40 protein-coding genes, 1 tRNA gene and 1 pseudogene (1 of these 42 running past the window's edge) are annotated in these 57,671 nt (G+C 65.1%); 26 read left to right on the top strand and 16 right to left on the bottom strand.

What is annotated here, in order from left to right:
- The first annotated feature begins 72 nt into the window (after positions 1–72).
- The 3 genes from AC1RR5_RS05615 to AC1RR5_RS05605 all read left to right on the top strand — a co-directional run bounded on the left by AC1RR5_RS05615 (position 73) and on the right by AC1RR5_RS05605 (position 6,247).
- Positions 73–2,862, top strand: a complete 2,790-nt coding sequence (locus tag AC1RR5_RS05615; protein ID WP_492920111.1) for a PAS domain S-box protein — start codon at positions 73–75, stop codon at positions 2,860–2,862.
- A gap of 60 nt (positions 2,863–2,922) precedes the next feature.
- Entirely contained in the window at positions 2,923–5,220 is a 2,298-nt protein-coding gene (locus tag AC1RR5_RS05610; protein ID WP_492920109.1) for an acyl-CoA dehydrogenase, read from the top strand.
- A gap of 79 nt (positions 5,221–5,299) precedes the next feature.
- A complete protein-coding gene (locus tag AC1RR5_RS05605) occupies positions 5,300–6,247 on the top strand; it encodes a UDP-glucuronic acid decarboxylase family protein (RefSeq protein ID WP_492920108.1) in 948 nt (315 codons plus the stop codon).
- Here AC1RR5_RS05605 and AC1RR5_RS05600 read toward each other — a convergent pair.
- Entirely contained in the window at positions 6,244–7,308 is a 1,065-nt protein-coding gene (locus AC1RR5_RS05600) for a sterol desaturase family protein (protein WP_492920107.1), read from the bottom strand. The two genes, AC1RR5_RS05605 and AC1RR5_RS05600, sit on opposite strands and share 4 nt — an antisense overlap.
- A 139-nt stretch (positions 7,309–7,447) precedes the next feature.
- Here AC1RR5_RS05600 and AC1RR5_RS05595 point away from each other — a divergent pair, with 139 nt between their 5' ends.
- Positions 7,448–9,706, top strand: a complete 2,259-nt coding sequence (locus tag AC1RR5_RS05595) for a TonB-dependent receptor domain-containing protein (protein ID WP_492920106.1) — start codon at positions 7,448–7,450, stop codon at positions 9,704–9,706.
- 6 nt (positions 9,707–9,712) lie between these two features.
- On the opposite strand, the gene AC1RR5_RS05590 is transcribed toward AC1RR5_RS05595, so the two are convergent.
- Positions 9,713–10,810, bottom strand: coding sequence for a pectinesterase family protein (locus tag AC1RR5_RS05590; RefSeq protein WP_492920105.1), 1,098 nt, complete (start codon positions 10,808–10,810; stop codon positions 9,713–9,715).
- A 75-nt stretch (positions 10,811–10,885) separates the two neighbouring features.
- Positions 10,886–13,831 (bottom strand): TonB-dependent receptor, encoded by a 2,946-nt coding sequence (locus AC1RR5_RS05585; protein ID WP_492920103.1) that lies wholly within the window; start codon positions 13,829–13,831, stop codon positions 10,886–10,888.
- 252 nt (positions 13,832–14,083) lie between these two features.
- Here AC1RR5_RS05585 and AC1RR5_RS05580 point away from each other — a divergent pair.
- Positions 14,084–14,299: pseudogene (locus AC1RR5_RS05580) on the top strand (DUF6894 family protein); the annotation flags it as partial.
- A 57-nt stretch (positions 14,300–14,356) separates the two neighbouring features.
- Here the strand turns inward: AC1RR5_RS05580 and AC1RR5_RS05575 are convergent.
- The gene (locus tag AC1RR5_RS05575; protein WP_492920102.1) at positions 14,357–14,878 is read right to left on the bottom strand and encodes a MarR family winged helix-turn-helix transcriptional regulator; all 522 of its coding nucleotides are present in this window, start codon (positions 14,876–14,878) and stop codon (positions 14,357–14,359) included.
- Positions 14,879–15,453: 575 nt separating this feature from the next.
- Between AC1RR5_RS05575 and AC1RR5_RS05570 the strand changes: the two genes are divergently transcribed.
- The 13 genes from AC1RR5_RS05570 to AC1RR5_RS05510 all read left to right on the top strand — a co-directional run bounded on the left by AC1RR5_RS05570 (position 15,454) and on the right by AC1RR5_RS05510 (position 29,970).
- Positions 15,454–16,071, top strand: a complete 618-nt coding sequence (locus AC1RR5_RS05570) for a lytic transglycosylase domain-containing protein (protein WP_492920101.1) — start codon at positions 15,454–15,456, stop codon at positions 16,069–16,071.
- Positions 16,071–16,379, top strand: coding sequence for a TrbC/VirB2 family protein (locus AC1RR5_RS05565; protein ID WP_492920100.1), 309 nt, complete (start codon positions 16,071–16,073; stop codon positions 16,377–16,379). The genes AC1RR5_RS05570 and AC1RR5_RS05565 overlap by 1 nt, the downstream gene beginning before the upstream one ends.
- A 3-nt stretch (positions 16,380–16,382) precedes the next feature.
- Positions 16,383–16,670, top strand: a complete 288-nt coding sequence (locus tag AC1RR5_RS05560; protein ID WP_056045755.1) for a VirB3 family type IV secretion system protein — start codon at positions 16,383–16,385, stop codon at positions 16,668–16,670.
- Positions 16,649–19,021, top strand: a complete 2,373-nt coding sequence (locus AC1RR5_RS05555; RefSeq protein WP_492920099.1) for a VirB4 family type IV secretion/conjugal transfer ATPase — start codon at positions 16,649–16,651, stop codon at positions 19,019–19,021. Before AC1RR5_RS05560 ends, AC1RR5_RS05555 begins: the two co-directional genes overlap by 22 nt.
- Positions 19,021–20,190: a TrbL/VirB6 family protein gene (locus tag AC1RR5_RS05550; protein ID WP_492920097.1), complete on the top strand. Its 1,170-nt coding sequence runs from the start codon at positions 19,021–19,023 to the stop codon at positions 20,188–20,190. Before AC1RR5_RS05555 ends, AC1RR5_RS05550 begins: the two co-directional genes overlap by 1 nt.
- On the top strand, positions 20,187–20,912 hold the full coding sequence (locus AC1RR5_RS05545) for a TrbG/VirB9 family P-type conjugative transfer protein (RefSeq protein ID WP_492920095.1): 726 nt from the start codon (positions 20,187–20,189) through the stop codon (positions 20,910–20,912). Before AC1RR5_RS05550 ends, AC1RR5_RS05545 begins: the two co-directional genes overlap by 4 nt.
- Positions 20,909–22,009 carry a TrbI/VirB10 family protein gene (locus AC1RR5_RS05540; protein ID WP_492920094.1) on the top strand — a complete coding sequence of 367 codons (1,101 nt, stop codon included), beginning with the start codon at positions 20,909–20,911 and terminating at the stop codon, positions 22,007–22,009. Before AC1RR5_RS05545 ends, AC1RR5_RS05540 begins: the two co-directional genes overlap by 4 nt.
- Positions 22,006–23,004 (top strand): P-type DNA transfer ATPase VirB11, encoded by a 999-nt coding sequence (gene virB11 / locus AC1RR5_RS05535; RefSeq protein ID WP_492920092.1) that lies wholly within the window; start codon positions 22,006–22,008, stop codon positions 23,002–23,004. The genes AC1RR5_RS05540 and virB11 overlap by 4 nt, the downstream gene beginning before the upstream one ends.
- Positions 23,005–23,197: 193 nt before the next feature.
- Entirely contained in the window at positions 23,198–24,793 is a 1,596-nt protein-coding gene (locus AC1RR5_RS05530; RefSeq protein WP_492920090.1) for a DUF1800 domain-containing protein, read from the top strand.
- A gap of 5 nt (positions 24,794–24,798) precedes the next feature.
- Positions 24,799–26,163, top strand: a complete 1,365-nt coding sequence (locus tag AC1RR5_RS05525; protein ID WP_492920089.1) for a DUF1501 domain-containing protein — start codon at positions 24,799–24,801, stop codon at positions 26,161–26,163.
- A gap of 175 nt (positions 26,164–26,338) precedes the next feature.
- Positions 26,339–27,283 (top strand): 5-dehydro-4-deoxyglucarate dehydratase, encoded by a 945-nt coding sequence (kdgD, locus tag AC1RR5_RS05520; protein ID WP_492920088.1) that lies wholly within the window; start codon positions 26,339–26,341, stop codon positions 27,281–27,283.
- Positions 27,284–27,434: 151 nt separating this feature from the next.
- Positions 27,435–28,343 (top strand): LysR substrate-binding domain-containing protein, encoded by a 909-nt coding sequence (locus AC1RR5_RS05515; protein ID WP_492920087.1) that lies wholly within the window; start codon positions 27,435–27,437, stop codon positions 28,341–28,343.
- Between the two features lie 61 nt (positions 28,344–28,404).
- Positions 28,405–29,970, top strand: a complete 1,566-nt coding sequence (locus AC1RR5_RS05510; RefSeq protein WP_492920086.1) for a carboxylesterase/lipase family protein — start codon at positions 28,405–28,407, stop codon at positions 29,968–29,970.
- Here the strand turns inward: AC1RR5_RS05510 and AC1RR5_RS05505 are convergent.
- The 3 genes from AC1RR5_RS05505 to AC1RR5_RS05495 are packed head-to-tail and all read right to left on the bottom strand — an operon-like array spanning position 29,967 to position 34,645.
- A complete protein-coding gene (locus AC1RR5_RS05505) occupies positions 29,967–31,463 on the bottom strand; it encodes a right-handed parallel beta-helix repeat-containing protein (RefSeq protein WP_492920085.1) in 1,497 nt (498 codons plus the stop codon). The genes AC1RR5_RS05510 and AC1RR5_RS05505 overlap by 4 nt on opposite strands.
- Positions 31,464–31,481: 18 nt before the next feature.
- Positions 31,482–33,326: a DUF8034 domain-containing protein gene (locus AC1RR5_RS05500; RefSeq protein ID WP_492920084.1), complete on the bottom strand. Its 1,845-nt coding sequence runs from the start codon at positions 33,324–33,326 to the stop codon at positions 31,482–31,484.
- A 2-nt stretch (positions 33,327–33,328) separates the two neighbouring features.
- Entirely contained in the window at positions 33,329–34,645 is a 1,317-nt protein-coding gene (locus AC1RR5_RS05495) for an MFS transporter (protein WP_492920083.1), read from the bottom strand.
- Between the two features lie 378 nt (positions 34,646–35,023).
- Here AC1RR5_RS05495 and AC1RR5_RS05490 point away from each other — a divergent pair, with 378 nt between their 5' ends.
- On the top strand, positions 35,024–37,813 hold the full coding sequence (locus AC1RR5_RS05490) for a TonB-dependent receptor (RefSeq protein WP_492920082.1): 2,790 nt from the start codon (positions 35,024–35,026) through the stop codon (positions 37,811–37,813).
- A 310-nt stretch (positions 37,814–38,123) separates the two neighbouring features.
- Here the strand turns inward: AC1RR5_RS05490 and AC1RR5_RS05485 are convergent, their stop codons facing one another.
- From AC1RR5_RS05485 to rfbD, 5 genes are all read right to left on the bottom strand, one after another.
- On the bottom strand, positions 38,124–39,146 hold the full coding sequence (locus AC1RR5_RS05485; protein WP_492920081.1) for a helix-turn-helix domain-containing protein: 1,023 nt from the start codon (positions 39,144–39,146) through the stop codon (positions 38,124–38,126).
- A 181-nt stretch (positions 39,147–39,327) separates the two neighbouring features.
- A complete protein-coding gene (locus AC1RR5_RS05480; protein ID WP_492920080.1) occupies positions 39,328–40,338 on the bottom strand; it encodes an alpha/beta hydrolase in 1,011 nt (336 codons plus the stop codon).
- 12 nt (positions 40,339–40,350) lie between these two features.
- Positions 40,351–41,775, bottom strand: coding sequence for a glycoside hydrolase family 28 protein (locus tag AC1RR5_RS05475; protein WP_492920079.1), 1,425 nt, complete (start codon positions 41,773–41,775; stop codon positions 40,351–40,353).
- A 239-nt stretch (positions 41,776–42,014) separates the two neighbouring features.
- Entirely contained in the window at positions 42,015–42,884 is an 870-nt protein-coding gene (gene rfbA, locus AC1RR5_RS05470; RefSeq protein WP_492920078.1) for a glucose-1-phosphate thymidylyltransferase RfbA, read from the bottom strand.
- Positions 42,881–43,786 carry a dTDP-4-dehydrorhamnose reductase gene (rfbD, locus tag AC1RR5_RS05465; RefSeq protein ID WP_492920077.1) on the bottom strand — a complete coding sequence of 302 codons (906 nt, stop codon included), beginning with the start codon at positions 43,784–43,786 and terminating at the stop codon, positions 42,881–42,883. Before rfbD ends, rfbA begins: the two co-directional genes overlap by 4 nt.
- A 361-nt stretch (positions 43,787–44,147) precedes the next feature.
- Between rfbD and AC1RR5_RS05460 the strand changes: the two genes are divergently transcribed.
- The 7 genes from AC1RR5_RS05460 (at position 44,148) to AC1RR5_RS05430 (ending at position 52,992) form a co-directional block, all read left to right on the top strand.
- Positions 44,148–45,458: a mannose-1-phosphate guanylyltransferase/mannose-6-phosphate isomerase gene (locus AC1RR5_RS05460; RefSeq protein WP_492920076.1), complete on the top strand. Its 1,311-nt coding sequence runs from the start codon at positions 44,148–44,150 to the stop codon at positions 45,456–45,458.
- 148 nt (positions 45,459–45,606) lie between these two features.
- Positions 45,607–45,680: transfer RNA gene (locus AC1RR5_RS05455), tRNA-Cys, on the top strand.
- Positions 45,681–45,999: 319 nt separating this feature from the next.
- Positions 46,000–46,761: a methyltransferase domain-containing protein gene (locus tag AC1RR5_RS05450; protein ID WP_492920075.1), complete on the top strand. Its 762-nt coding sequence runs from the start codon at positions 46,000–46,002 to the stop codon at positions 46,759–46,761.
- 335 nt (positions 46,762–47,096) lie between these two features.
- Positions 47,097–48,461: a DUF1501 domain-containing protein gene (locus AC1RR5_RS05445; RefSeq protein ID WP_492920074.1), complete on the top strand. Its 1,365-nt coding sequence runs from the start codon at positions 47,097–47,099 to the stop codon at positions 48,459–48,461.
- Between the two features lie 181 nt (positions 48,462–48,642).
- On the top strand, positions 48,643–50,235 hold the full coding sequence (locus AC1RR5_RS05440; protein ID WP_492920073.1) for a DUF1800 domain-containing protein: 1,593 nt from the start codon (positions 48,643–48,645) through the stop codon (positions 50,233–50,235).
- Between the two features lie 95 nt (positions 50,236–50,330).
- A complete protein-coding gene (locus AC1RR5_RS05435; protein WP_492920072.1) occupies positions 50,331–51,887 on the top strand; it encodes a hypothetical protein in 1,557 nt (518 codons plus the stop codon).
- A gap of 79 nt (positions 51,888–51,966) precedes the next feature.
- Positions 51,967–52,992 (top strand): NAD-dependent epimerase/dehydratase family protein, encoded by a 1,026-nt coding sequence (locus AC1RR5_RS05430; RefSeq protein WP_492920071.1) that lies wholly within the window; start codon positions 51,967–51,969, stop codon positions 52,990–52,992.
- Between the two features lie 66 nt (positions 52,993–53,058).
- Here AC1RR5_RS05430 and AC1RR5_RS05425 read toward each other — a convergent pair whose 3' ends face one another.
- The 4 genes in view from AC1RR5_RS05425 to AC1RR5_RS05410 are tightly spaced (at most 21 nt apart) and all read right to left on the bottom strand, a layout consistent with a single transcriptional unit that may run on beyond the window.
- Complete coding sequence (locus AC1RR5_RS05425; protein WP_492920070.1) at positions 53,059–54,141, bottom strand: glycosyltransferase; 1,083 nt, start codon at positions 54,139–54,141, stop codon at positions 53,059–53,061.
- A 1-nt stretch (position 54,142) separates the two neighbouring features.
- Positions 54,143–55,714, bottom strand: a complete 1,572-nt coding sequence (locus AC1RR5_RS05420) for an oligosaccharide flippase family protein (protein ID WP_492920069.1) — start codon at positions 55,712–55,714, stop codon at positions 54,143–54,145.
- Positions 55,675–56,934 (bottom strand): hypothetical protein, encoded by a 1,260-nt coding sequence (locus AC1RR5_RS05415; protein ID WP_492920068.1) that lies wholly within the window; start codon positions 56,932–56,934, stop codon positions 55,675–55,677. The genes AC1RR5_RS05420 and AC1RR5_RS05415 overlap by 40 nt, the downstream gene beginning before the upstream one ends.
- Positions 56,935–56,955: 21 nt before the next feature.
- On the bottom strand, positions 56,956–57,671 hold the 3' portion of the coding sequence (locus AC1RR5_RS05410) for an acyltransferase family protein (protein WP_492920067.1). The gene runs 352 nt beyond the window's last position; only the last 716 of its 1,068 coding nucleotides appear in the window; its start codon lies beyond the right edge, outside the window — the gene reads right to left on this strand; the stop codon is at positions 56,956–56,958.

Here is a 57,671-nt window from a genome sequence, read left to right as displayed (position 1 = left end):
TTAACGACGATAAACCCCGCCGCCTCGTACGATCCTGCAACCATTAGTACGATCGAGGCGTGTCTCTCCCCCATGGACCTTCGCGAAGCCCAGCGCTTGGCCGCCTTGAAGGCCTACAAGGTCCTGGATACGCCGGCCGACGCCGCCATCGATCGCTTGGCCAACCTGGCCGGCAACCTGTTCGACACGCCCATCTCCCTGGTCTCGCTGGTCGACGAGGAGCGCCAGTGGTTCAAGGCCAGGGTCGGCCTGGACGCGCCCTCGACCCCGCGCAGCGACGCCTTCTGCGCCCACGCCATCGCCATGGGCCCCGAGGCGGTCCTGGTGGTCGAGGACGCCACCCTGGACGCGCGCTTCGCGAACAACCCGCTGGTCACCGGCGCGCCCGACATCCGCTTCTACGCGGGCGCGACCCTGACCACGAAGGACGGCCACAACCTCGGCACGCTGTGCGTGATCGACGACAAGCCCCGCGCCCGTCCCGCCGACACCGAGCTGGAGCGGCTGAAGCTGCTGGCCCGGATCGTCGTCGACGAGTTCGAGCTGACCAAGGCCCACCGCGAGACCGGCGAGAAACGGCGCCTGCTGGAACTGGCCGAGAACGTCGCCGCCATCGGCCACTGGCGCATCGACATCGCCACCAATCATCTCACCTGGTCTGACCAGACCTTCCAGACCTTCGGCCTCAGCCGCGACAGCTACGTCCCGACGGTCGAGAGCTCCCTGGCCCACTTCTCGCCGGCTCACCGCGCCGACCTAGAGCTCGGCATCGAGCAGGCGGTCGCCCAGAAGGGCGGCTTCGAACTGCGTGTTCAGCTGACCCGGGCCAGCGACGACGTCCGCGACGTCATGGCGCGCGGCCTGTGCGAGCTCGGCGACGATGGCGAGGTCGTGGCGCTGTTTGGCCTGCTGCAGGACGTCACCGACTATTCCAACGCCATGCGCGCGGTCGAGGCGACCAGCGAGCGGTATCGCCTGCTGACCGAGAACGCCAACGACCTGGTCACGCGGATGACGCTGGACGGCCGCTTCAGCTACGTCTCGCCAGCCGTTCGCGCCATCTCGGGCTATGCGCCGGAAGAGGCGGTTGGCCGTGTGGCCATGGAGTTCATCCACCCCGACGACCGCGCCCGCGTGGGCCAGATCTTCGGCAGCGCGCTCTATGGCCCGCCGGGCTGGAGCATCGAATACCGCATCGTGCGCAAGGACGGCTCGGTCCGTTGGGTCGAGGCGCGACCCCGGCTGACCCGCGACCCGCACACCGGCGAGCCCAACGCGGTGACGGACGTGATCCGCGACATCACCGATCGCAAGGCCGCCGACGACGCCCTGGCCGACAGCGAAGCGCGCTATCGCTTGATGGCCGACAACGCCAGCGACATGATCTCGCGCCTGGACGCCAAGGGCGCGATCACCTTCATGTCGCCCGCCAGCAAGACCCTGCTGGGCTTCAAGCCGGAAGAGCTGTTGGGCAAGCGGGTCATCGACCTGACCCATCCCGACGACGTTCCCGGCGTCCTGGCCTATTTCCGCGACCTGATCGCCGCCGGCCCCGGCGCCCCGTCCGAGCCCTTGCAGTACCGAGGCCGCAAGCGCGACGGCCAGTGGCTGTGGCTGGAAGGCCAGCCGACCCTGTTCTTCGACGAGGCCGGCGTCGTGACCGGCATCCAGGACGTCGTCCGCGACATCAGCATCCGCAAGGCGATGGAAGAGGCCCTGGAGGCCGCTCGCGCCGAAGCGCAGGACGCCGCCAATGTGAAGGGCGAGTTCCTGTCGAACATGAGCCACGAGCTGCGCACGCCGCTGACCGCGGTGCTGGGCTTCTCGCGCCTGATCGCCGAACAGCCCGAGTTGACCGACGCCACCCGTCGTTATGTCGAGCGCGTCTCCAGCGCCGGCAAGGCGCTGCTGTCCACGGTCAACGACATCCTGGATTTCTCGAAGCTGGAGGCTGGCCAGGTCGAGATCGTTCGCCAGCCTTCCGCGCCGGCCGCACTGATTGCAGAGACCCTGGGCATCTTCACCCTGCAGGCCGGCGAGAAGGGCGTGGCGCTGCGCAGCCAAGGCCTGGCCGCCCTGCCCGCCAGCCTGGATCTCGCTCCCGACCGCGTGCGCCAGATCCTGCTGAACCTGGTGGGCAACGCGGTGAAGTTCACCGACCAGGGCGAAGTCGCCGTCGAAGCGTCCTATGCCGCCGGCCGCCTGAGGCTGGCCGTGCGCGACACCGGCGCCGGTATCTCGGCCGAAGCGCTGGACGCCCTTTTCAAGCGCTTCTCGCAGGTCGATGGCTCGTCCACGCGCCGCCACGGCGGCACCGGCCTGGGCCTGGCCATCTGCAAGGGTCTGGTCGAGGCCATGGACGGGACCATCGGCGTCGAGAGCACAGTCGGCGAAGGCTCGTATTTCTGGTTCGACCTGCCCGCCGCCGTGATCGGCGCGCCGGCGGCGGCGACCGCGCCCGCCCGCTCGGTCGACTGCGCGCCGGGCTGCCGGGTGCTGGTGGTCGACGACAATGCAGTCAACCGCGACCTGGTCTCGGCCGTGCTGCGCGGCCTGTCGGTCGACCTAGCCGAGGCCGGAGACGGCGCCGAGGCCCTGGCCATCGCCCAGACCCGCGCCTTCGACCTGATCCTGATGGACCAGCGCATGCCGATCATGGACGGCGAGACGGCCGCCCGCCGCATCCGCGAGGGCGACGGTCCCAACCGCACGACGCCGATCATCGCCTTCTCGGCCGACGGCAACGCGCGGATCGACGAGCGCCTGTTCGACGGCATGCTGGGCAAGCCGCTGGACCCGGCCGCCCTGCTGCGCGGCGTCGCCTCGGTGATGATGGGCCGCAAGATTTCGGTCGCGGCCTAAGGCGGGAGCCCTCGCGCCGCACCGGCGTTTCCACCTCGCGTAACAACGAGGCGTAGCGTCATGACGAGCTCTTCTTTCCGCCGGGACACCATCACCCGGCCGATCTTCCAATGGGCCAAGGGCGTGCTGCCCGCCCTGTCGGAAACCGAGCGCGACGCCATCGAGGCCGGCGACACCTGGTGGGACGCGGCGCTGTTCACCGGCGATCCGGACTGGAACGAACTGCTCGCCTTCCCCAAGCCTGAACTGAGCCCCGACGAGAGGGCCTTCATGGAAGGCCCGGTCGAGACCCTGTGCGCCATGCTGGACGACTGGCGCATGACCTGGGAGACGCACGACCTGCCGCCCGAGGCCTGGGACTTCCTCAAGCGCGAGAAGTTCTTCGGCATGATCATTCCGAAGGAACACGGCGGCCTGGGCTTCTCGCACCTGGGCCACGCCGAGATCGTCCGCAAGATCGCCACCCGCTCGACCTCGGCAGCGGTGACGGCGATGGTTCCCAACTCCCTGGGTCCGGGCGAGCTGATCCTGCGCTTCGGCACGCAGGAGCAGCAGGAATACTGGTTGCCGCGCCTGGCCGATGGCCGAGAGATCCCCGCCTTCGGCCTGACCAGCCCAGAGGCCGGCTCGGACGCCGGCGCCATGACCGACGAAGGCGTGGTCTGTCGCGGGCTGTGGAAGGGCGACACCGTCCTGGGTGTCCGCCTGAACTGGCACAAGCGCTACATCACCCTCGGTCCCGTCTGCACCGTGCTGGGCCTGGCCTTCAAGCTGCGTGATCCCGACCGCCTGCTGGGCGGCGAGGAGGACATTGGCATCACCTGCGCCCTGGTCCCGACCGACACGGCCGGAGTCAGCATCGGTCGCCGCCACCTGCCGGCCTTTCAGACCTTCCAGAACGGTCCGAACTGGGGCGAGGACGTCTTCATCCCGCTGGACCTGATCATCGGCGGCGCCGAGCGCGCCGGCCAGGGCTGGAAGATGCTGATGACGGCGCTGGCGGCCGGGCGCGGCATCTCGCTGCCCGCCATGTCCGGCGCTGCGGCGGCCTACAGCGCCCTGACCACCGGCGCCTATGCTCGCGTGCGCCAGCAGTTCGGCATCGCCATCGGCAAGTTCGAGGGCGTGCAGGAGCGCCTGGCCCGCATCGCCGGCAACGCCTACCTGGTCGACGGCGCGCGGCGACTGACCTGCGCGGGTCTCGACATGGGCAAGCATCCGTCGGTGATCTCGGCCCTGCTGAAGTCCGGCGCGACCGAGCGCATGCGGATCGTCGTCAATGACGCCATGGACGTCCACGGCGGCAAGGCGATCATGGAAGGCCCTCGCAACTACATGGGCAGCCAATACCGCGCCGTGCCGGTCGGCATCACGGTCGAGGGCGCCAACATCCTGACCCGCAGCCTGATGGTCTTCGGCCAGGGCGCGATCCGGGCCCATCCGTACATGCTGCGCGAGATCCTGGCTCTCGGCGAGACCGACGAGGCCAAGGGCCTGGCCGCGTTCGACGAAGCCTTCTGGCAGCACGTCGCCCACGCCATCCGCAACGGCATCAAGGCCACCGCCCGCGCCTGGACCGACGGCGCCCTGGCGCCCGCCCCGGACGCCGGACGCGCCAGCCGCTTCTATCGCCAACTGGGTCGTTACAGCGCCGCCTTCGCCCTGACCTCGGACATCGCCCTGCTGACCCTGGGCGGCGAGCTGAAGCGCAAGGAGATGCTGTCGGCGCGCCTCGGCGACATCCTGTCGGAGATGTATTTCCTGTCGGGCGCCCTGAAGCGCTGGGAGGATGAGGGCCGGCAGGACGACGACTTCCCGCTGCTGCAGTGGAGCGCCGACACGGCCTTCGCCACGATCGAGCAGCGCTTCGACGAGATCTTCGCCAACCTGCCCAATCGCCTGGCCGCCTGGCTGCTGCGGGCGGCGGTGCTGCCGTTCGGGGCGCGTCGCCGAGGGCCGTCGGACCGGATCACGCGCGCCTGCGCCGACCTGATCCTGCACCCCTCGCCCACCCGCGACCGCCTGGTTGAGGGCGTCTATGTCGGCGGCGAGGACGAGGCGGTCGGCCAACTGATCGACGCCTTCGAGCGCGTTGTGGCCACCCAGCCGATCCACGATCGCCTGAAGGACCAGGGCGTCCGCGCCTGGAAGGACGGCCTGATCAAGGGCCTGCTCAGTCCCGAGGAAACCAGCGCCCTGGCGGCGGCCGACGCGGCGGTGGCCAAGGTCATCGCCGTGGACGACTTCGCGCCCGAGGAGCTGGCCGGCCGCTCAACCGAACCAACGCCCGTGGCTCCGCCCAAGCGCCGGCGCACGGCGGTCATCGCGGAGCCGACAATCGGTCGCGCCCCCGTCTAGAAACACGACCTTGGAGTGGGGCTCGGCGTCGCTGTACAAACACAGTTCGACGCTGAGTCCCGAAAGGTCTGGTCCGTCCATGCATACGCAGAGAATTCTCGTCACGGGCGGCGCGGGCTTCGTCGGCTCGCATCTTTGCGACCGGCTGCTGGAAACCGGCGCCGAGGTGCTGTGCGTCGACAACTATTACACCGGCTCGCGCCTGAACGTGGCGCAGAACCTGACCAATCCGCGCTTCGAGCTGCTGCGCCACGACGTGACGATGCCGCTGTATGTCGAGGTGGACCAAATCTACAACCTGGCCTGCCCGGCCAGCCCGGTGCACTACCAGTTCGACCCCGTGCAGACGACCAAGACCAGTGTTCACGGCGCCATCAACATGCTGGGCCTGGCCAAGCGGGTGAAGGCCAAGATCCTGCAGGCTTCGACGTCGGAAGTGTACGGCGACCCGACCATCCACCCGCAGGTCGAGACCTACTGGGGCAACGTCAATCCGATCGGCATTCGCTCGTGCTACGACGAGGGCAAGCGCTGCGCCGAGACCCTGTTCTTCGACTACTGGCGCCAGCACAAGCTGCGCATCAAGGTGGCGCGGATCTTCAACACCTACGGCCCGCGCATGCATCCCAACGACGGGCGCGTGGTCTCGAACTTCATCGTGCAGGCGCTGAAGGGGGAGGACATCACCCTGTACGGCGACGGCAACCAGACGCGCTCGTTCTGCTATGTCGACGATCTGGTCGACGGCCTCATGCGGCTGATGAACACCGGTGACGACGTGACCGGCCCGATCAACCTGGGCAATCCCGTCGAGTTCACGATGAAGCAGCTGGCCGACCTGGTCCTTGAGCTGACCGGCAGCAAATCAGGGCTCGTGCACCGCCCCCTGCCCTCGGACGATCCGCGCCAGCGCCAGCCCGACATCACCCTGGCCAAGCAACACCTGGACTGGACGCCCACCGCGCCGCTCAAGGTCGGGCTGATGAAGACGATCGAGTACTTCGACGGGCTCTTGAAGACCGCCTAGCGCTTCTTGAAGAGGTCCGACTCCGGGCCGTCGCTGCGACCGCCGAACCACCCCATCCAGAAGTGGGCGTAGTCGCGCAGCATGTCGCGCGGGATGAAGAAGCCGTGCTGGTAGGGCGTGTCGACGCCGATCACCAGCTTCGGATCGGGCCTGTCCTCGTACCAGGTGCCAAACAGCCGGTCCCAGATTGGCATGATGCCGAAGTGGCCCGTCGGATGGGTCATGTCCAGCTTGTGGTGGGCCCGGTGGTGGTTCGGCGACTGGATCAGCCAGCGCCCCACCCAGCCCCAGTTCGCGTCGATCTTGCCGTGGATGATCAGGCCGATGCCCACGACCAGCACGTTGACATAGATCATCACCTCGCCCGGCGCGCCCAGGATGGCCAGCGGCAGGTTGACCAGGAAGATGGCCGTGAACGTCGCCGGATGCTGGCGCACCGAGGTCACCACGCCGAAGTCCTTGGCCGAGTGGTGATAGCGGTGCAGCGGCCAGAAGAACCGGGTGTGGTCCGTCCGGTGGGTCCAATAGTCGAAGAAGGTGTAGATCGCGAAGTACAGCGGCAGTTGCAGCGCGAACGGCAATGGCGGCGGGCCCAGGTTCACGCCCGTCGAGGCCGCGATGGCGTCGTGGATCCACGCGCCCGAGATCATCGAGACGCCCAGCATCAGCACGCGGCCGACGAGGTCCAGCACATGGCCCTGCCCCAGGATGAAGACGGCCAGGTCGGTGTTCAGCGAAGCGGTGCGGGCGAACAGCAGCTGGTGCAGCGAGCTCTCGCGCCAGCCGACCACCGCCGCCTCGATCCCCAGCGCGGTCGGCAGCAGCAGGAACACCAGGAAGATGTTGTTCAGGTGCGCGTGGGCCGAGTCCGTGTGCAGGGTCTTGCCCAGGAAGGTCAGGGTCAGCTCGGCCGGGATCAGCTGCAACGACAGCCACCAGGCCGCGCCCGCGGCGGCGGCGTATAGCGCGAAGCCGGCGATCAAGGCCGCGCGGCCCAGGCCGTTCGATGGGGCCTGTTCGACCCCGATCTCGGCGGCCGGATGTAGCGCTGCGGGTTTCAAGACGTTCCGCTCCCCTGGAAATCCAGGCATTGATGCGCCAAGCGCCGTTAAAACTTGGTGTGGCGCGGCAACTTCCGGTCGCGACATGACAAACGTCACCCCGAAGGCGTGACCCCAGACACTGCAACGCTTCGAGTCGATGCGTCAGGTTCCTCGCCAACAGAGGAGACCTTCCATGACCTTCCCGACCCGCCGCGCCGCCCTGCTGGCCGCCACGGGCCTGGCTGCGATCAGCACCGCCGCCTTCGCCCAGACCGCTCCGACGCCCGCGCCGGCCAAGAAGGATCCGTCGACCCAGGTGCAGGGCGTGACGATCACCGCGCCGGGCGCGCAGGACATGAAGACCTCTATCGACCGCCGCAGCTACAGCCTGGGCAAGGACATCCAGGCCACCACCGGCTCGGTCGCCGACGTGCTGCGCAACGTCCCCTCGGTGCAGGTCGACGTACAGGGCAATGTCAGCCTGCGCGGCGACGCCAACGTCACCATCATGATCGACGGCAAGCCGTCGGGCATGTTCCGGGGCGAGAACCGCGGCCAGGTGCTGCAGCAGATCCCGGCCAGCCAGTTCGAGCGCGTCGAGGTGATGACTAATCCCTCGGCCGCCTTCAGCCCCGAGGGCACGGCCGGGATCATCAACCTGATCACCAAGCAGCAGCGCGGCGTCGGCACGACCGGCTCTGTCCGCGCCAATGTCGGCACCGGCGGCCGCAAGAACGGCAGCATCACCCTGGCGCGCAACACCAAGAACCTGACCCTGTCGGGCGACGCCGGCTGGCGCCGCGACAAGGCCAAGGGCGAGATCGTCGACGACCGCGAGCGCTTCGAGGCCCTCAGCGGCAAGTACGCGACCAGCCACCAGAAGATCAATTTCGCCAGCCGGGGCAATGCCTACAACGCCCGGGCCGGCGTCGACTATGACCTCAGCAAGCAGACCCGCCTCAGCGCCGAGGCCCGCTACAACGACGTGACCTACGAGACCGACGCCGGCTCGTTCTACGACGGCAAGGACATCAACGGCGTCCCCAGCGCCCGCTTCCAGCGCCGCGCCGACGGCCAGATGAAGCGCTCGGTGGCCGGCCTGTCGGGCGACCTGCGCCGCAAGATGTCGGGCCAGGACGAGGAATTCACGCTGCACACCAGCCTGGAGCGCACCCGCGACCGCCAGACCACCCTGGCCGACGCCTTCAACCAGCTGCCGGTCGTCTCCAACTTCGTCGAGCGCGTGGTGGTCGGCGACGAACTGGTCCAGGGCCGCGTGAAGGCCGACTACAAGAAGACCCTGGCCGGCGGCGCCAAGCTGAACGTCGGCTACGAGCTGCAGGTCGACGACAACGACTACGACAACTACGGCGCTCGCGGCCCCAACACCGGCGCGCTGGTCGTCGATCCGGCCCTGACCAACCAGTTCCAATACGACCAGGTCATCAACGCCGGCTACGTCACCTACAGCCGCGCGTTCGGCGACTTCACGGTGATGCCGGGCCTGCGGGTCGAGGACGTGAAGATCGACACCAACCAGGTCACCTCGAGCTTGAAGGACAGCTACGACTACCTGCGCGCCTATCCCTCGCTGCACATGCAGTACAAGGTCGACGACATGCGGCAGGTCAACGCCAGCTACAGCCGCCGCATCCAGCGCCCGTCGGCCACCGACCTGAACCCCTACCGGATCTACCAGGATCCCTACAGCTACCGTCAGGGAGACCCGCGCCTGAAGCCCCAGACGACGGACTCGTTCGAGGTCGCCTACCAGCTGCGCAAGGGCTTCAACTACTACCTCGGCACCCTCTACTGGCGCGAGGCACGCGACGGGGTGACCGACGTGGTCCGCGACCTGGGCGGCGGCGTGCTGCTGACCACCAAGGCCAACCTGGCCAAGAGCCGCAGCGGCGGCCTGGAGCTGGTCGCCAACGCCAAGCTGTCGCCCAAGCTCTCGTACACGATCAGCGGCAACGCGGCCTGGAACGAGATCGGCGCGACGGACCTCGGCTTTGCCGACAAGCGCTCGGCCTGGACCGTCTCCGGCTATGCCGCGTTGAACGTGCAGGCCACGCCCAAGGACTTCATCCAGATCAGCGGCTTCGCCATCGGCAAGCGCCTGACGCCGCAGGGCTATCGCGAGCCGACCGGCATGGTGAACCTGGGCTATCGCCACAAGTTCAACGACCGCCTGTCGGGCGTGGTGACGGTTCAGGACGCCCTGAACACCTTCGGCGACAAGCTGGTGATCAACACCGCCGCCTTGAAGGACCGCCGGACCATGGACCTGGACCTGCGGGCCGTGTTCATCGGCATCACCTACGGCTTTGGCGGCAAGGGTGTTCCTAATCCCCGCCGCCCCCGCGAGCCGGCCTTCGACTTCGGATCGCCGGGCGGTGGCGTGAGCCCGATGTAGGACCCTCTACGGTCTCCAGCCGCTCAGCAGGTTGGAGACCGTGTAGGCCCTGGCCTGGCTTGAGGTCAGCTGGCGACGCCGCTTGGACGGCTTGCCGGCTCCGGGACCCTTGCTGGCGTATTCGAACAGGCGGGCATCCTCGGGCTGGTACATGGCCCGGCGTCCGCCTTTCAGATTGTAGTGCATCGGGTACCAGGCCTCGGGGACGATGTGGTCGTCCATCCAGCATCGGATGAAGGCCGTATGACCCACCGCGTCCGGATTGCCGTAGCGGCCGTCCGGGAAGGTCATGGTGTGCCGCCACGGACGGCCCAGGGCCATCGTATGCCGAGGCATGTCGGCGTCGCGCGTCAGGCGGCAGTCCAGGAACACCAGGCCGTAGGGCTGGCGCCGGTCGGTGTCGGGCGCGGCGATGAAGCCGTGGAAGTCCTTGCCCGGCCGGGTACGCGAGCGGATCTCGCAGCGGTCGAACACCGCCACGCCCCGGCCGTAGATGAAGTCGACGCAGCCGCTGATGAAGCAGTTGCGGAACAGGCTGCGGCCCGCGTCGGTGAACAGGGTGTCCTGCCAGCCGGTCAGGGCCACGTCCTCGAAATAGGCGCGGTCGCTGCCCTCGCCCAGCTTCAGCGCCGTGGCCTGGGCCCCGCTGGCGCCGGTGCGGTCATAGTCGACCTCGGGCGGCATGTTGTGGGGATAGTCGAAGTCGTTGGCGATCGTCAGGCGCTCGGCGCGGAAGCCCGGCGCCAGGACGACCATGGTCGCGATCTCGGGCGGGCCTCCCGGACGGTTACGGCCGCCGGCGTACTCGTTGAACACGATGACGCTGGCCGCCCTGCCCTCGCCCACCAGGTGGACATTGGGTTTGCGCACCGTGATCTGCTCGCGCCACGTCCCCTTCGGAACCAGGATACGGAAGGGTTGCTCGCCGGTGGCCGGAGCAGCCGCAAGCGCCTCGCGCAGGGTGGCGAAGTTCTGGGCGGCGCGGGGATCGGGCTTGGCCGAGAGAATGGCGTCGAAGCGCGCGGGCTTGGCGAAGGCCGGCGCGGCCGTCAGGCCCGCGAGGCCTGCCAGCACCACCGACCGACGATCGGGAAATCTGGACATGTGAAGCCTAACTGGGGGGAGCCTGTAAGCAGAAGCGGGGGGGGGTTTTATTAAAGAACCGCCCCGCCTGTCGTCTTAGAAGGTGTAGCGGAAGCCGGCGAAGAACTCGCGGCCCGTCTCGTGGTAGAAAGACACCAGCTGGCTGCTGTCGTAGTACTGGTCCTGCTTCTCGTTGGTCAGGTTGACCGCTTCGAGCGTGAAGGCCAGGTGCTTGTTCCAGGTGTAGGTCAGCGAGGCGTCGAAGTTCAGCGTCGCGTTGGTGCCTTCCACATCCGAACCGTTACGGCCCGGGATCTGGGTCAGGTACTTGCTGCGATAGGCGGCCGAGACGCGGCTGCTGATCTTCTTGTTCTCGAAGTAGAGCGTGGCGTTGTAGCTGTCCTTCGAGAGGTTGGTCAGCGGGCCGACGGCCGCCACCGCGCCGGTCGACGACAGGTACGTCACGTTCGAGGTCACGTGGGTGTAGTTGCCCAGGAAGCCGAACTTGTCGAACGGGGCCGGCAGGAAGGTGAAGGGCTGCTGGTAGTTGATCTCGAAGCCCTTCAGCGGACCACCGGGCGTGTTGACCGAGGTGCTGAACTGCCAGACCGGCAGGCCCGGCGAGCAGCCCGGCGTGGTGCCGCAGGCCGCGACCGCCGCGCTGTCGGGCAGGCCGAAGGGATTCTTGTCGAAGGTCGACAGAGCCGAGGTGTAGCTCTGCACGAAGGTCGAGATGTCCTTGTAGAAGTAGGCGAAGGACAGCAGCGCGCCCGGCTGGAAGTACCACTCGATCGCCGCGTCGGCGGTCTTGGCGCGGTACGGATCCAAGAACGGGTTGCCCGAGGTCACGGTCTTGTTGCTGCCGGTGCCGATGTTCACGCCCGGGGTCAGCGAGCCCAGGTTCGGACGCGACATGACCTTGGCGGCGCCGAAGCGCAGCAGCAGGTCCTCGGTCGGCTCGACGACCAGGTTCATGGCCGGCAGCACGTCGGTGTAAGAGCGCGTGGCGGTCGTGGCCGAGATCGTCTGGTAGTTCACGCCGCTGACGGTCGAGGGCACGACGCCGTAGCCGAGGGCCTTCTGGCGGGTCTTCACGTAGCGCACGCCGACATCGCCGCGCACCGGCACGCCGCCGACGTCGAAGTTGAAGTCGCCCTGGACGTAGCCCGTCGTGTCCCACTCATCGATCGAGTAGTTGCTGCCGAGGCTGGGTTCACGGCCCAGGTTGTAGATGCCGCAGCCCTGGGTGAAGCACGAGTTGCCGAACGGGCTGACCCACACCGTGCCCGGCGTGGTTGTGACCGTCTTGCCGTAGTTCACGTCGTCCATGTGCAGGGCCGCGATGGCCTTCTGCAGGTCGGGCGTGACCCACGAGCTGACATTGCCGGCCGGGATCTTCAGGCTCGAGAAGTCGATCGTCTCGGCATAGGATGAGCGCGCGACGTTCTTCAGGTCGTTCGAGTTGATGGGATTGATGTTCGCCGTGGTGCCGTTCGAGCGGGCGAAGGCCGTGCTGTCGGTGTTGTAGGCCTTATACGACAGGCCGCCCTTCAGCTTGAAGGCGTCGCTCCAGTCATATTGCAGGTCGAACTGGGCGGTCTTGTAGCTGTTGTCGACATAGCCCTGGACCATGCGGATCTCGGCCAGGGTCCAGGCGTCGGCGTTCACCGTGTCACCGGTGCCGTACTTGATCACCGGATAGGTGTCGCCGGCGCTGTAGTCGAAGCTGTAGCCCTGGACGTTATACTGGTCCCACTGAACCGTGTTCTGGACCGGGTTCGAGAAGGTCGACTTCGAGAAGCCGATCACGCCCTTGGCCTTGAACTTGTCGGTGATCTGGCGCTCGCCGGCCAGGGTGAACTGGCGGAACTCAGTTTCCAGCTCGTCGTGGCGCTGCTCGGTCTTCAGGTCGACATTGTTCCAGGTGCCCTTGGTCATGACCGAGAGACCCGTGCGCGGCGTCGTCACCGTGTAGTCGACCACGTCGACCTGGTTGATGCCGCACGAAGCCGGCGAGGCCGCCGTACAGGCGCCGGCGGTCTGGGGCGTGAAGGTCTCGAGGAAGTCCTCGTTACGCTCGCCCTTGAAATCGGCGTACAGCACGTCGAACGAGACCGTGGTCTTGTCGTCGGGCGCCCATTGCAGCGCGCCGGTCATGCCTAGGCGGTCCTGCTTGTTCTTGTACCAGTCGAAGCGCGGGATACGCGGGTGGACCGCGGCGTTGGCCTCGGCGCAGGCGGCGGCGTTGGTGGCGCAGGTCGCGCCCTTCACACTGCGGAAGCCCGGGGCGGTGGCCGTGCCCGACTGCCAGCGCACGGTGCTCGTGCCTTCGTCCAGCAGCTCGCGCTTGGAATAGGCGATCGAGAACAGCGCCCCGATCGTGTCGTCACGCCAGGTGTTGGAGATCAGGGCCGCCATGCGGGGCGACGCCTTCTCGGCCTGGTCGTTGTAGCCCATCTTGGCCGACGCCGCGAAGTTGAAGCCGCGCTTGTCGAACGGATGGGCGGTGTTCAGATCGACGGTCGCGCCCAGCGAGCCCTCTTCCGTCTCGGCCGAGGCGGTCTTCTGCACCGTGATGCGGTTAAAGAGGTCCGAGGCGAAGACGTTGAAGTCGAACGAGCGGCTGCGATTGGTGCCGCCCGAGGCGTCGGTGCCGCCCGAGGTGGTCAGCGCTTCCATGCCGTTGATGCGTACGCGGGTGAACTGGGCGCCCAGGCCCCGCACCGAGATCTGGCGGCCTTCACCGGCGTCGCGCGAGATGGCGACGCCCGGGATGCGCTGGATGGATTCCGAGAGGTTCAGGTCCGGGAACTTGGCCATGTCCTCGGCGTAGATCGCGTCCACGGCGGCCGACGACTGGCGTTTGACGTTCAGGGCCTGCGCCAGGCTGTTGCGGAAGCCCGTGACGACGACGGCTTCGACGGTGTCGTCAGCTGCGGCGGGCGGCGCGGCGGTTTGGGCGCTGGCGGCGCCGGCGGCCAGGACCGAGGCTAGAGCGGCGGCTCCGCAAAGCAGGCGAGCGCGCAGATGAGATGCGGCCATTTCCTTGTTCCCTCCCAGGACGGTGCTCTTATGACACCGGTATCAATTGCCCACATGCTGCGATCGACTTCCATTTTTTGCAAGCCACTGTTCGTGAGGCTTAGTGACGCGGGCGGCCGCGAAAGCCGTTGCCGAGGGGCGCTCAACGGCAGAAATCGAAAAAAAGCGAAACGAAAACGAGGGCCAAGCCTCGGTGTCACCCTCGTGCCACAGGGGAACCGAGACTCTCTTTTTCAACTCACCCTTGTCTGAATGCGGCGCCTTTTTGTCGGAGGCGCGTTCTCCGACTCGGCGCATTCAGCGTCGCCGCAGGGTGTGATGCGCAGGTTTCGGTTCGAGGTCGTCTCGCCTGAACGCTTCCCGGATCCGGAAGGCGCGCTGCTGCGCAATCTTGACGAGGCCAAGCGCGAGGCCTGGCGCCTGGGCGCCGCCCTGGTCCGCGACTATCCGGAAGCCTTCGAAAAGCCTGGCCCTTGGCAGATGGTCATCCTGGATGACGCCGGCCATGTGCTGGCCGAGGTCGACCTAGAACCTCAGGCGCGATCGCCCTTTCGTCTCACCGGCGCGCAGGCCCCGCCGCTCCACGCGGGGCAGCGCCTTGGCCCCTGGACCTTCAGCGGCGGCCAGCTTTATCTGCGCCAGCGAACGGGCAAGAAGGACCGATAGGGCGTCCAGATCCTGGCGCGAGAAGCCGGCGAAGACGGTCTCGTGGGTCGGCGCCAGGCTAGCCAGCACGGCCTCGGTCAAGGCCTTCCCCTCGGACGTGAGGTCGACGACGACCAGGCGGCGGTCCTGGGCCGGGGTCTTGCGCTCGACATAGCCGACGGTCACCAGGCCATCGATCGTGCGGGTCAGGGTGGTGCGGTCGGCGCCGATGATCGCCGCTAGGGCCGTCATCGAGGACAGACCTTCCTTGTATAAGGCGTCCAGCACCAACCATTGGCCGAAGACGATCCCATGCTCGCTCAACCGCTCGCCCACAAGCAGGCGGCGGGCCTGCTCAGTCTGGAAGAGCAATCGGTTCAGGTCGTCGATAGCGAGCGGCAAAAGTCGGTTCCAGCGTTTGTAGACAAGCTTTCAACGCAAAAACTGGGCTTTCAGATGACAGCGTTCCGCAACATTCTTTAACTAAGTTGCATGAACGCCATAGCGAGGGCCCCCTCGCCTGTCGCTCGAACCGGCGCCGATCAGCCGTTGAGCGCGCTCAAGCCCACCACCGCGATCACCAGCCATCCGACGAGCAGGCTGCCGGCGAAGTTCCGGATCAGCCATTCACGAGTCTTGTTCAACGCCAACATGCAACGCCCCTGAACGCACTTGGCTCCACGCTGCCCCGTGATTCTATCCACAGGCAAGCAATCTTGAATCCTGAGACCATCCCTCACCTAACAAAGATATGTATTCAGGTGCAGATCACATCGAGTTAACCATAAATTAAGAAATTAGATAAGTCAGAAGCCCGACTTTGCGCCAAGCTTGAGCATAAATTTTCTTTATTCATCAGCAATTTTGACAATTAAAACAAAATTAAATGCGCTGTCCTGCCGCATTACACTGAAACGGCGCGCCCGATACCAAGTAACCCTGTTGATTTGAACCCACGAACCTGAGGGGGCGTAGTGATGTTTGATATCGCCCGCCAGGCCCTGCTGCTGGCGTCCGCCGCGACCTGCTGCCTGCTGGTCAGCCCTGCCGCCGCCCAGGTGCTGGAGATCGGCTCCGACGGCGCGGTCACCCGCTTCGACGGTCCGTCCGTCTTCACCCAAGACGGCGTCCAGACCCTCGCGCCCGCCCCTGCCCTGCCGGCCTACGCCACGCCAGGCGTCGAGGCCGTGCGCGCCCAGATCTCAACCGCCGCGACCGCCTACGCCCTGGATCCCAAGCTGGTCGAGGCCGTGGCCTGGCGCGAAAGCCGCTTCCGCACGGGCGCGCTGTCGGACAAGGGCGCGATCGGCGTCATGCAGCTCATGCCCGGCACCGCCCGCGACCTTGGCGTCGATCCGCACGATCCGGCCCAGAATATCCGCGGCGGCGCGCTCTACCTGCGCCGCATGCTGTCGACGTTCGGCGGCGACGTCCGCCTGGCCCTGGCCGCTTACAACGCCGGCCCCGCCGCCGTCCGCAAGCACGGCGGCGTGCCGCCCTACGCCGAAACCCAAGCCTACGTGACCTCGATCCTCGGCCGTATGGCCGCGACCGGGGCCGCCCTGACCGTACCCGCTCTCGGAGCCCCCAACTGATGCGTAAGTCCCTCCTGGCCCTCGCGGCCGCCCTGACCACCGTCGCCTCTCAGGCCCACGCCCAGGTCGTGCAGGCCGACCCGCAAGGCTCCGGCGCCCTGCTGGCCGGCGTGACCTGGCTGCAAGGCACGCTGATGGGCAATGTCGCCACCGCCGTAGCCGTGATGGCCGTGGCCGCCGTCGGCTTCATGATGCTGACCGGCCGCCTGAACTGGCGCTATGGCGCCACCGTGATCCTGGGCTGCTTCATCCTGTTCGGCGCCACCACGATCGTCAGCGGCATCCGCGCCGCCTCGGGCGCCGCCTAAGCCATGGCCGCGCCGCTGGATCGCGACGTGGTGTTCGGCGCCCTGACGCGCCCGCAAATGTTTGCGGGCGTGACCTACAGCTACTTCGTGATCAACGGGGTGGTCACCGCCGAACTCTTCCTGATCACCAAGTCGTTCTGGGCCATCGCGGCCGCGCTGGTGATCCACGCGATCGGCTACGCGGCTTGCCTGCGCGAGCCCCGCATCTTCGATCTCTGGCTGACCAAGGTAAGCCGCTGTCCCCGCGTACCCAATTTCCGAGCCTGGCGATGCAACAGCTACAGCGCCTGAACCCGCGTAAAGAGGCCACGGCTGGCAAGCGCCTGCCCTATGCTCGCCACCTGGACGACGTCACGCTCGAGACCCGCGACGGCCTGCTGATGCAGGTCATCCACCTGGCCGGCCTGCCGTTCGAGACGGCCGACAGCGAAGAGCTGAACTACCGCAAGGCGGTGCGCGACGTGATGCTGCGCGGCCTGTCGTCCTCGCGCTTCGCCATTTACCACCACATCGTCCGCCGCCAGGTCGACGCCCGCACCCAAGGCGCCTTCGCCGACGCCTTCAGCGCCGAGCTCGACGCGATCTGGAGCGAGCGCCTGGCCGCCCGCAAGCTCTACGTCAACGACCTGTTCCTGACGATCGTCCGCCGCCCGCTGCAAGGCCATGGCGGCGTCATCGACGGCCTGCTGCGCGCCCTCAAGGGGACCGGCAAGGCCGAGGCCGCCGCCGTACAGGCCGCCGACCGCCGCGAGCTGGACAGCGCCACGGGCAGCCTGATCTCAGCCCTAGCGCCCTATGGCGCGCGGGTGCTGGGCGTCTATGACGGCGCGACCGGCCGCTGCTCGGAACCGCTGGAATTCCTGTCCTGCCTCTACAACGGCGAGATGCGCCCGGTGCTGGTCCCGCAAGGCGACGCCGGCGAGTACCTGCCTTATCGCCGCGCCAGCTTTGGCCTGGAAACGCTGGAGCTGTCGCGCGCCGGCGCCCTGGCGCGTGGCTTCGGGTCGATGGTTTCGATCAAGGACTACCCGGCCCAGACCACGCCGGGGATGCTGGACGACCTGCTGCGCCTACCGTGCGAGATGGTCGTCACCCAGAGCTTCGGCTTCGTCGACCGCCAGCCGACCCTGGAGCGGATGAACCTGACCCTGCGCCGCATGAAGGCCGCCGACGATGATGGCCTGTCCCTGCGCGCCGACCTGACCCGCGCCAAAGACGACGTCGTCTCGGGCCGCGCCGCCTTCGGCGAGCATCACCTTACCGTGCTGGTGCGCGGCGAAACCCTCGACAGCCTCGACCGCTCCACGGCGGAAGTGATGTCGGCCTTCACCGAGATGGGCGCCATCGCCGTGCGCGAGGACATCAATCTGGAGCCCGCCTTCTGGGCCCAGTTCCCGGGCAACTTCAAGGATATCGCCCGCAAAGCACTGATCTCGACCGCCAATTTCGCCGGCTTCGCCAGCGGACACAACTTCCCGGTCGGCCAGGCCGAGAACAACCACTGGGGTCCCGCGGTGACCCTGCTGGAGACCACCTCGGCCGGCCCGTACCACTTCAACTTCCACAAGGGGGATCTCGGCAACTTCACGATCATCGGCCCGTCGGGTTCGGGCAAGACCGTGGTGCTGAACTTCCTGCTGGCCCAGGCCCGCAAGTACAATCCGCGCATCGTGTTCTTCGACAAGGACCGCGGCGCCGAGATCTTCCTGCGCGCCATTGGCGGTCGTTACGAGACCCTGCGTCCGGGCCAGCCGACGGGCTTCAACCCGCTGGCCCTGGCCGACACTGCTGCCAACCGCCGCTTCCTGACCGAGTGGGTCGCCAAGCTGGTCTCGATCCCGGGCGAGCCGCTCTCCGCCGACGACACCGCGCGGATCAAGGACGCCGTCGACGCCAGCTTCGACCAGGCTCCAGGCCTGCGCCGCCTGCGCTACTTCGCCGAGCTGTTCCGAGGCTCGCGTCGTCCCGACGCCGCCGACCTCGCCGCCCGCCTGGCCCCCTGGCACGGCGCGGGCGAGCATGCCTGGCTGTTCGACAACGAGGCCGACGGCCTGGACCTGGACGCAGCCACCCTGGGCTTCGACATGACCCAGCTGCTGGACGACCCGGCCATGCGCACCCCGGCCATGATGTACCTGTTCCACCGCGTGGAGCAGCGCCTGGACGGCCACCCGACCCTGATCGTCATCGACGAGGGCTGGAAGGCCCTGGACGACGACGTATTCGTGGCTCGTATCCGCGACTGGGAAAAGACCCTGCGCAAGCGCAACGGCGTGGTCGGTTTCGCCACCCAGAGCGCCCAGGACGCCCTGGAAAGCCGCATCGCCAGCGCCATCATCGAGCAGGCCGCCACCCAGATCTTCATGGCCAATCCCAAGGCACAGGCGAAAGACTACTGCGAGGGCTTCGGCCTGACGGCGCACGAGTTCGAGCTGGTGAAAACCCTGCCCGACACCTCGCGCTGCTTCCTGATCAAGCACGGGACCGACAGCGTCGTCGCCCGCCTGAACCTGGCCGGCGCGCCCGAACTGCTGACCGTACTGTCGGGCCGCGAGAGCACCGTGCGCAAGCTGGACGCCCTGCGCGAACAGCTGGGCGACGATCCGGCGACCTGGATGCCCAAGCTCGTGAGGGCCGCGTAATGGCCTCCTGCGCGCAACTCCCCGTCGACGCCCCGATGGTCGAGGGCCTGATCGGCTCGGTCGACTGCAGGGTCCATGACCTGGCCACGAGTGGCTACGCCGCCCTGGCCGGTCCGGGCTCGCCCGTCGCCCTGCTGCTGACCGGCCTGATGACCCTGTACGTGGTCTTCATCGGCTACCGCCTGATGCTGGGCCGCGGCGGCCTGCGCGTCGGCGACGCCACCATGTCGGTCCTGAAGGTCGGCATCGTCGTGGCCCTGGCCACCAACTGGCCGTTCTTCCAGACCCTGGTCTATGACACCTTGACCAAGGGCCCGGCCGAGGTCGGCAGCCTGCTGCTAGGCCAATCGGCCCATCCGTTCCTCGCCCTGCAGGACGCCTTCGATGGCCTGCAGAAGTCCGCGACCCTCATGGCCAGCCGCGCCAGCGTCGGCGCCGCCGCGACCCAGGGCGGTCCCGGCTTCGGCGCTTTCGCGGTCAATACCGGCGGCATGACCCTGGTCCTGTCGACCCTGGGCGTGCTGCTGGCCTCCAAGGTCGTGCTGGCCATCCTGCTGGCCCTGGCCCCGCTGGTCGCCGGCCTGCTGCTGTTCGAGACCACGCGCGGCCTGGTCGAAGGCTGGCTGAAGGCCATGATCGCCCTGGCGATGGTCCCGATGGTCGCCGTCCTAACGCTGTCGCTCGAGCTGGCCATGCTGGCCCCATCGCTGAAGGCCCTGGCCGAGGTGCGCGCGGCCCAGCAGTTCGCCGCCTTCGACATCGGCCCGGCCGTGACCGTGCTGGTGCTGAGCCTGGTCTTCGCCCTGGTGATGGTGCTGGCCGTCATCGCCCTGGGCGTTATCGCCGCCGGCCTGCGCCTGCCGCGCGGCCTGGTGGGCAATGCCTGGAGCAACGAGGCCGCCGCGCCGGAAGCCCCCCGCTACGCCACCTCGCAAGTCGAGCCACTGAGCCGCGCCGCCACTGTCGCCGCCGCGGCCGCCGCCCTCGACCGTCGCGACGTCGCACCCGCCCCTTCCGACCCGATCGGCCCGCGCATGCTGACGGTCGTCTCCGACCGTGGCCTGGCCGCGCAAGCCGCCTACGCCGCGCCCAGCGCGCCGCTCGGCCAGACCTATCGCCGTACCCCCGCCCCCCGCCGCGCCGCCTCGGGCGCCCGGAGAGACCAGTGACCTTCGCTTACCCCCGCACGCTGTTGGCCGCGCTCGCGCTCGCGACGGCCTTCGCCGGCCCCGTGATTGCCGCCGACGCCCCGCGCCCCGGCGCCGTCGACCCGCGCATCCGCACCGTCGCCTACGACCCCGATCAGGTCGTGCGCCTGACCGGCTATTTCGGCATCCAGACCATGCTGGAGTTCGCCCCCGACGAGCGCATCGAGAACGTCTCGATCGGCGACGCCCTGGGCTGGCAGGTGACGCCGAACAAGAAGGCCAACCTGCTGTTCCTCAAGCCCCTGGACCGCACGGCCGCCACCAACATGACCGTGGTGACCGACCGTCGCCGCTACGTGTTCGAGTTGGTCGTCGCCGGCCCCAAGGCCACGACCAAGGACCTGGCCTATGTGGTCCGCCTTCTGGTCCCCGCCCCCGCCGTCGTAGTGGCCACGCCCCCGCCGCCGCCCGCCGCGCCTGTGGCCCGCAACGCCAGCTACAGCGTCAAAGGCGACGCCACCATCCAGCCGACCAAGGTCTTCGACGACGGCTCGGCGACCTATTTCGCCTGGCCACAGCAGGCCGACCTGCCGGCCGTGTTCGTAGTCGGCGCCGACGGCGTCGAGGGCCTGGCCAATGCCGTGGTCCGCGACGGCTACTTGGTCGTCGACCAGCTGGCGCCGAAGTTCGTGCTGCGCTCGGGCAAGTCGAGCCTGACGGTCACCAATGAGGCCGCCCGATGACCGACCCGCGCCAATCCGCCCAAGTGCAGGAAGACCTCTCCGTCGCCGACGCCCAGGCCCAGCCCCGGGTCGCCCGCGCCCATGCCGGCCTGCCGACGCCCGTGATCATGGCCGGTTTTGGGGTGCTCGGCGTCGGCGTCTTCCTGTGGATGGCCAGCCACCGCGCCGACGCCCAGCCACGTCCGCCGCGCAACGCCCCGGCCGTCGCCGCGACCGCCCTGACCGCGCCCGCCGCGCCGCAGGCCGTCATCCCCGGCCCGCAGTTCACCGAGAACAACAGCCTGCCGGCCACCCCGGCCCAGATCGCCGCCATGGCCGCCGAGCCGCTGCCGCCCGTCCCGGCCGTCGACCTGGACCAGCGCCGCCGCGCGCCGACCCTGGTGGTCGACTTCGGCGGCGCCCCAACGCTGATCAAGGCCAATGCCGAGACCATGCCGACCGCCGCGATGGCGACCAAGGCCGTCGACACCGGCCTCAACCCCGACGAGAAGTTCGCCGACCGCATCGGGACCAGCGACGCCGAGCCGGCCAAGGCCACGGCCATGCGCGACCTGGACGCCGTCATCCCCCAGGGCGCGGTGATCCCCGCCGTGATGGAGACGGCGATCAATTCCGACCTGCCGGGCCTGGCCCGCGCCATGGTCGTGCGTGACATCAAGAGCTTCGACGGCTCGACCGTCCTGATCCCGCGCGGCAGCCGGGTCATCGGCCAGTACAAGTCCGGCGTGGCCATGGGCGCCTCGCGGGTGTTCGTGATCTGGACGCGTGTGATCCGTCCAGACGGCGTCTCGATCCAAATTGCTTCTCCCGCTGCCGACCCGCTGGGTCGCGGCGGCCTGGAGGGCAAGGTCGATCGGCACTTCTTCGGCCGCTTCGGCGGATCGATCCTGATGTCGGTGCTGAACGCCGGCGTCGCCGCCATCGGCAATGCCCGTTCGACCTCGCAGATCTATATCGGCTCGGCGGCCCAGGCGGCCAGCATGGCCGGCACGGTGATGAAGAGCGACGAGGTCGCCCCGACCATCCAGACGCCGCAGGGCGCGCCGGTGACGATCTTCGTCGCCCGCGACCTCGACTTCTCGAGCGTCCGCAAATGACCGCGCTCGCCCACAAGGCCCTGGCGCCGAAGTTCGGCGTCTATCTGGAGGCGTATCTCGCGCCCTTAGCGCCGTGGCTGGCCGATCCGGCGGTGACGGACCTCTACGTCAACCGCCCCGGCGAGCTGTGGGTCGAGCGCCTCGGCGGAGCCGCTGAGCGCGTCGAGGTCCCGGCCCTGGACGAAACCAACCTGTGGCGCCTGGCCCGCCAGGTCGCCAGCCTGTCCAGCCAGGGCATCAGCCGCGAGCACCCCCTGCTCTCGGCCGTTCTCCCCGACGGCGCCCGCGTGCAGGTCGTGGCCCCGCCAGCGACGCGTGAGGGCCTGGCCCTGGCGATCCGCAAGCACGTGGTCAGCGACCTTAGCCTCACCGACTACGCCAGCAACGGCGCCTTCGCCGGCGTCATGCAGCCCAAGCCCAATTCGGACGCCTTTCTGCGCGCCTTCCTGGACGCTGGCGACATTCGCAACTTCCTGGCCGCCGCCGTGCGAGCAGGCAAGAACATCGTCGTCAGCGGCGGCACCTCGACCGGCAAGACCACCTTCCTCAACGCCTTGCTGAAGGAAGTCCCGCTGGACCAGCGCCTGGTGCTGATCGAGGACGCGCCGGAGGTCCGCCTGATCCACCCCAACGCCGTCGGCCTGGTGGCCGTGCGCGGCGATCAGGGCGAGGCGCGCGTCACCACCGAGGACCTGCTGCAGGCCTCGCTGCGCCTGCGTCCTGACCGCATCATCCTGGGCGAGCTGCGCGGGGCGGAGGCCTTCAGCTTCCTGCGCGCGGTGTCCAGCGGCCACCCCGGCTCGATGACCACCGTACATGCCGACGATCCAGCCGGCGCGGTCGACCAGCTGGCCCTGATGGCCTTGCAGGCCGGCGCCAATCTGCGGCGCGCCGACGTGGTCGATCACGTCCAGCGGGTCGTCGACATCTTCGTCCAACTTCATCGCCAAAACGGCGTCCGCGCGGTTCGGGAGATCACCTTCCAGGACCGCTAACCCTTCAACCCTGTTCAGTTTTCCAGCTTCAGGCGCGCCGCCCTCGCGACGCGTCAGGGACCTTGTCATGCGTAATCGGTACTTTGGCTCGGCGGCGGCGTTGAGCTTATCGATCTTCCTCTCGGCCTGCGGCGGCTCTGGATCCAGTTCCGGCGGGTCCAGCTCGAGCGCATCGGCTCCGGCCAGCGCCCCGTTGCCCGACACGATCGGCGTCGCGCCCTCGGGTGAGATCCTGCCCGACGAGGCCGCGCGCTTCGCCAAGCAGGCCAGCTTCGGCCCGACACCGGAGCTGATCAGCGCCATCGTCGCCAAGAAGTCGGTCGCCGCCTGGATGGACGAGCAGTTCGCCCTGAGCACCAGCACTTATGCCGACCTGATCAAGCCGGTGCCCAGCACCTTCTGCTCGGCACAGTTCCCGGCGGGCGCGGACCTGAACAACTGCAACCGCGACAACTTCTCGGCCACGCCGATGCAGATGCGGTTCTACGCCAACGCCATCGGCCGGCAGGACCAGCTGCGCCAGCGGGTCGCCTTCGCCCTGTCGCAGATCATCGTCGCCTCGGCGGTCGACGTCGGCAACACTACCGGCCTGGCGACCTTCAACCAGATCCTGCTGGGCAATGCGTTCGGCAACTACCGCGACATCCTCCAGGCCGTCACGCTCAACCCGTACATGGGCGAGTACCTGGACATGGCCGACAGCAACAAGAGTCAGCCCAACGAGAACTACGCCCGCGAGCTGATGCAGCTGTTCGCGTTCGGCACGGTCCTCTTGAACCCCGACGGCACACCCCAGACCGACAACACCGGCGCGACGATCGCGACCTACAGCAATACCGACGTCAAGGAAGTCGCCCGCGCCCTGACGGGTTGGACCTATGCCCGCCTCGACAACGCCGCGCTGACCGACAACACCAAGCGCGACTGGTCCAAGCCGATGGTGATGAACGCCGCCCGCTTCGACACCGCCGCCAAGACCTTCCTGGGCAAGACCGTTCCGGCCAACGCCACCCAGCAGGCCAATGTCGACGCCGTGGTCGACACGATGTTCAACCACCCCAACACCGCGCCCTACATCAGCAAGCGCCTGATCCAGCAGCTGACCCTGGCCAACCCGACGCCGGCCTATGTCGGCCGCGTCGCGGCGGTGTTCGCCAACAATGGTGCCGGCGTGCGCGGTGACATGAAGGCCGTGGTGCGGGCGATCTACCTGGATCCCGAGGCCCGCACCGTCTCGCAGCTGCCCGGCAAGGTGAAGGAGCCGGTCCTGCTGGCGACTTCGCTGGCGCGGGCCATCGGCTACACGACCGACGGCTACGCCTTCATCACCCGCGACGCCGGCATGGGTCAGGCGCCGTTCCGCGCCCCGTCGGTGTTCAACTTCTATCCCTACGAGTTCCCGCTGCCCCAGGGCGATGGTCTGCTGAGCCCGGTCAGCAAGCTGATGACCACCTCGACGACCATGAGCCGCCACAACTTCCTCTACGACTGGACGGTCGGTGGCGACGCCACGCGCGGTGAGTTCCAGAAGCAGACGGCGATCAGCTACTCCACCGGCACGTCGCCCGTCTGGGCCAACTGGGAGGCGCTGGGCGCCGACGACGGCAAGATCGTCAACCAGATCAATCTCGTCCTGCTGAACGGCACGATGACCAAGGCCCAGCGCCAGTCGGTCCTCACCGCCATGGCCGCCGTCAAGAACAGCAACGCGGCCCTTCAGACCCGCAAGCGCGCCCAGGTGGCGCTCTACATCGTGGCGTCCTCGCCCCTCTTCCAAGTGGATCGGTAAGCGTAATGACCGTCTCTCGTCGTGAACTCCTGCGCCTGACCGCCGGCGGCTCGGCCGTCGCCGCCTTGGGCCAGCTCGGCCTCTCCAGCGCCCTGGCTGCCGACACCTCCGGCTATCGCGCCATGGTCGGGGTCTTCCTGTTCGGCGGCAACGACGCCTGGAACATGGTCGTGCCCAATGACGGCCGCTACGCCGACTACGCCAAGCAACGCGGCTCGGGCATCGCCTTGCAGCAGTCGAGTCTGGCGCCGCTGACCGGCACGGCCTTCGGCCTGCACGGCGCGATGGCGGCCCTGAAGCCCGCCTGGGACGACGGCGCGCTGAGCGCGGTGCTCAATACCGGCACCCTGTTCGCGCCGTTGACCAAGGCGCTCTACACTAGCCGCCCCGACCTGCGCCCGGTGAACCTGATGTCCCACGAGGACCAGCAGAACCAGTGGCAGGGCATGCGCACCCGCGCGATCAACAACAACGGCTTCATGGGCCGGATCAACGACCGCGCCCAGGCCGCCAGCCTGCCGCCGCTGATCTCGGTCGCCGGCTCCAACCTTTGCCTGATCGGCGACCGCACCGCGCCGCTGATCCTGCCGTCGTCCGGCTCGATCGTCCGCAACGGCTATAACGCCGCCAGCACCGACGCGGCCGTGAAGGCGCGCCAGGCGGCGCTGGACGTGTTCGCCGACGCTTCGTCGTACGGCGCGATCACCGACCTGACCGGCAAGGGCATGAGCTCGGCCTACGCCCAGGCTGTGGCCGCCAACACCGTCATCAGCTCGACGACCTCGACCGTGGACAAGTATTTCGTCCACCCCACCACCGGCGCGGCCCTGACCTCGGACATCTCCCGTCAGCTGCTGCGCGCGGCGCGGATGATCGAGGCGCGCGGCACGCTGGGTCACGCCAAGCAGACCTTCTTCGTCAGCCAGGGCGGTTACGACACCCATACCAACGAGCTGGCCAGCCACAACAATCTCTACGGCGACCTCGCCAACGCCCTGGCAGGTTTCTACAACGCCATGAAGGCCCTGAACCTGCAGGACAACGTCACCGCCTTCACGATGTCGGACTTCGGCCGGGTGTTCAAAGGCAACGCCAGCGGCGGCACCGACCACGCCTGGGGCTCCAACCACCTGGTGCTGGGCGGCGCTCTGGCCAATGGCAAGGTGCATGGCCGCTATCCGGACATGACCTTCGGCGGTCCGGAAGACACCTCCAACGACGGCCGCTGGATCCCGTCCATCGCCACCGAGGAGTACGTCGGCGCCATCGCCCAGTGGTACGGCGTCAGCGCCGCCGACATGCCCTACATCTTCCCCAACTGGGCCAACTGGAACGGCGGCGGCCGAGGACCCGTGCCGCTGTTCGGATAGGCATCAGGGCGCTGGCCGCGAGCACCGGTCAGCGCTCCACTTCGATCAAGCCAAATTCTGTATCGGTCCATAGCGCCTTTGGCTTAGACCGCGACCCAAGCCCTCTCTACCGTGACGATCAACAAGCGGCCTCCCGGAAAGACCCGAGACGAGGCCGCCGCTCGGAGAGGACTTCATGAGCCGAATGTCGCCGACGGAAATGGCCCGCCAGCTCGGCGGCGGCCTGCTGTCGTTTCCCGTCACCCATTTCGATGCCGACCACCAGTTCCTGGAAGCGCCCTACCGCGAGCACTGCGGCTGGATGCTGGAACGTGAGCTGGCCGGCCTGTTCGCCGCCGGCGGCACGGGCGAGTTCTTCTCGCTGCGCCCCTCTGAGGTCGGCCAGGTGGTCCGCGCCGCCGTCGCCGAGACCAACGGCAAGATCCCGGTTATCGCCGGGGCGGGCTACGGCACGGCCATCGCCACCGACCTGGCCGCTGACGCCGAGGCCGCCGGCGCCGACGGCGTGCTGCTGCTGCCGCCCTTCCTGACCAACGCCACGCAGGAAGGCCTGGCCGGTCACATCGAGGCGGTCTGCAAGGCCACCAAGCTGGGAGTCATCGTCTATAATCGCGACAACGCCATCATCAACGAGGACACCCTCGAGAAGCTGTGCGACCGCAATCCGAACCTCGTGGGCTTCAAGGACGGCGTCGGCGATCTGGAGCTGATGATGCGGGTCTATGCTCGCATGGGCGACCGCCTGACCTATATCGGCGGCCTGCCGACGGCCGAGACCTTCGCCCTGCCCTATCTGGAGATGGGCGTGACGACTTACTCGTCGGCCATCTTCAACTTCATGCCGGAATGGGCGCTGGAGTTCTACAAGTCGGTCCGCGCCCGCGATCGTGAGGCGGTGATGACCGGCCTGCGCGACTTCGTTCTGCCCTACATCACGCTGCGCAATCGCGGCAAAGGCTACGCCGTCTCGATCGTGAAGGCCGGCATGAAGGCCATCGGCCGCGACGCCGGTCCGGTGCGCCTGCCGCTGACCGAACTGACCCCGGCGGAATTCGGTGAGCTGCAGGGCCTGATCGCCCGCGTCAACATCACCGACCAACGCCGCGCCGCCAACGGCTAAGGCTGGACGGGTCGATGCGCGCCAAGCATCGACCCGCTCCGCACATCCGATGAACGCGTTCACGCCCCTGCCCGGCAAGAAGACGTTGGCGATCGGGCCGAACGAGCGTCTAGCTTCGCGCCTCCAAGGTGTCGTCGATGGACGTTTTCCGATGTTCGAACTGAGCCAGCTGCGCTGCTTCGTCGCCACGGCCGAGGAGCTGCATTTCGGCCGCGCCGCCCAGCGGCTGAACATGACCCAGCCGCCGCTGAGCCGGCAGGTCCAGCTGCTCGAGCGCATCCTGGGCGTCACGCTGCTGGACCGCACCAGCCGCTCGGTGCGCCTGACCCCTGCTGGCCGCGCCTTCCTGCTAGAGGCCCGCCGCATCCTGCGCCTGGCCGAGAGCGCCGCGCTGGCCACCCGCCGCATCGCCAGCGGTGAGGCCGGTCAGATCGCCATCGGCTTCACCGCCGCCTCGGGCTACAATTTCCTGCCGCAGTTGGTGATCCTGTCCAAGGCCCGCCTGCCCAACGCGGATCTCACCCTGCGCGAGATGGTCACCCGCGAGCAGGTCGAGGCGCTGCTGACCGGCCGTATCGACATCGGCTTGGTCCGCCCGCCGATGGAGCGGGTCGAGTTCGCCACCGCCCGCGTGCTGTCCGAACCGCTGGTCGCGGCGCTGCCCACAGGTGACGCCCGCCTGGCCAAGGCCTCGCTGACCTTGGCCGACTTCGATGGCCAGCCGCTGATCATGTATTCGCCCGAGGGCGCGGGCTATTTCTACAACATGCTGACCACGCTGTTCGACGCCAACGGCGTGGCCCCGAACTACGTCCAGCACGTCACCCAGATCCACTCGATGCTGGCCCTGGTCCATGCGGGCCTGGGCGCGGCGATCGTGCCCGAGGCGGCCATGAGCCTGCATTTCGACGACGTGCAGTTCCGCCCCGTGGCGACCACACCCGACCGGCCGGTCGAGCTCTACATGGCCTGGCGCAAGGACAACGAGAGCCCGATCCTGCAAGCCTTCATCGACCTGTGCCTGGCCGAGGCCTCGCCGTCGGAGCCAGGCGCGCGCTAAAGGCGCGCCGTCTCTCCCTCGGCGGGCTGACGCCCAACGAAAAGACCTTGGGAGAGACCACATGACCCTCGATCGCCGCGCCGTGCTGGCCGGAGCCGCCGCCTTATCCGTCGCCACGCGGGTCAATGCCGCCGGCGTCGCCGCGCCGGTCGCGATCACCACGACCGGCCGCGTGCGCGGGGCGCAGGTCGACGGGATCAAGGTCTTCAAGGGCGTCCGCTACGGCGCGGACACCTCGTCGCGCCGCTTCCAGCCGGCGCAAGGACCTCAACCCTGGAAGGGGATTGCTGACGCCCTCGCCTATGGCGCGGCCAGCCCCCAGAGCAAGGCCGACGAAGGGACCAGCGAGGACTGCCTGTTCCTCAATGTCTGGACGCCGGGCGTCGCCGACGGGAAGAAGCGGCCGGTGATGTTCTACGTCCACGGCGGCGCCCACGCGAACGGCTCTGGCTCCAGCCCGCTGTACGACGGGACCTGGCTGGCCAAGACCTATGACGTGGTGGTGGTGACGGTGAACCACCGCCTGAACTGCTTCGGCTACAGCTACCTGGCGCGGCTGGGCGGACCGGAACTGGCCGACAGCGGCAATGTCGGCAACCTCGACCTTATCCTGGCCCTGCAGTGGGTGCGCGACAACATCGCGGCCTTCGGCGGCGATCCCGGCAACGTCATGACGTTCGGCCAGTCGGGCGGCGGCGGCAAGTTGGTGACCCTGATGGCCATGCCCCGCGCGGCAGGCCTGTACCACAAGGTCGCGACCATGAGCGGCCAGCACGTCACCGCCATGGGTCCGATCCACGCCACCATCCGCGCCAAGGCCTTCATGGAGAAGCTGGGCCTCAAGCCCGACCAGACCGAGGCCCTGAAGTCCCTGCCCGCCGCCGAGCTGGTCGCGGCGCTAAAGATGCGCGATCCCTTGGAGCGCAAGGGCAACATCGTCTTCTGGTCGGTGCTGGATCACGGCGTCCTGGCCCGCCACCCGTTTTATCCGGATGCCCCGCGCGCGAGCGGCCACATCCCGATGATCATCGGCAACACCCACGACGAGACGAAAGCTTTCCTGGGCGGCGATCCCAAGAACTTCGCGCTGACCTGGGAGGAGCTGCCGGGCAAGCTGGACAACGAGCTGGTGCTCGACATGTCGCCGGACTACCTGGTCGCCAGGTACCGAGCGCTCTATCCGAACTACAGCCCGTCGGATTGCTTCTTCGCCATCACCACGGCGGGGCGGTCATGGCCTGGCCACCTGATCCAGGCCGAGCAGCGGGCCAGGATCGGCGCGCCGGCCTGGATGTACCAGCTAGATTTCGGCGCCCAGACCGATCCGAAGATGGGCGCCTATCACAGCTACGACATCGCCCTGGTGTTCGGCACGCTGACCGCCAAGGGTTCGATGACCGGCACGGGGCCAGCCGCCCAGAAGGTGCGCGACCAGATCAGCGGGGCTTTCGTCAACTTCGCGCGGACGGGCAACCCGAACGGCGCGGCGATCCCGGCGTGGGATCAATACACCCTGCCCCGTCGGCCGACCCTCGTGATCAACGAGACCTCGAAGATGGTCGACGATCCCCGTAAGGAAGAGCGCGAACTGTTCTCGGCCGCGCCGTTCCTGAAGGAAGGGACCTAGCGCAGCGCAACCGGCTTGGAGAATGCCGAGCTCGCGCCGGCCGCCGTGGTGGTCGTGGCGGTGATGGCCGAGCCGGCCGCCGCGCCGTCGACCTCGCCGGCGAAGGCCGCATTGCCCACGCCGTCGGTGACCGCCTGGATCGAACCCAGATAACGCTCGCCCTCGGCGATCCCGGCCTTGCCGGCGAAGACCTCGAGGGTGACCAGGCTGGCCGGCGGGCCTTGCAGCACGCCCTTCACCGAGAGCTTGCCGCCAGCCCGCTGCACGGCCGAGAGGCTGGGCGGCGCCAGACCGAACTGCGCTTGCGGATGGCAGCCCACCGGGTCGTCCTGGTTCAGGCAGATCACCGCCGCACCGGCCTTGTCGAACACCACGCCCATGCCGCGCGAGCCGACGAAGCTGCCGTGCTCCAGGCCCGGCGGGCCGATGACGATGCCGCCTCGGACCATCTTGGGATCGCACGAGCCGCCGGCCGAGCAGCGCATGATGGGAAGGCCGTTGCCGGCGATGCTGTTCTGGCTGATGCGGTTGACGGCGACTTTGGCTTCCGGACGGACGGCAATGCCGATGCCGTTGCCGCGGATTTCGTTGCCCACAACCATGTTGCCCGCGCCCGTCAGGCTGATCCCAAAGGCGTTGCCTTCGAAGACGTTGGCGCCGATGTAGTTGCGCGCGCCCCAGTTCGACTGCAGGCCGTCGGAGTAACGAACGAAGCGGTTGTGGACGACGGTATTGTCGTTGCCCCACAGGATCTCGATGCCCTGCGACGGCTCCAGATTGTCAGTCCCGCCGTCGAAGACATTGTCGGCGATCAGGTTGAAGGCCGCGCCGCGCGTCAGCTCCAGGCCGTCGCCGTTCTCCAGGAAGGTGTTGCGCAAGACCTTGTTGTCCAAGGTCGTGTTCGAGGTCGAGCCGCCCTTGCCGTCGTCGCCGCTGAGCATGACGCCCGCGCCGCCGATATTGCGGACGATCCGGTTGTCGACGACCACCGCGTTCGAGGTGCGCAAGATCAACACGCCAATGCAGAAGTTGCGGATCTCAAGACCCCGCAGCGTCACGCCTTTGGTGTCGACCAAAGCAAAGCCAGGATTGCTAGCGGTGCGGACATTGGTGCCGTACTGGCCAGGCACCATGCCGGGGCAGGACTTCAGGTCGCGCGGCAGGTAGCCCGAGCCGTCGACAACGTTGTGCCCGCCCGATCGCGCGAAGGCTTGGCCCTCGATCGAGATCGGGCCCTTGATCGCCGGCAAGGCCGACTTCAGCACGATGGTCGGCGCGGCGATCTCGATGCGGTAGCGGCCGGGCTCGGCGTTACTGGTCGCGATCGCCCAGCGTAGCGAGCCCTGCGCCTCGTCATCGGCCTCGCGGTCGACCAGCAGCAGCGCGGTCTCAGACCCCGTGGCGGCCGGGCCACCAGCGGCGACCGCCGCGATCGGCTTCGGATCAGGCGTCTGAGCCAAGGCCAGCGCCACGAGAGCCCACGTGCCGATCATCGATCTCTCCTTACGAAACTAGGCCCGGTCCCAGGGGAAGCTCAGGGTCGGGGCGTTCGTATAGCGCTTCATCTTGAAGGTCAGCCGTGCGCCAGCGCCGGGAGCCAGCTTTAGCGTGAATGCCGAGGAGTCGACCGGGACCGCGGCCCCCTCGCCCACCGCCGCGCTCAGGATCTGGTGCTCGGCATAGGCGCCGCCCTGCACCGTCACGGTGCGCGGGGAAACCTGGTTGGTGTTGACCAGGGTCACCACCGTCTCGTCCTCGCCCAGCTTCTCGACCAGGGCCGAGACGTCCGGCGGGATGCCGGCGCGGCGGCGTTCGGGGTCGAACCAGCGCAGGCGGGCATAGCGCAGCGCCCCGCCCTGCGACGGCGAGGTCCCCGACCAGGCCGGTCGGGCGATATTGATGCCGCCCTCCATAAGATGGATCAGCGCCGTGACGCTGGCCGGGGTGATGTCCAGGGTGGCGTCGGCCAGACGCGTGTCAGGTGAGGTGTTGTCGTCGCGCTGGGCCTGGGCCTTGGCGCGGACCCGCTCCAGGTCGGTGCGCAGCGCCTTGACCGGATATCCGGCGTCCTTGCCCTCCAGGTACGAGACCCACGGATGGTCGGCGGCGCGGGCCCGGTCGCTGGCCTTCTGCGACATGTACCAGATCTCGAGGCCGTTCAGCCGGTACTCGCCGGGCGCATAGCCGTACCAGCCCTTGGCGCCGTACATGCGCGGGGTCATGACCTTGCCGTCGACGGTCTTCTTCTGGGCGTTGATCACGTCGTTCTGGCGTCGCCAGACGTCGAGATACTTGTCGTCGCCGGTCAGCAGATAGGCGTTGAGGAAGCCGACCACGGCGCGCGGCACGCGGTTGCGGTCCTCGCGCTTGCCGGTCTGGGGGACCACAGGGCTGAAGCCCCAGCCGTAAGTCCCGCTCCACCACTGGCCCTTGGGTCCGCCGATCTTGCCGTCGAGGCCGACCTTGCTGGGCAGGACGTCGCCATTGGCCTTGGCGCGATCGATCCAGGCGTCGACGTAACTCACGATCCAGTCGCGATACTTCAGCTCCTGGTCCAGCATGTAGGCGTTCAAAACCAGGCTGGTGGCCTGCAGGTTCAGCGGCGCATCGCCGACCACATCGCCGTATTCGTCGTAGTGGTGCAGCGTCTGTTCGTAGGTGTTCTCACCGTGCTCCATGAAGAAGTGGGTCGGATCGAACCGGTCGCCAGCCCAGTCCAAGGGCGTCGCCTGACGCAGCATCGGTCCCTTGCTGCCGGTGATCATGCTGCGGATGATCTTCAGCTTCGGGTCGTAATTCGGGACTGCCTTGTCCTCGCCGGTATAGAAGCCCGAGAAGCGCTTCACGCGGTCGCGATAGCGGGCGTCGTAGGGGTCCGACAGGCCCAGCAGGTTAAACACCGACAGACCCTCGGACAGGTGCTGCCAGTCGGTCATGACCGGGAATTCGTGGAAGTACATGCCCTCGCGGGCGAACGGCACCTCGACGGTCTTGGCCGCCGTGTACTGGCGCACATTGCCCTCGAAGGCCTTCTTGGCCATGGCCAGGACCTCGTCGCCCGCACCCAGCGCATGCAGGGTCGGCCAGTCGTTGACGTTCTCGATGGCGTCGTCGGGACCATCATTGGCGCCCCAGCGCTCGACGGCCAGCAGGTAGCCGCGATCGTCGAAATAGCGCGCGAAGAAGGCGGCGCAGGCCTCCTCGTTGGCCCTCAGCAGTTCGCGTTGCAGCAGCGCCCATTCGGGCGGGGCCATCGGCGTCGAGACCGTGACGATCGGCGCGGCGGTAGCAGGCTTGGCAAGTGCGGCGAAGACCAGGGCCGAGGCGCCGGCCAGGATCGAGCGTCGGGTCGTCATGCTCAGGCCGCCTTCAGTTCCAGGCGCTGGATTTTCCCGACGATCAGGAAATAGGCCAGGATGCAGATCACGCAGTGGGCGCCGACGAAGATCAGGGCCCCGTCGAACGAGCCGGTCGCCTTGACGATGTAGCCGATGACGATCGGCGTCACGATGCCGGCGACATTGCCAAAGGTGTTGAAGATGCCGCCGGTGACGCCGGCCATCTCCTTGGGCGAGGTGTCGGCCACCACCGCCCAGCCCAGCGACGCCACGCCCTTGCCGAAGAAGGCCGCGGCCATGATCACGATGACCAGCCACTCCTGCTCGACGTAGTTGCAGACGATGATGCAGGTGGCCAGCACCATCCCGAGGAGCAAAGGCGTCTTGCGGGCGATGTCCAGATTGCCGGTCTTCTTCAGCAGGCCATCCGAGATCATCCCGCCCAGGATGCCGCCGGCGAAGCCGCACAAAGCCGGCAGGGCGGCGGTGAAACCGGCCTGCAGGATCGACAGGCCGCGCTCCTTGACCAGGTAGATCGGGAACCAGGTGACGAAGAAATAGGTCAGCACGTTAATGCAGTACTGGCCCAGATAGACGCCCAGCAGCATGCGGCTGGACAGCACCTGCTTGACGTTGACCCAGTTGAAGGCCGCGCCGTTGGCCGCGTTCTTCTCTTCCATCCGCACCAGGCCGCCGCCGGCCTCGATATAGTCGACCTCGGCCTTGTTGACGGCGGGGTGGGTCAGCGGGCTGTGGATCAGCTTGACGAAGACCAGCGCCGCCAGGATGCCGACCACGCCCATCACCCAGAACACCGAGCGCCAGCCGAAGCTGTGGGCCAGCCAGCCCATCAGCGGCGCGAAGGCGACCAGCGAGAAGTACTGGGCCGAGTTGAAGATCGCCGAGGCCGTGCCCCGCTCCGAGCCCGGGAACCAGGCCGCGACGATGCGGGCGTTGGCCGGGAACGACGGCGACTCTCCCAGGCCCACCGCGAAGCGCATGGCGAACAGCACGATGGCCGCCGTCAGGCCCGTGAAGAAGCCGGCGAAGCCCTGCAGGGCGGTGAAGCCCGACCAGACGATCAGGGCGATGGTGTAGATCTTCTTGGAGCCGAACTTGTCCAGCAGCGCCCCGCCGGGGATTTGGCCCAGCACATAGGCCCAGGCGAAGGCCGACAGGATGTAGCCCATCGCCACCGGGTCGAGGCCCAGCTCCTTCGACGCCGACTGGCCGGCGATCGAGAAGGTCGCGCGGTCGGCGTAGTTGATCGTGGTGATGATGAAGAGGACCGTGATGATCAGCCAGCGCACTCGCGTGCGCTTGGTGGAGTCGGTCATACGCGTCCCTTCCCTTGTGAGCCGATCTGTCGTCGGCATCGTTCAGGGCGACGCTAGAGGCGCCGGCTTCCCAGGTCTAAGTCAATTAGCCTATCGACCGATCCACGGGCGACATGGATCGAGGCCGTTCGTGTATCGAAATGTGTCCAGACCACGCTCTTCCGCGCGGCCATTTGGGCTGAAACCCCTAAAAACGCGTCTGAACTGCGCTTCCAGAGACCTCTCAGCCCCCGATCCGTGCCGAACGCGCATCAGTCCATACCTGATTGAGATTGGCCCTGGACGAAAACCCGCTCCTATCCTGAAGCCAACAAAGAAGGTGGTTCGACCGCCTTCGGATCGAAAGAGACCCGCGACACGCGGGCACTGGGAGGGATGATGTCGATCAACCACAAGCCCGCGCGCGCCATCTTGGCGCTTAGCGCTTCGGCCCTGGCCCTGACGCTGGCCACCGCCGCCGCCGCGCAGGAGGCCGCTCCGGCCACCACCGCTTCCGACGAGGTCGAGGCCGTCGTCGTCACCGGCTTCCGCGCCAGCCTTCAGAGCGCGATGAACATCAAGCGCAGCTCGAGCGGCGTCGTCGACGCCATCAAGGCCGAGGACATCGCCCAGTTCCCCGACCTGAACCTGGCGGAGTCGCTGCAGCGCATCCCCGGCGTCTCGATCTCGCGGATCAACGGCGAAGGCCGCCAAATCACCGTGCGCGGCCTGGGCTCGGACTATACCCGCGTCCGCATCAACGGCATGGAGGCCATCTCCACCACCGGCGGCACCGCCAACAGCGGCGGCACCAACCGCGGCCGCGGCTTCGATTTCAACGTCTTCGCGTCGGATCTCTTCAACAGCATCGCCGTGCGCAAGACCGCCTCGGCCGACGTGGAAGAAGGCTCGCTGGGCGCCACGGTCGACCTGGACATCTCGCGCGCCTTCGACAGCCGCAAACCCCAGCTCGTGCTGTCGGCCGGCGCCAGCTACAACGACCTCGCCGAGAAGACCACGCCGCGCTTCTCGGCCCTGGCCAGCCGCACCTTCTTCGACGGCAAGCTGGGCGTCCTGGTCTCGGCCGCCTACGAAGAGCGCCACCTGAAGGAAGAAGGCGCCAACATCACCCGCTGGTCCACCGGCGGCAGCAACGGCGGCTTCAACGCGGCCTCGACGATCCCGGGCTACACGATCGCCCAGATCAACGAGGCCGACGCGACCAAGGCCATCTTCGCCCCGCGCATCCCGGCCTATGTCAGCTACGACATCAAGAACAAGCGCACGGGCCTGGCTGGCTCGCTGCAGTTCAAGCCGGACGCCAACACCGAGATCAACTTCGACGCCCTCTACGCCTATCTGGCCGGCGTGCGGAAGGAAGCCCAGCTGCAGGCCATCGGCCTGTCGCGCGCCACCACCGGCAAGCCGCAGACCATCATCCGCGACGGCGTCGTCGAGAACGGCAACCTGGTCTATGCGCGCATGGACAATGTCGATCTGCGCACCCAGTCGGCCTATGACGAGCTGAACACCGAGTTCAAGCAGTTCACCCTGTCTGGCAAGCGCCACTTCGGCGACCGTCTGATCATCGGCGCCCTGGCCGGCTACTCGGACTCGACCTTCACCCAGCCGGTCTCGACGATCGTCACCTTCGACCGGGCCAACAGCGCCAACTACGTCTACGACTTCCGTGGTGGCGGCGCGCCCAAGATCGACCTGGGCTTCGACCCAACCGCCCCCGCCAACTGGTCGGCCATCAACGGCACTTCGGAAGTCCGTATCCGCCCCACCTTCGTCGAGAACCAGTTCTCGACCGCCAAGGTCTATGGCGAGTGGGAAGCCAACCAGAACCTGAAGATCAAGGCCGGCGTTGACTGGCGCAAGTTCGAGTACGACAGCTACGGCCTGTACCGGACCAGCGAGACCGTCAGCCAGACCCTGACCGCCGCCGAGCTGGCCTCGGTGTCGAAGGTGTACAGCGGCTTCGGCAAGGGCCTGGACATGCCGGCCGGCAACGCCACCGCCTGGCTGGTGCCCGACATCGACAAGTACGCCGCCCTGCTGAACATCTACAGCAACACCGGCATCTACGCCCTGACCGGCACCAACAACAGCTCGGCGCGCGGCCAGTACGGCGCGGTCGAGGAGCAGGACACCGGCGCCTATGTCCAGGCCGAGTTCCGCTTCGAAGCCCTGGGCCTGCCCTTCCGCGGCGACGCCGGCGTGCGCCGCGTCCACACCAAGCAGGAGTCGGCCGGCTACGCCGCCGTCGGCGGCGTGGTCCAGCGCGTCGACGTCAAGCGCGACTACGACCTGACCCTGCCGTCATTCAACCTGGCGGCCGACGTCACCGACACCTTCGTGGCTCGCGTCAGCGCCGCCAAGACGATCGCCCGCCCCGGCATCGGCTCGCTGTCTCCCGGCGGTGACGTGTCGGTGCAGGGTTCGAACCGCAGCTACAGCTCGGGCAACCCCTATCTGAACCCGACCCAGTCCAAGAACCTCGACGTCTCGCTGGAATGGTATCCGTCGTCGGGCACGATGTTCGCCGCCGGCTTCTTCTACAAGAAGATCGACACCTTCGTCGCCACCCTGAGCGAGTCGCGCGTCTACAACACGCTGGGCCTGCCGGACTCGCTGATCGCCGGCACCACCGCCACGCCGGACATGGTGTTCAACGTTTCCAAGCCCCTGAACACGGACGGCGGCAGCCTGAAGGGCTTCGAGCTGAACTTCCAGCAGCCCTTCACCTTCCTGTCGGGCTGGATGAGCCACTTCGGCGTGATCGCCAACTACACCTACGTCGCTTCCAAGCTGGACTATCCGACCACGACGACGCCGGGCGGACCGGTCATTGTCGAGGACCTGATCGGCCTGTCCAAGAACGCGGCCAACGCGACGCTCTACTACGAGACCCCGAAGTGGAGCATCCGCGGTTCGCTGGCCTATCGCGGCGGCTACCTCACCGCGGTTCCGGCCGCCGACAACAACCTCGTCGCGACCACCAACGAGACCCTGAACGTCGACATGCAGGCCAGCTGGAACATCCGCGAGAACCTGAAGCTGTCGGTCGAAGGCGTGAACCTGACCGACGAGTTCAACGACCAGAACGTCGGCTATAGCGATCGCCTGAACGTCTACACCCACAGCGGCCGCCAGTTCATCGTCGGCCTCCGCTACAACTTCTAACTCGAACGTCCTCCCCGGACTTCCCAGGCGTCCTTCCTTACTTACCCCCGCCTGGTTCGACTCGCGCCGCCTCTCCTCCCGGAGGCGGCGCGTTTTGTTTGCGCCTGCCATCGGAACTTGGAGGTGTGATGAGGAGGGAGAGAAGGCCGGCAGCACTCACTGAACGCCGCCGGCTAGGTGCTCGTCGGTGGGGTGACGAGAGGGCGCGGACCCTACGTCGCCGAGGCCGCGCAAGGCAATCCCACTCTCCCTATGCGTGAAGCTTAACCTTACGACGCCTCGCCTTGGGCGCCCCGGGCCCGCGATCGGCCTAAAGGCTACGCAGCCAGGTCCAGACATCGTCGGGCCGCTCCAGCACCGACAGGCCTTCCTGACGCGCGGTTTCGCCGACGCGGCGCAGGCGGCCCGGCGTGACGCCGAACCGGCCCCGGAAGGCGCGGCTGAAGTGGGCGTCGGACCGGAAGCCGTGGCGATAGCCGATCTCGCCCAGCGTATGCTGCTCGGCGCGATCGTGCAGGATGGCGTCGAAGGCCTGGTCCAGACGCCGCCCCTGGATGAAGGCGCTGACCCCGCCCACGGGCTCGAACACCTTGTAGAGCAGGCTGCGCGACACCCCCAGGCACCGGCGGACGGCTTCGGGCGACAGCTCCACGTCGTCCAGGTTTTGCTCGATGAACTGCCGGCCCGAGGCCAGCAGCATCTTCTCGACCGGCCGTGGGTCATCGGTGGCGGACGCGGCATGGGCGGCGATGGCCGCGCCGGTCAGCGCCACGATGGCCTTGGTCGCGGCCTCGGCGTCGTCGGGCGTCATGCGGTCGAGCACTTGGCTCAGCGCCTGGATGTGCGCGCTCAGCAGGTGGCCCGTGACACTGTCCTCGGACACCACCAGGCCATGGAAATCCAGACCGCCCTGCCCTTGCAGCAAGGCGCGCGGGATCATCACGTACAGCGAGCGGTAGCCGCCGGTCGTCATCTCGAACGGCCGGGCCATGTCGACCAGCCGGATCTGGCCCATGTGGCCGCCAGCCTCGCGGCCGTCATAGTCGCCGCGCCAGCCGCTGTCCTCCAGTTCGACCACCACCATGACCGTGTCGCCGCCGTCGACCAGGATATGCGACAGCTTGCGCTCGAACCGCTGCGGTACGCCCGAACACTTGGCCAGCACGACCACGCCCAGGTGATAGGCCTCCAGGGTGTTGAAGAAGGTCGCCTCGGGCGACTGCAGCGTGATGTCGAACAGGTGCGCGCAGCCCTTGCGGTACTGCTCGAACGCGTCGTCCTGGTCCCCGGCGTCCAGCAGCCAGACATCTCTACGCAAGGCGGTATCGGGCAAGGAAATCTCTACAGACGAGAGTCGGGGACCGGCAGGCAATAAAACGTGGATTTCCGATCAATGACAGCCCCCGTCACCTTGAGCGAGAAGCATGTGCAGCAGCACACTAGATGTCGGTGGGGCATGGTGTGCGACGCGAGTGGTCGTCGAACCCCGCCGGTTCGACGACCCGAACTCTCCTTCAGATGAATTTCAGACGGCGCAGCCAGGCCTCGAAGGCGTCGGGCCAGCGCGAGGCCGGGTTGTTGGCTGGCAGGCTGAAACCGAAACCGTGGCCGCCCTCCTGGTAGACGTGCAGCTCGGCCGGGACCTCGGCGGTCTTCAGCGCCTGGAACAGGGTCAGGCTGTTGGTCACCGGCACCGTACGATCGTCCGCCGCGTGCAGGACGAAGGTCGGCGGCAGGCCGTTGCGGACGCGCTCGCTCAGCGGCTTGGCGGTCTCGGCGCTGACGGCGGCCACGCCCGGCCGCGCGCCCACGGTCATGACGCCGTAGCCGACCATGACGACATCCGGGCGGGCTGACTGCTGGTCGGCCGCATCTACCGGCTCGTAGACCGTTGCGTCGTGGCGGGTCAGAGAGGCGGCGGCCAGGTGACCACCGGCCGAGAATCCCATGACACCGATACGGTTCGGATCGACGCCCCAGGTCTTGGCGTTCGCCCGGATCAGGCGCACCGCCCGCTGCACGTCCTGCAACGCGGCGTCGTAGCCATCGGCCCAGCCGTCGACCGGCAGGCGGTAGTTGAGCACGAAGCAGGTGATGCCGGCCTTGATCAGTCGCCGCGCGCCGCCCGCGCCCTCCTTGTCGACCGCCAGCCGCATGTAGCCGCCGCCCGGCAAGATCACCATGGCCGCGCCGTTCGGCTTCTCGGGTCGGAAGATCTCCAGGATCGGGCGCGAGACATGCATCACCGCCCGGTCGTGAGCGGCGGGCGAACCGCGCTCCAGGACCTGGCGCACCACCGTGACACCCGCCGCGCCGGGCACGCGCCCGACCGGCCACAGTTCGACGACTTCCTTGGACAGCAGGCCCGCCGGCTCCGGCGGCGCGGGGATGATCACCGGCGCGGCCGGCGTGCCGGTCAGGGTCGCGTCGGCTGGCCGCGCGGCCTGGGCCGAGGCGCGGCCAGCGACCAGGCTCAAGGCCAGAGCGCCCGTCAGCGCCCGCCGGTTCAGGCGGAGGTCTCGCACGCTCTTCTCTCCCTAGTTAGGCCGCCCACTGACCTGGCCGAAGCGATAGGCCGGCTCGGTGGCGACCACATCGGCCGGCCGCGGCGTGGGGTCACCGGCGACCGCGCCTTCCAATCCACGCCCGGTGACGTTGTTCGTCGCCAGCTTGGGCCCTTCGGCGATCGTCACGTTGATGTTTTTCAGCTCGACATTGCGCAGATTGGCCAGGCGGATGCCGCGCTTGGCCGTGCCGGTGATGTCGCGCAGCACCAGGCCGTCGACCGGCTTGTCGGGGTGGACGTTCACCGCCTCGACCAACGCGGGGACGTCGGTGACCTTGATGCGCTCGAAGACGATGTTGCGCACGGTCGGGATGCCGGCCAGGCCCGGCACCGGAAACTGGTCCTGCTTGCCGCTGTCCAGGAAGTTCAGGCGCAGGAAGCCCTGCCCCGTGTTCGAGACCTCGAGGTCGCGCATGACGATGTCCTCGATGAAGGCCCCGCGCCCCGGCCGGCTCTTGATGTAGATGGCGAAGGTGTAGGCCGACAGACACTTGCATCGCTCGACCAGCACCCGGCGCACGCCGGCCGAGGTCTCGCTGCCGATGCCGATGCAGGCCCAGCGGCGGTCGCGGAACACGCAGTCCAGGATGGTCACATCCTCGGTCGGCCGGGCGATCATGTTGCCCTCCAGGCCGCGACCGGACTTCAGCGAGATGCAGTCGTCGGCGACGTCGAAGTCGCAGCGCTCGATCAGCACCCGGCTGCACGAGTCGACGTCAATGCCGTCCGCGCCGCCGTGCACGATGACATCGCGGAACATCACGTCCTCGCAATAGACCGGGTGGATCGACCACATGTCGTTCTGTTCGGTGCGGAGATCGGTGACGCTGAGGCCCTTCACCTCGACGAACTCCAAGAGCGCCGGATGGCGATAGCCGGTGGCCTCCTCGACGCGCCGCTTAATCGCCGAGGAGGCCACGATGTGGCCCTTGCCGGTCAGGGCGACGTCATGTGCCTCACGCGCCCAGACCAAGCCGATATAGCCCGGCACGAAGCGGCCCTCCCAGCGCACCTGCACCACAGGATAGTCAGCGAGGTCCGGCGAGCCCTGCAGCGTCGCGCCGCTGTCGATGCGCAAGGTCGTGCGCGAACCGATGCGGATGGCGCCGGTCAGGAACGTCCCGCCGCTCAGCACCACCTCGCCACCGCCCAGAGTGGCGCAGCGGTCGAGAGCGGTCTGGATCGCGGCCGTGTCCTTGGTCACGCCATCGGCCTTGGCCCCGAAGTCGCGGGGATCCAGCACCACCGGGCTCTTCAGCTTGCGGACCGGCAGCACCGGCCGAGCCGGCGCCTTGGCTTTCGAGGTCTGGGCCTGGGCCGGCAAGGCGGCGGCTGCCGCGAGGCCGATGCCGCCGACGATCAGACGACGGGTGGCGGAGACTGGGCTGTGGCTCATGGAAGTCCCTAACTCACTGAACTTGTTCTGGCCTCGACGCCCGGCTCCCGAAGGCCACGACAAAAGTCCCGAAGCGCTTGCGACAAAGCTTCGGCGAACCCGGAACCCTGTCAACGCAATATTGCCAGCGCTGGCAGAGGAGCGATTATTGGGCTGCTGAGATCACGCGCGGCCAAAGACGCGAGTGACGCGTGAAGTCAGACGGCTCGCCCTGAGACTCGGAGCGGCCGCCCTCCCCTCTAGCGGCTCAAGACGTTGCTGCGCAGGTACTGCCCGTAGGCGCTCTTCCCCAGGGCGTCCGCCAGCCGCTCGAGTTGCTCGGCGCCGATGAACCCCTTCTGGAAGGCGACCTCCTCCGGGCAGGCGATCTTGAAGCCCTGGCGCTTTTCCAGCACCCGCACGAACTCGGCCGCCTCCAGCAGCGAGTCCGGCGTGCCGGTGTCCAGCCATGCATAGCCCCGCCCCATGATCTCGACCGCCAGGTCGCCCCGCTCCAGATAGGCGCGGTTGACGTCGGTGATCTCCAGTTCGCCGCGCGCGGACGGCTTGAGTTCACGGGCAATGTCGATGACGTCGGCGTCGTAGAAATAGAGACCCGTGACCGCCCAGTTCGACTTCGGCGACTTGGGCTTCTCCTCGATCGACAGCGCTTTCATCTGGCGGTCGAACTCGACCACGCCGTAACGTTCCGGATCGGTGACGTGATAAGCGAAGACGGTCGCTCCCCCCTCGCGCTTCATCGCGTTAGTGAAGAGCTCGGTGATGCCGTGGCCGTAGTAGATGTTGTCGCCCAGGATCAGCGCCGACGGGCTGTTCCCGACGAACTCCGCGCCGATGATGTAAGCCTGCGCCAGGCCGTCCGGGCTGGGCTGCACGGCGTACTGGATCTCCATGCCCCACTGCGAGCCGTCGCCCAGCAGCGCCTGGAAGCTTGGGACATCGCGCGGCGTCGAGATGATCAGCACCTCGCGGATGCCGGCCAGCATCAGGGTCGACAGCGGATAATAGATCATCGGCTTGTCGTAGACCGGCATCAGCTGCTTGGACGTCACCAAGGTCATGGGATGCAGGCGCGTGCCGGAGCCGCCGGCCAGGATGATGCCCTTCATGCGCGGGCTCCTTGAGAGTTCAATTCGGTGACGATGTCGGCGACGGCAGCCTGCCAGGGGCGAGGCTCGACACCGTAGTCGGCGGTAAGCTTGGCGGTCGATAGCCGCGAGTTCTTCGGCCGCCGCGCGGGCGTCGGATACTGCTCCGACGGGATGCCCTCGACGTCGGCCGCGGGACCACCGGCTTCAAGACTGAGGCGGAAAACCTCTCGCGCCAGATCGGCCCAGCTGGCCTCGCCGGCATTGACGAAGTGGTAGACGCCGGTCGGCGCCCCCTCGTCGGCGATCATGCGAAGGACGATGGTCTTCAGCGCCTCGGCGATGTCGGTCGCGGAGGTCGGGCAGCCATGCTGGTCGTCGACCACCCGCAGCGTCGGGCGATCGGCCGCCAGCCGCAGCATGGTCTTCAGGAAGTTGGCGCGATGGGCGCTCAGCACCCACGCCGTCCGCAGCACGACCGAGCGCGGATTGCCCAGCCGCACCGCCATCTCGCCGGCCAGCTTCGAGGCGCCATAGACGCCGATCGGCGCGACCGGGTCGCTCTCGACATAGGCTTCGGCCTTATCGCCATCGAAGACATAGTCGGTCGAGACCTGGATCAGCGGGATGCCCCGCTCGCGTGTGATATCGGCCAACAAGGCCGGACCGCCGGCATTGGCGGCGAACGCTCCAGCGACCTCGGTCTCGGCCTTGTCGACGGCCGTCCAGGCCGCGCTGTTGATGACCGCGGCGAACGCGACCTTGTCGAACAGAGCCTGGATCGACGCCGCGCTGGTCAGGTCCAGCGCGTCACGCGTCGGCGCATGCAGGACGACATCGCCTGGCCAGTTCGTGCGGAGGAGCTCCTGACCGACCTGGCCGGCGCCGCCCGTGATCAAAATATGGATTGGCTGCAAACTCATTCTATCTTCAGGGAGAGGACGCTCAGCGCCCTCGCCGAAAGGACCTTCTACGAAATGAAGGACTTCCGGCAGTCTCCTCTCATCATCCTGTTCTTGGCATGCCCCTGCCAGCAATGGGCATAGCGCAAGACTCCGCGCTTTCCCAGATCACCTCTGCTCACCGCAGGCGCATCGGCGCGCGAACGGTAATGCGCTCAAGCGGCTTACAGATCTCGCGTGCGTGACTTCGGATCGGACACCAGAGATGCACGCCCCTACGCCAAGCAGACGAAAACTCTTCGTTTCGTCACGCTTTGCCTTTAAGCCCCCTCCGCAATAACGCCCTATCAGGGGCAAAGACTAAAACGTGGTGGGGTTTATCTTGGCATCGATCTATCCGGTGATCCTGTGCGGTGGCTCTGGCACGCGACTTTGGCCGGCTTCGCGCAGCGACCAGCCCAAGCAGTTCCTGAAACTGGTCGGCGACCGCTCGTCGTTCCAGGAGACCGTTCTGCGGGTGAAGGACATCCCCGGCGTCGCCGAGATTGTCATCGTCACCGGCGAGGCCATGGTTGGCTTCGTCGTCCAGCAGACGGCCGAGATCGACACGCCGGTGACCATTCTGGTCGAGCCCGAGGCCCGCGACAGCGCCCCGGCCGTCGCCGCGGCGGCGGCCTATGTCGAGCGCCAGGAGCCGGACGGCGTCGTGCTGATGCTGGCCGCCGACCACCACATCTCCCAGCCCGAGATCTTCGGCGAGGCGGCCGTCACCGCAGCCAAGGCCGCCGAGCAGGACCTGATCGTCACCTTCGGCGTGCAGCCCACCGTACCGGCTACCGGCTTCGGCTATATCCGGCCGGGCGACGCCCTGCTGGACGGCTCAGTGCGCGCCGTCGCCGCCTTCGTCGAGAAGCCCGACCAGGCGACCGCCGAGCGCTACCTGCTGGAAGGCTACCTCTGGAACAGCGGCAACTTCGCCTTCAAGGCCTCAACCTTGCTCGGCGAGTTCGAGGCCTTCGAGCCGACCGTCGCCGCCGCCGCCAAGGCCTGCGTCGCCGCGCTCGAACTTGAAGCTGGCGTCGGCCGCCTCGACCGCGAGACCTTCGCCCAGGCCAAGAAGATCTCGCTCGACTACGCGGTGATGGAGCACACCACGAGAGCCGCCGTCGTGCCCGCCGCCTTCGCCTGGTCGGATCTGGGCGCCTGGGACGCCATCTGGGAGGCCTCGATCCGGGACCCTGACGGCAACGCCCAGGATGGCGACGTTGACCTGCACCAGGCCACCGGCGTCCTGGTGCGCACGACCGGCCCCTATGTCGGCGTCATCGGCGTCAGCGATATCGTCGTCGTGGCCGAGCCGGACGCCGTCCTCGTCTGCCACCGCAAGGACAGCCAGGCCGTGAAGACCCTGGTCGATGGCCTGAAGGCCAGGGGCCGTTCGATCGCCTCGCGCAAGAGCGTCCAGCCGAACGGAAGCGAGACCCTGGTCTCCACCGACGGCTTCAACGTCGAACTGCGCCGCGCGCCCGCCGGCGAAACCATCGCCCTGCCGGTCTCGACCGTACAGTTGCTGGAAGGCGTTCTGGAGATGGACGGCGACGTCTATGCCGCCGGCGCGATCATCCCGCTGGACGGTGCGGTCCGCGCCCGCGCGGTCGGCGCGGCGACGCTGCTGATCACGACGTCACGCTGACCCGGACCGCCATGAAGAAGGGGCCGCCAGACGCCGGCCCCTTCGAGCGCGAAACTCGGCAACAGCTTGATTTGCCAGTTGCGAGCCCGCGGACGCTCCTGTATCGAACGCCCTCCCCCGCCGACGTGATTTGCGTCGACGCCCGGATGGCCCGGTGGCGGAGTGGTGACGCAGCGGACTGCAAATCCGTGCACCCCGGTTCGATTCCGGGCCGGGCCTCCAACTAAAATCTTATATTGTAGCGCTTTTGGGGACTATCCTGAGATTAGATAGCGTCACCAAAGATCCCAATCTTTGTTCCTTGCTTCCTAGCTTTCTACCTTCACTCCGTCGTGTTCTGGAAAATCGCGAGCGCTGCGTAAACGTCAATCAGACGGATAGGGCAAACGTTCCGACGCCGGCAAATATATCTGGGCAACTGCCTCATCCAGTACGTGGCTAAGCGGCTCGCGCCAATTCAAGCCTTCTAGCCATCCTCCCACTACCGCCTTGTAGAACGTCGTTATTTAAGCGAGCGTAGAGCGTTAGAGGAGGCGAAACCATGGCGGAAAACCACCAGATTTACGCTAAACACTTCTACGACAGCCAGTCTGGAGGTTCCGCTCGATCCGCTGCGGCGGTCGCGCCGCTGGTTGTCGACATGCTCAAACCTCAGTCGATCCTCGACGTAGGGTGCGGCGCGGGCACTTGGTGCCAAGCGTACGCTCAAGCAGGAGTTCCTCTAGTTCACGGCGTCGATGGTCCTTGGGTAGACCGTGACACCTTCCGTGGCCCATCGTTCAGTCCATTCGACTTTTCGACCGCGTCGATGCCATTCGCGCCAATCCTTCCCACGCCCCGGTTCGACGTTGCCATGACGCTAGAATTCATGGAGCACGTGCATGCAGATCGAGCGCAGGGACTAGTCGACTTTCTGACAAGCGTGAGCGATGTGGTCGTTGCAGGCGCGGCTATACCTGGCCAAGGCGGCAAGGGGCACGTCAACGAACAATGGCTGGAGTATTGGCGCTCCCTGTTTGAGGCAGCCGGATACCGCCCTTATGACGCCCTCCGGCCGCTGATCTGGAACGATAGCCGTGTTCAGCCATGGTATCGGCAGAACACCATTGTCTACTTCAAGGGAGAACCGCCGTCGCATGTGGTTCAAACCGTCGAGGCGGCGGCCAAAGCAAATCTCAGCTGCCCGGTCAGTTTGGTTCATCCCGCGATGTTCGCGCTGAAGGTCAAGGAACCGCTACCGTTCAAGCGACGCGTCTTAAAAGGGCTGAATCGTATTTTTCGGCCGATCCCTGGGGAACTTTGAAGCAGGCCTCATTTCACCGCCCCCTCCCCCTCAAGCCTGGCGAGACTGGCGGCGCATCCAACTATGACCCCAGGAAGTTCATTACCACGAGCTCGGCGGAGACCCGTTAATTGAAAGTAAAATTTGACCATTTCGGAAAAAATTCATTAATTCTCAGCAAATAAATTTTCGATCGTCAAATGACGTATATTCGACTTTTCGCAAAACTCACCTTTAATACATTATTTAGTGCGCCAAGCTGCCGCATTTTATTCAAAAATATTCCGTGAAATAACTTACCGAGGCTCTCGGGTAGTTCGCCAACCGAGCCAGTTACATCTCTTTCGGTAAGCGTAATGACCGTCTCTCGTCGTGAACTCCTGCGCCTGACCGCCGGCGGCTCGGCCGTCGCCGCCTTGGGTCAACTCGGCCTCTCCAGCGCCCTAGCTGCCGACACCTCCGGCTATCGCGCCATGGTCGGGGTCTTCCTGTTCGGCGGCAACGACGCCTGGAACATGGTCGTGCCCAATGACGGCCGCTATGCCGACTACGCCAAGCAGCGCGGCTCGGGCATTGCGCTGAAGCAGGAGACCCTGGTGCCGCTGACCGGCACGGCCTTCGGCCTGCACGGCGCCATGGCGGCCCTGAAGCCCGCCTGGGACGACGGCGCGCTCAGCGCGGTGCTCAACACCGGCACCCTGTTCGCGCCGCTGACCAAGGCGCTCTACACTAGCCGTCCGGACCTGCGCCCGGTGAACCTGATGTCCCACGAGGACCAGCAGAACCAGTGGCAGGGCATGCGCACCCGCGCGATCAACAACAACGGCTTCATGGGCCGGATCAACGACCGGGCGCAGGCCGCCAGCCTGCCGCCGCTGATCTCGGTCGCGGGTTCCAACCTCTGCCTGATCGGCGACCGCACCGCGCCGCTGATCCTGCCGTCGTCCGGCTCGATCGTCCGCAACGGCTATAACGCCGCCAGCACCGACGCGGCCGTGAAGGCGCGCCAGGCGGCGCTGGACGTGTTCGCCGACGCTTCGTCGTACGGCGCGATCACCGACCTGACCGGCAAGGGCATGAGCTCGGCCTACGCCCAGGCTGTGGCCGCCAACACCGTCATCAGCTCGACGACCTCGACCGTGGACAAGTATTTCGTCCACCCCACCACCGGCGCGGCCCTGACCTCGGACATCTCCCGTCAGCTGCTGCGCGCGGCGCGGATGATCGAGGCGCGCGGCACGCTGGGTCACGCCAAACAGACCTTCTTCGTCAGCCAGGGCGGTTACGACACCCATACCAACGAGCTGGCCAGCCACAACAATCTCTACGGCGACCTCGCCAACGCCCTGGCAGGTTTCTACAACGCCATGAAGGCGCTCAGCCTGCAGGACAACGTCACCGCCTTCACGATGTCGGACTTCGGCCGCGTGTTCAAAGGCAACGCCAGCGGCGGCACCGACCACGCCTGGGGCTCCAACCACCTGGTCATCGGCGGCGCGCTGGCAAACGGCAAGGTCCATGGGCGTTATCCGGACATGACCTTCGGCGGCCCGGAAGACACCTCCAACGACGGTCGCTGGATCCCCTCCATCGCTACCGAGGAATATGTCGGCGCCATCGCCCAGTGGTACGGCGTCAGCACCGCCGACATGCCCTACATCTTCCCCAACTGGGCCAACTGGAACGGCGGCGGCCGCGGACCCGTGCCGCTGTTCGGATAAGGCTCGCTTCCAAGCCTGCCCCATTTCTCAAGCACACTTCATAGCGCCTGCGCGACAGGCGCTTCAGGAAACTAGCATGTTTTGGCGCCACATCTCCCTGGCAGGTCTAGCGACCCTAGCTCTCTGCATCTCTGGCTGTAGCGATGACGCTCGCACCGTTGCGCAAGCCCCTGCCTCTCAGATGCAGAGCGCGAATGCGATTGCACTCGCTCCCTCCAGCTCACTCACAACCGACGAAGCCGCACGCTTGGCAAAACAGGCAACCTTTGGCCCTACGCCAGAATTGATCAACGACATCATCAGAAAAAAAAGCGTCGACGCCTGGCTCGATGAGCAATTCACAATCTATTCAAGCACCTACGCCGATATCACCCTTCGCGGAATTGGTCTGTGCGCAAGCTTGTCAGGCACCGACATGACCAACTGCAATCGAGACTACTATTCAGCCACCCCGGTTCAGATGCGCTTCTATGCAAATGCCCTTGTCGGTCGAGATCAACTCCGCCAAAGGGTGGCCTTCGCGCTTTCTCAAATTGTGGTGGCCTCTGAGAGTGAGGTTCATAATACGATAGGCCTCGCCAGCTACAATCAAATCCTTCTAACGAATGCTTTCGGGAATTATAGAGACACCCTCAAGCAGATCACTATGAACGGATACATGGGCGACTATCTGGATATGGCAGATAGCAACAAGGATCGACCCAACGAAAATTATCCGCGCGAGTTCCTGCAGCTATTCTCCTTGGGGACCGTCCTCCTCAATTCCGACGGAAGCGCGCAGACCGACGCTTCCGGAGCGACGATCGCGACTTACACGAACTCGGACGTGAAAGAGATCGCGCGCGCCTTAACTGGATGGACGTATGCGCGCGCCAACGGAGCATCTCTAACCGACTATACTAATCGCGACCTCAGCCAGCCCATGGTGAAATTCACATCGAGATTCGACAACGGAGCCAAAACATTCCTCGGGAAAGCCGTTCCGGCAAACGCGTCCCAAGAAGCCAACGTCGACGCCGTCGTAGACGCCGTGTTTAACCACCCCAATATCGCCCCTTACATCTGTAAACGACTGATCCAACAACTGACGGTAGCCAATCCGACACCAGCCTATGTCGAACGGGTCGCAGCCACATTCACCGACAATGGCTCAGGGATCAGAGGTGATATGAAAGCCGTCGTTCGAGCGATCTATCTCGATAGCGAGGCGCGGGTCGTTTCACAACTTCCCGGCAAGGTGAAGGAGCCGGTCCTCCTCGCCACCTCGCTTGCAAGAGCTATTGGCTACAAGACCGATGGTTACGCATTTACGGTTCGCGACACCGCTATGGGACAGACGCCGTTCCGCGCTCCCTCGGTCTTCAACTACTATCCCTACGATTTTCCGTTGCCCCTGGGCTCCGGCGCCATAAGCCCGGTCAGCAAGCTTATGAGCACCACGAACATCGTCGCGCGTCACAACTTCCTATACGATTGGACCATCAACGGCGACGCCGCGCGAAGCGAGTTTCAGCCGCAGACCGCCATCTCCAAGGCCACTGGCACTCAGCCCGATTGGTCGACATGGGAGAGTAACGGCGGCGATGATGGCAAGACTATCGATCGCATCAATTTGATCATGCTCAACGGCACGATGACACCCTCGCAGCGCCAGGCCCTCGTAACCGCGATGGCCGCCATTAAGAACGCGGACTTGGCGACCCAAGCGCGTAAACGCGCGCAGACGGCACTCTATATCGTCGCAACCTCGCCCCTATTCCAAGTAGACCGGTAACTAAGTCTCCACACGGCCTCATGGACGCGCAGCGCGGATTTGACCGTTGGCGCGCCATGCCCTCCATTCTCAATGGGGGACAAAGGAGTGTTGTCGTGGCCGACCTTGACCTTACTCGCCGCTTCCTGCTTGGCGCGGCTGCATCGGCAACGACGCGGACCACCTCGAGCCAAAGGCGATTTGACGAGTTGCGTCTTTCAGCCCTGGGAGGCATCGCCGACGGCAGTATCGATGGTCGCGGCACTGATAATGGCCCTGCCCTTAGATCTTTATTTCAGGCCGCTTCAACCGGTGCGCTCACTCGAATTATCATCGAGCCTGGAGTCTATTGCTTCGACGGCGTCATTCCGTGCTCGAGCTCGGCTATCAGGGAGCTCGAGATTGAGGCATGGGGCGCGTCCCTTATTGCGCGCAAGCCTAATGCGCAGTTCGGCGATCGCTTCATCAAAATAGGCAACAGCGCCTGCGATGGAGAGAGGCTGACGATCAGGGGCCTCCAAATCGCGATGTCGCGCCCCAGCACCCGGACGCCGAATGTCGATATGTTACTGATAGAGGGTTTTCGGTCCACATACCTCGACACCGTAAACATACCCTGCGCTGACAACATGGGCGTCAGCTTCGACCGCTCCCCCCCGAAGCTTTGGCTTCCTCACGAGATCATCATGAGGAGAGTGAAGATTGGAGGGCGCGTCTTCGAGAAGGCGCATTCACACGGATCGATAGGCGACTCCGGCATATGGATTCCCCGGGGCGCCAAGTGGATCGACATTGAGGCCCACATTGAAAACACGGGCGATGACGCCTGCTATCTTGGGCCTATCCCTGAAGACAACGGCATTGCTGTCTCACGCAGCGCATTTCGCCTCGACTTAGAAATACGAAACACGGTGACGGGCTTCCACGTCGAAATGCCCAACGGAACGATAACCGGACGCGTGAACAACACGCTAAATGCAGCCGTAGCATGCACACCCGCATCCAACGGCGGTCGCTCCGCGCGCATTGACAATATCAATATAGAGATAGACATAGAAAATGCCGGCCAAATGAAGGTTGGTGACATTGGCGAAAAGACGATCCCACAGGTCAACAGTTGTGGGATATGGCTCTATGGCGCCGGATGCGGCATCAACATCTCAAATACCATGATAAAAAACACCCGCGGCCCCGCCGTGCTGCTTCAGGCAAGAGAGGGTGAGGTCCTGGAGCATGTTCAGGCCTCTCTCGTCGTAGATAGAGCGATGACCTCATCGATGTCACGCTCAATCGGCGGAGACGGCGCAGTCGTGAAACGATCCGCTACCGGCTTTGGTGCAGTTCGCCACGTTCGCCTCGCCCTAGCGGTTAGCAATATCTCCTGTCCTCTTATTTCCTGGCTACAGACTGGCTCCGAAGACGACCGCGATATTCACGTGTCAGCTACCCTCAAACACTGTTATTTTGACACAATCACCTATACCGGAAAAGGATTTGCCAACTTCTCCGCCACCGGCGCCGGAAACATTAACGGCGTGACACTGAACTTGGCTGGCGACACCCCATCCCCGACACTTCGGCTTACGGGCAGAGCTCGGGGCGGGGATTTCACCTTGAGGCGAAAATACGCACCAGATCACTCACCCCTAAAATCTTTGAAGAAGAGAAAATAGCCCAACAACCAAAATCTTGGCGCCGATTACCTTTTCATGCTCGCTATAGCTACTCACATCGACTATGTGAGCACCAGATATGCTTCAAACGAAGGGGCTAGCGCGAAACAATATGGAAGCTTTTCAGAAATCAGAAAATACGATTTCCAAAGGTGAGAATATACTTATCACCGGAGCGTCCGGGTTTATTGGCACGCATTTGGCGAGACAATTGAGTCAGACAGAAGCCAATCTGTTTTGCCTCGACATACGATCGCCTCGCGAAACGCTACCAGGCGCTAGATACATCTCAGCAGACGTTCGATCGCTTTCCTCGCTGGACCTTCCAGCCTTCGATCGCATTTATAACCTGGCGGCCATTCACACGACTCCCGGCCACCCGGATCATGAATACTACGACACGAATGTAGATGGAGCCTTGGAAGTCACTCGGAAGGCAGAGCTGGACCAAACTCGCCACATCACCTTTACGAGCTCGATCTCCATTTACGGCCCCTCCGAAGAGAAGAAAGTGGAGACCCCCCCCCCGGCCCCTGTCTCCGCCTACGGTAAGTCAAAGCTCATGGCCGAGAAAATCCACAAAAACTGGCTCGGCGCTCACCCAAATCGCAAGCTCACCATTGTCAGGCCAGCCGTAGTGTTTGGCGCGGGGGAAGGCGGAAACTTCGCGCGCATGGCCGCTCTATTGAAAAAGGGCTTTTTCGTCTTCCCGGGCCGACGAGACACGATCAAGTCGTGCATCTATGTGGAAGACTTAATTGAACTATTTTTATCAGCCGGAAAATCTATCAACAATATTGAAGTTCTTAATGGAAGCTACCCGGAGTGCCCGACACTAGAAATGATTGTTACATCACTGCGTGACAATTATTTCCCTGATGCAAAGCTGGTCGACGTTCCTCGCGACGTCGTTATGCTCGGCGCAAAAGCTTTCGCAGGCCTCAACGGCGTAGGCCTTGGCGTCCACCCCGACCGCGTCACAAAACTCATCCGCTCGACGTATGTCTATCCGGAGTGGGCGATAGACAACGGCTTTTTCGAGCAACGCACGTTCGTTGACGGCCTAGCCGCATGGTCAAAAGCCACAAAAGGAACTTTCGTCTAGGCAATCTTCAGATCGATGCGTTGGCTTCAGCATCAAGCGCTGAAGCCAACGCACGAAGCAAAGACATCAGCGTACCAAAGATAATATTGTTCGAGCTCGCTCGGTGTAGGAATACTTCGATCGAACAAGGTTATACGCGTTATTGGAGAGAGCCTCCGAAAGCCCCCTATCCCCCCTTAGCCTCAACACTGCTCTTGACCAAGCCTCGCGATTATTCGGCTCAACAAGGAGCGCATCGATTTCATCCGTCAAAACCTCCTCGATGACGGGAAGCTTCGATGAAATAATTGGTTTTGCATGCGCCATATACTCAAAGAGCTTCAAAGGGGAGAACCACCTAGATAGCACCACCCCCGATGCGGACGCGTCATTCTGATAGGGCGCTAGCACGGCGTTGAATGAATCGAGCAACCGCATGGCTTCAACGTGTGGCCGCGGTCCATGAACAATGAGGTTATCTAGCCCTGATCGCAGCTCAGGATCCTCAACCTTTCCAACGACGTGGAATTCGATGTCAGGGTGCCGCTCCGCTAGATCTCGAATAGTCGCGGCACCCTTGCCTGGGTATAGGTGGCCAACATAGCCGACCCGATAGATATCACCCGACGGACGCTTCTCCCCATGTGAGCGCTCCGGCACATCGGCCGCGCACGGGATGATGGCGCGCCGCCCCTCATCGATTGCACCGAACTGCTCCTGGAAGTCATCCTCGACGCCGCGCGTAATTGAGACGAAACGCAACATAGAGCGAGACTTTACAAAACGCCGCGACATGAACCTCTGAACAGGTTTATGCGGCACCGCATGAAGCTCATATATAAACGGTTTCCCAAGTAGTCCGGCTAATGCTGCCACGCCTACTTCACGTGTGTAGACCACAGTTCCCGGACGCGTGAGCATCAGATAGGCCGAGAGCATGCGAAAAACTGTCGATCCAACGATCGGGATCTTTAAAATAGGCAAGAATTTGACATCAAACCGCTCAGAGACATCATATATATTATAGATGTCCGAGACATTGCCTCCCTTGGGGCAAAATAGCGTCACGTCGGCGCCCACCCGCGTCAACGCGGCACAAGTCTTCACGACTTGAACCGCATTTGCGAAATTGGATGGTATCGGCGCAATATGAAAATAGTCGATCTTCATACTACGCTTCCTTTTCTCGTCCTTGATGTCTTGAAAACACACGATTTAGCCGCTTCGTGACTAAGGTCAAAGCAGAGCGTCGACTGGCGACCACGTCTTCTCCGACAAGAACCGTAGGCGCGATCGCCAATAACGCTGCGAAGGTAGCCCAATACACAAAAACTTGGATTATGTCGTAAGGCGACGGCAATCCAATGCCATGCACCAAGTCACCACTTAGGATTGCAGCGATAGTAGCAGAACCCGCAATAAGGGCGGCGCGAAGATGAGCAACCGCAATGGCCTTCGGCGAGCAATTGAAGCGGACTATGACACGCCGCAAGGACAGCGCGTAAAATGCAATCAGCGCGAGCGTCACGCCAATCACCGTGCCCTGCAATCCGAAAAAGGCCGCAGCTGCGCCCCCTGACACTACCATCAACGCATAGGCAACCTGCCGGCGAGTGGCGCTCCAGATCTCGCCTACAGAAAAGGACGCTATCTCCAAGGCCACATATCCCAGTCGCGCAAAAAGCGCGAAGAAGAAGATTTGCGCCAATGGTATCGCGGCGCCCCACTGCTCCCCAAGAACCACTCTCACTATGAGAGGCGTAGCAAAGATAAACCCCACGCCCACCGGCAGATAGACGATTGTCTGCACTTCGATCACGCGCTGAAGAGCCCGACGCAATCGCGATTCATCATCCTGCATATGCGAAAACACAGCCAGGAAAGTTCGGTTTATTGTGAATCCAAGGAGCTTCACCGGCACCATCATCAAGCTATACGCTCGAGAATAGAGGCCAAGGCTCGCAGCCCCCAACATCGAACCGATGATTAGGCGATCAGCATTCGTCGCTGCGAAATTGGTTATACGGTGCACAACAGACGCGCTCCCAATCTGGAGCAGACTCTCCACACTTCTTAGCGATTTCGGCGGAGCATAGTCCGCCTTGGCGCGGACTGCGGTCATTGCGAACTCCAATACGGACGCCGCACCATATCCCCACACGAGCGACCAAACCCCGAACCCCGTAGCCGCCATCACAGCAGTCACGGCACAACTGCCCACGATCTGCGGAAGGTTCTGGCTCATTTGGTAGAAGCGCATGTCGAGCCGTCGCTGGAGCAGCGCCCCAAAATATCCCGTCATCACCTTGAAAGGTACGAAAACAGCCAAAGCGTACAGGACCAAACTAAGCCCCGGGGCCTTCAGTATTCCCTCGAGTAGTCTGGCAAAAACAATCATCAGCAGACTGAGTGCAAGCGATACCGCCAAGAAAGCATAGAGCCCAGCGCGCTGCTGATCGATCGAAAGGTCTTTCTTCTGGACAAGGGCGATGCCGAAAGTGGACGTCGCTATCGCCCAGCTAAGGTCAGTAAACACACCAGCAGCCGCGAAGACCCCGAACTCCGCGGCGCTCAACGCCCGGCTCGTGATCATGAGGGTCAGGAAGTTGGCAAGGATCAGCGCGACCTTTCCCCCAATCCCCCAAACCATCCCGTCAATTGCGGCTTTCTTTAACACCTTGAGCACCAGACAAAAAACATTGGCTAATACCTGACACGGCCATATCGAGATAGAAAGGTACAAAGAATAATATTATAGAATATCTCGTGATTTGTCAGATAAGACGCATGAACAGACAAAACCAGACAGGCAAATATAATTCCATAGACACTACTATTCTCTTCACCCATTAGGGCCTTCTTATATTCGCGCCCACAGACAATACCCATCAAGGAAATAACAATAATTCCCAAGAAACTGAAATCTATATAGGGCGCGGTCAACAGAGGATACTCGCCGCCATGCCGAAACTGCAGCAGGAATGTCCGCGATTCCATCGTGGCATCCAATATTGCCTTGTCCGTAAAGGTAAAGAAAAACAAGAATCTCAGAGAATTCCAACCGTAGGCATAGTGCCCATCCAGCTTTCCGATTGGATTCAGAGCATTGGAGATATCATTATAGAAATAGAACAATAACCCTTGGGTCGCCTGCTCAACAGGAGAGACCTCGACGACACCGTGAAGGGCAAAATAATCAGTGATGCCCCAGACCAGCGCGAGCAGCGCAATAGGAATGGGCAGAAATCCAATTCCTATAAAACGACGATTTGGAATACAGGCCGCGATATAGCTAGCGATCACAGCGGTGAAGAAGTTCACACGCCCAGACATAATGATCGGAATGATCCCAAGATAAGCGATACACACGCCCAGCACGACAATGAAGGGCAGCAAATCCCTACTCGGTGCGCCCGCCGGCCGCGGGCGACCAATCACGAAACTGCAGAAGACCGCCAACCCGATGAAACCGGTTGCAATCAGCCGCCCCCCCGGAAAGGCAGCACTTAGAAGAACGGACCGGGCTACGGCATTCTCGCTGGCTGCCAGCGCAGCCATGCGCGCCACCCCCCCTAGCTGAATGATGGCAACGCCAATCCAAAGAAAAGAAACCAGTAGCGTAAAGCCGAACACGACCAAAACACCGCGCGCCGCCTTCTGATAATTGAAGGTTGTTTTCGACGGCTTGATGTTGAGCTTCATTCCAAATGCGGCAGAAGCGCTGAATACCGTAAGGGCCAATAGCAGCCATATGAAGGAGAGAGCGGTTGCATCGTCCTCGATACGCTCCGCCTGAGACATATATCTCAGATACAGAAGATCTCCCTTTACCGCATCAGCGACAAAGAACACGAGGATAGACACAAACCATATGATCGCCATCACCACTGGAGGCGAAATGATAAAGGCGAACCAATCAGACTTTACGGGAGATTTTCGAGTGGAGACGAGTCCGCTTTTCACAGATCACCTTCTTACAGAACTCTAGCGGACGTTCGCTGGTATAGATTTTCTGGGCCTCAACGCCTTTAGCAGAGGCTGTTCCACGAGCTTGAACACAATGTGCCCAGCCACGACGGCCCCCAGAACCGCCAATATCAGATACATCGCACCATCCAGGAGCCCCGGCAAATTAAGCTTATGGATCAGAATCTGGATCGGCCTCTGCACAAAACGGTGACTCAAATAGAGAGAGTAGGAACTGTCGCCCAGCGCCGTGCCCCAAGCAGGCAAGGCTTCCTCCGACTTCTCAGGCAGCAAGAGCACTGCTGCGCCAACGATCAGTCCCGCCGGCAGCCCGGCAACGAGAATCCGGGGCCACTTCGGCAGTAGCTCCGGCAAATTCAGGACATAGATCAGCGCGAGGCCGATCGCCAAGACCGCGATCGCGAGACCGGTCGACCGCGCGAAGCGCTTCCCATAGGCCTCATAGAGAACGGCGATCAAGACACCCAACCCGAACTCCAGGATGATATTGTCAGTCCACGCGCGTAGCGCGGCAGGCGCGGAGCTGGGAAGGAAGAGACCGACGGTCACCAGCAGCGCCAGCGCGCCAAGCATGGCAATTGCAGCCTTCCGCCCAGGCAGCCAAACAACCATTGAGAACAGAGCGTAGAAGAATATTTCATAGTTGAGCGTCCAACCAAGTGAAAGGATTGGAGCAATACGTCCATCGTATCTGGCATACGGAAAGAACGTAT

The organism is Caulobacter sp. GW821-FHT11E11, assembly GCF_058808315.1.
Note: the sequence above shows the minus strand (reverse complement) of the source record. Positions and strands in the feature narration are given on the sequence as shown.

Coding starts and splice junctions, on each gene's coding strand:
- AC1RR5_RS05615 (WP_492920111.1), top strand. CDS start 73: ATGGACCTTCGCGAAGCCCAGCGCTTGGCCGCCTTGAAGGCCTACAAG.
- AC1RR5_RS05610 (WP_492920109.1), top strand. CDS start 2,923: ATGACGAGCTCTTCTTTCCGCCGGGACACCATCACCCGGCCGATCTTC.
- AC1RR5_RS05605 (WP_492920108.1), top strand. CDS start 5,300: ATGCATACGCAGAGAATTCTCGTCACGGGCGGCGCGGGCTTCGTCGGC.
- AC1RR5_RS05595 (WP_492920106.1), top strand. CDS start 7,448: ATGCGTCAGGTTCCTCGCCAACAGAGGAGACCTTCCATGACCTTCCCG.
- AC1RR5_RS05590 (WP_492920105.1), bottom strand. CDS start 10,810: ATGTCCAGATTTCCCGATCGTCGGTCGGTGGTGCTGGCAGGCCTCGCG.
- AC1RR5_RS05585 (WP_492920103.1), bottom strand. CDS start 13,831: ATGGCCGCATCTCATCTGCGCGCTCGCCTGCTTTGCGGAGCCGCCGCT.
- AC1RR5_RS05570 (WP_492920101.1), top strand. CDS start 15,454: ATGTTTGATATCGCCCGCCAGGCCCTGCTGCTGGCGTCCGCCGCGACC.
- AC1RR5_RS05565 (WP_492920100.1), top strand. CDS start 16,071: ATGCGTAAGTCCCTCCTGGCCCTCGCGGCCGCCCTGACCACCGTCGCC.
- AC1RR5_RS05560 (WP_056045755.1), top strand. CDS start 16,383: ATGGCCGCGCCGCTGGATCGCGACGTGGTGTTCGGCGCCCTGACGCGC.
- AC1RR5_RS05555 (WP_492920099.1), top strand. CDS start 16,649: ATGCAACAGCTACAGCGCCTGAACCCGCGTAAAGAGGCCACGGCTGGC.
- AC1RR5_RS05550 (WP_492920097.1), top strand. CDS start 19,021: ATGGCCTCCTGCGCGCAACTCCCCGTCGACGCCCCGATGGTCGAGGGC.
- AC1RR5_RS05540 (WP_492920094.1), top strand. CDS start 20,909: ATGACCGACCCGCGCCAATCCGCCCAAGTGCAGGAAGACCTCTCCGTC.
- virB11 (WP_492920092.1), top strand. CDS start 22,006: ATGACCGCGCTCGCCCACAAGGCCCTGGCGCCGAAGTTCGGCGTCTAT.
- AC1RR5_RS05525 (WP_492920089.1), top strand. CDS start 24,799: ATGACCGTCTCTCGTCGTGAACTCCTGCGCCTGACCGCCGGCGGCTCG.
- kdgD (WP_492920088.1), top strand. CDS start 26,339: ATGAGCCGAATGTCGCCGACGGAAATGGCCCGCCAGCTCGGCGGCGGC.
- AC1RR5_RS05515 (WP_492920087.1), top strand. CDS start 27,435: ATGTTCGAACTGAGCCAGCTGCGCTGCTTCGTCGCCACGGCCGAGGAG.
- AC1RR5_RS05510 (WP_492920086.1), top strand. CDS start 28,405: ATGACCCTCGATCGCCGCGCCGTGCTGGCCGGAGCCGCCGCCTTATCC.
- AC1RR5_RS05505 (WP_492920085.1), bottom strand. CDS start 31,463: ATGATCGGCACGTGGGCTCTCGTGGCGCTGGCCTTGGCTCAGACGCCT.
- AC1RR5_RS05500 (WP_492920084.1), bottom strand. CDS start 33,326: ATGACGACCCGACGCTCGATCCTGGCCGGCGCCTCGGCCCTGGTCTTC.
- AC1RR5_RS05495 (WP_492920083.1), bottom strand. CDS start 34,645: ATGACCGACTCCACCAAGCGCACGCGAGTGCGCTGGCTGATCATCACG.
- AC1RR5_RS05490 (WP_492920082.1), top strand. CDS start 35,024: ATGTCGATCAACCACAAGCCCGCGCGCGCCATCTTGGCGCTTAGCGCT.
- AC1RR5_RS05475 (WP_492920079.1), bottom strand. CDS start 41,775: ATGAGCCACAGCCCAGTCTCCGCCACCCGTCGTCTGATCGTCGGCGGC.
- rfbA (WP_492920078.1), bottom strand. CDS start 42,884: ATGAAGGGCATCATCCTGGCCGGCGGCTCCGGCACGCGCCTGCATCCC.
- rfbD (WP_492920077.1), bottom strand. CDS start 43,786: ATGAGTTTGCAGCCAATCCATATTTTGATCACGGGCGGCGCCGGCCAG.
- AC1RR5_RS05450 (WP_492920075.1), top strand. CDS start 46,000: ATGGCGGAAAACCACCAGATTTACGCTAAACACTTCTACGACAGCCAG.
- AC1RR5_RS05445 (WP_492920074.1), top strand. CDS start 47,097: ATGACCGTCTCTCGTCGTGAACTCCTGCGCCTGACCGCCGGCGGCTCG.
- AC1RR5_RS05440 (WP_492920073.1), top strand. CDS start 48,643: ATGCAGAGCGCGAATGCGATTGCACTCGCTCCCTCCAGCTCACTCACA.
- AC1RR5_RS05430 (WP_492920071.1), top strand. CDS start 51,967: ATGCTTCAAACGAAGGGGCTAGCGCGAAACAATATGGAAGCTTTTCAG.
- AC1RR5_RS05425 (WP_492920070.1), bottom strand. CDS start 54,141: ATGAAGATCGACTATTTTCATATTGCGCCGATACCATCCAATTTCGCA.